41 protein-coding genes, 3 tRNA genes, 2 rRNA genes and 4 pseudogenes (1 of these 50 running past the window's edge) are annotated in these 46,639 nt (G+C 67.9%); 26 read left to right on the forward strand and 24 right to left on the reverse strand.

Going from position 1 to position 46,639, the window contains the following annotated elements:
* The 3 genes from F1643_RS17195 to F1643_RS17205 all read left to right on the forward strand — a co-directional run.
* Positions 1-658 (forward strand): 23S ribosomal RNA (locus tag F1643_RS17195) (it extends 2,105 nt beyond the left edge of the window).
* A 144-nt stretch (positions 659-802) separates the two neighbouring features.
* Positions 803-918: ribosomal RNA gene (rrf, locus tag F1643_RS17200) — 5S ribosomal RNA — on the forward strand.
* A gap of 82 nt (positions 919-1,000) precedes the next feature.
* Positions 1,001-1,077 (forward strand) — tRNA-Met (locus F1643_RS17205).
* A 185-nt stretch (positions 1,078-1,262) separates the two neighbouring features.
* Here the strand turns inward: F1643_RS17205 and F1643_RS17210 are convergent.
* The 3 genes from F1643_RS17210 to F1643_RS17220 all read right to left on the reverse strand — a co-directional run bounded on the left by F1643_RS17210 (position 1,263) and on the right by F1643_RS17220 (position 3,707).
* Entirely contained in the window at positions 1,263-2,888 is a 1,626-nt protein-coding gene (locus F1643_RS17210; RefSeq protein ID WP_194911770.1) for an IS66 family transposase, read from the reverse strand.
* A gap of 82 nt (positions 2,889-2,970) precedes the next feature.
* Complete coding sequence (gene tnpB, locus F1643_RS17215; protein ID WP_194911767.1) at positions 2,971-3,318, reverse strand: IS66 family insertion sequence element accessory protein TnpB; 348 nt, start codon at positions 3,316-3,318, stop codon at positions 2,971-2,973.
* The gene (locus tag F1643_RS17220; RefSeq protein WP_194911765.1) at positions 3,315-3,707 is read right to left on the reverse strand and encodes a transposase; all 393 of its coding nucleotides are present in this window, start codon (positions 3,705-3,707) and stop codon (positions 3,315-3,317) included. Before F1643_RS17220 ends, tnpB begins: the two co-directional genes overlap by 4 nt.
* A 96-nt stretch (positions 3,708-3,803) precedes the next feature.
* Here F1643_RS17220 and F1643_RS17225 point away from each other — a divergent pair, with 96 nt between their 5' ends.
* Positions 3,804-4,328 carry an NAD(P)/FAD-dependent oxidoreductase gene (locus tag F1643_RS17225; RefSeq protein ID WP_255542933.1) on the forward strand — a complete coding sequence of 175 codons (525 nt, stop codon included), beginning with the start codon at positions 3,804-3,806 and terminating at the stop codon, positions 4,326-4,328.
* On the opposite strand, the gene F1643_RS25035 is transcribed toward F1643_RS17225, so the two are convergent.
* Positions 4,279-4,680, reverse strand: coding sequence for a cold shock domain-containing protein (locus F1643_RS25035; protein ID WP_194914458.1), 402 nt, complete (start codon positions 4,678-4,680; stop codon positions 4,279-4,281). The genes F1643_RS17225 and F1643_RS25035 overlap by 50 nt on opposite strands.
* Before the next feature lie 173 nt (positions 4,681-4,853).
* Between F1643_RS25035 and F1643_RS17235 the strand changes: the two genes are divergently transcribed.
* The gene (locus F1643_RS17235; protein ID WP_194914459.1) at positions 4,854-5,114 is read left to right on the forward strand and encodes a helix-turn-helix domain-containing protein; all 261 of its coding nucleotides are present in this window, start codon (positions 4,854-4,856) and stop codon (positions 5,112-5,114) included.
* A gap of 205 nt (positions 5,115-5,319) precedes the next feature.
* Here F1643_RS17235 and gyrB read toward each other — a convergent pair whose 3' ends face one another.
* From gyrB to F1643_RS17260, 5 genes and pseudogenes are all read right to left on the reverse strand, one after another.
* Positions 5,320-7,809 carry a DNA topoisomerase (ATP-hydrolyzing) subunit B gene (gyrB, locus tag F1643_RS17240; RefSeq protein ID WP_194914462.1) on the reverse strand — a complete coding sequence of 830 codons (2,490 nt, stop codon included), beginning with the start codon at positions 7,807-7,809 and terminating at the stop codon, positions 5,320-5,322.
* 90 nt (positions 7,810-7,899) lie between these two features.
* Positions 7,900-9,078 carry a DNA replication/repair protein RecF gene (gene recF / locus F1643_RS17245; protein ID WP_194914499.1) on the reverse strand — a complete coding sequence of 393 codons (1,179 nt, stop codon included), beginning with the start codon at positions 9,076-9,078 and terminating at the stop codon, positions 7,900-7,902.
* A gap of 64 nt (positions 9,079-9,142) precedes the next feature.
* Positions 9,143-10,272, reverse strand: a pseudogene (gene dnaN, locus F1643_RS17250) (DNA polymerase III subunit beta).
* 345 nt (positions 10,273-10,617) lie between these two features.
* Positions 10,618-12,336 carry a hypothetical protein gene (locus F1643_RS17255; protein WP_194914464.1) on the reverse strand — a complete coding sequence of 573 codons (1,719 nt, stop codon included), beginning with the start codon at positions 12,334-12,336 and terminating at the stop codon, positions 10,618-10,620.
* A 168-nt stretch (positions 12,337-12,504) separates the two neighbouring features.
* Positions 12,505-13,380 carry an SDR family oxidoreductase gene (locus F1643_RS17260; protein WP_194914466.1) on the reverse strand — a complete coding sequence of 292 codons (876 nt, stop codon included), beginning with the start codon at positions 13,378-13,380 and terminating at the stop codon, positions 12,505-12,507.
* Positions 13,381-13,489: 109 nt separating this feature from the next.
* On the opposite strand from F1643_RS17260, the gene F1643_RS17265 reads away from it, so the two are divergent.
* On the forward strand, positions 13,490-14,314 hold the full coding sequence (locus tag F1643_RS17265) for a hypothetical protein (protein ID WP_255542935.1): 825 nt from the start codon (positions 13,490-13,492) through the stop codon (positions 14,312-14,314).
* Between the two features lie 239 nt (positions 14,315-14,553).
* On the opposite strand, the gene trxA is transcribed toward F1643_RS17265, so the two are convergent.
* The 11 genes from trxA to F1643_RS17310 form a co-directional block, all read right to left on the reverse strand.
* Entirely contained in the window at positions 14,554-14,877 is a 324-nt protein-coding gene (trxA, locus tag F1643_RS17270; RefSeq protein ID WP_194914468.1) for a thioredoxin TrxA, read from the reverse strand.
* A gap of 149 nt (positions 14,878-15,026) precedes the next feature.
* Positions 15,027-15,341: a PD-(D/E)XK nuclease family protein gene (locus F1643_RS25040; protein ID WP_370540664.1), complete on the reverse strand. Its 315-nt coding sequence runs from the start codon at positions 15,339-15,341 to the stop codon at positions 15,027-15,029.
* On the reverse strand, positions 15,266-18,502 hold the full coding sequence (gene addA / locus F1643_RS17275; RefSeq protein WP_370540665.1) for a double-strand break repair helicase AddA: 3,237 nt from the start codon (positions 18,500-18,502) through the stop codon (positions 15,266-15,268). Before addA ends, F1643_RS25040 begins: the two co-directional genes overlap by 76 nt.
* Positions 18,503-18,558: 56 nt before the next feature.
* Complete coding sequence (locus tag F1643_RS17280) at positions 18,559-19,137, reverse strand: hypothetical protein (RefSeq protein ID WP_194914470.1); 579 nt, start codon at positions 19,135-19,137, stop codon at positions 18,559-18,561.
* 43 nt (positions 19,138-19,180) lie between these two features.
* The gene (locus F1643_RS17285) at positions 19,181-19,402 is read right to left on the reverse strand and encodes a hypothetical protein (protein WP_194914471.1); all 222 of its coding nucleotides are present in this window, start codon (positions 19,400-19,402) and stop codon (positions 19,181-19,183) included.
* Positions 19,403-19,463: 61 nt separating this feature from the next.
* A complete protein-coding gene (gene addB, locus F1643_RS23650; protein ID WP_255542937.1) occupies positions 19,464-21,014 on the reverse strand; it encodes a double-strand break repair protein AddB in 1,551 nt (516 codons plus the stop codon).
* Positions 20,966-22,378, reverse strand: a complete 1,413-nt coding sequence (locus F1643_RS23655) for a hypothetical protein (protein ID WP_255542939.1) — start codon at positions 22,376-22,378, stop codon at positions 20,966-20,968. Before F1643_RS23655 ends, addB begins: the two co-directional genes overlap by 49 nt.
* A 288-nt stretch (positions 22,379-22,666) precedes the next feature.
* Complete coding sequence (locus F1643_RS17295; RefSeq protein WP_194914472.1) at positions 22,667-23,407, reverse strand: nucleotidyltransferase family protein; 741 nt, start codon at positions 23,405-23,407, stop codon at positions 22,667-22,669.
* 1 nt (position 23,408) lies between these two features.
* Positions 23,409-24,437, reverse strand: coding sequence for an aminoglycoside phosphotransferase family protein (locus tag F1643_RS17300; protein WP_194914474.1), 1,029 nt, complete (start codon positions 24,435-24,437; stop codon positions 23,409-23,411).
* Complete coding sequence (gene tsaE, locus F1643_RS17305; RefSeq protein WP_149227793.1) at positions 24,437-24,919, reverse strand: tRNA (adenosine(37)-N6)-threonylcarbamoyltransferase complex ATPase subunit type 1 TsaE; 483 nt, start codon at positions 24,917-24,919, stop codon at positions 24,437-24,439. Before tsaE ends, F1643_RS17300 begins: the two co-directional genes overlap by 1 nt.
* Positions 24,920-24,985: 66 nt before the next feature.
* A complete protein-coding gene (locus tag F1643_RS17310) occupies positions 24,986-25,414 on the reverse strand; it encodes a hypothetical protein (RefSeq protein ID WP_194914476.1) in 429 nt (142 codons plus the stop codon).
* Positions 25,415-25,741: 327 nt separating this feature from the next.
* On the opposite strand from F1643_RS17310, the gene F1643_RS17315 reads away from it, so the two are divergent.
* From F1643_RS17315 to F1643_RS17330, 5 genes and pseudogenes are all read left to right on the forward strand, one after another.
* Positions 25,742-26,779 (forward strand): NAD(P)/FAD-dependent oxidoreductase, encoded by a 1,038-nt coding sequence (locus tag F1643_RS17315; protein WP_194914478.1) that lies wholly within the window; start codon positions 25,742-25,744, stop codon positions 26,777-26,779.
* A 127-nt stretch (positions 26,780-26,906) separates the two neighbouring features.
* A complete protein-coding gene (locus F1643_RS17320; protein WP_194914479.1) occupies positions 26,907-28,400 on the forward strand; it encodes an ABC transporter substrate-binding protein in 1,494 nt (497 codons plus the stop codon).
* A gap of 90 nt (positions 28,401-28,490) precedes the next feature.
* Positions 28,491-28,595 (forward strand): annotated as a pseudogene (locus tag F1643_RS23660) (ABC transporter permease); the annotation flags it as partial.
* Between the two features lie 226 nt (positions 28,596-28,821).
* Positions 28,822-29,379 carry an ABC transporter permease gene (locus F1643_RS23665; RefSeq protein ID WP_370540667.1) on the forward strand — a complete coding sequence of 186 codons (558 nt, stop codon included), beginning with the start codon at positions 28,822-28,824 and terminating at the stop codon, positions 29,377-29,379.
* Positions 29,376-30,203 (forward strand): ABC transporter permease, encoded by an 828-nt coding sequence (locus F1643_RS17330; RefSeq protein WP_194914481.1) that lies wholly within the window; start codon positions 29,376-29,378, stop codon positions 30,201-30,203. The genes F1643_RS23665 and F1643_RS17330 overlap by 4 nt, the downstream gene beginning before the upstream one ends.
* Before the next feature lie 30 nt (positions 30,204-30,233).
* Here the strand turns inward: F1643_RS17330 and F1643_RS23670 are convergent, their stop codons facing one another.
* On the reverse strand, positions 30,234-31,001 hold the full coding sequence (locus F1643_RS23670) for a hypothetical protein (RefSeq protein WP_255542941.1): 768 nt from the start codon (positions 30,999-31,001) through the stop codon (positions 30,234-30,236).
* Between F1643_RS23670 and F1643_RS23675 the strand changes: the two genes are divergently transcribed.
* Positions 31,000-31,458 (forward strand): hypothetical protein, encoded by a 459-nt coding sequence (locus F1643_RS23675; protein ID WP_255542942.1) that lies wholly within the window; start codon positions 31,000-31,002, stop codon positions 31,456-31,458. The genes F1643_RS23670 and F1643_RS23675 overlap by 2 nt on opposite strands.
* Before the next feature lie 153 nt (positions 31,459-31,611).
* A complete protein-coding gene (locus tag F1643_RS23680) occupies positions 31,612-31,914 on the forward strand; it encodes a hypothetical protein (RefSeq protein ID WP_255542943.1) in 303 nt (100 codons plus the stop codon).
* A gap of 140 nt (positions 31,915-32,054) precedes the next feature.
* On the opposite strand, the gene gpt is transcribed toward F1643_RS23680, so the two are convergent.
* On the reverse strand, positions 32,055-32,549 hold the full coding sequence (gene gpt / locus F1643_RS17340; protein ID WP_063636029.1) for a xanthine phosphoribosyltransferase: 495 nt from the start codon (positions 32,547-32,549) through the stop codon (positions 32,055-32,057).
* Between the two features lie 230 nt (positions 32,550-32,779).
* Between gpt and F1643_RS17345 the strand changes: the two genes are divergently transcribed.
* From F1643_RS17345 to F1643_RS17385, 9 genes and pseudogenes are all read left to right on the forward strand, one after another.
* Positions 32,780-32,856, forward strand: a tRNA-Arg gene (locus tag F1643_RS17345).
* A 185-nt stretch (positions 32,857-33,041) separates the two neighbouring features.
* A tRNA-Arg gene (locus F1643_RS17350) sits at positions 33,042-33,118 on the forward strand.
* A 128-nt stretch (positions 33,119-33,246) separates the two neighbouring features.
* Entirely contained in the window at positions 33,247-34,197 is a 951-nt protein-coding gene (gene pip, locus F1643_RS17355) for a prolyl aminopeptidase (protein WP_194914483.1), read from the forward strand.
* Between the two features lie 57 nt (positions 34,198-34,254).
* A complete protein-coding gene (mutM, locus tag F1643_RS17360) occupies positions 34,255-35,097 on the forward strand; it encodes a bifunctional DNA-formamidopyrimidine glycosylase/DNA-(apurinic or apyrimidinic site) lyase (RefSeq protein WP_194914486.1) in 843 nt (280 codons plus the stop codon).
* 183 nt (positions 35,098-35,280) lie between these two features.
* Entirely contained in the window at positions 35,281-35,541 is a 261-nt protein-coding gene (locus F1643_RS23685) for a hypothetical protein (RefSeq protein ID WP_255542945.1), read from the forward strand.
* A 113-nt stretch (positions 35,542-35,654) separates the two neighbouring features.
* On the forward strand, positions 35,655-36,425 hold the full coding sequence (locus F1643_RS17370) for an enoyl-CoA hydratase (protein WP_194914488.1): 771 nt from the start codon (positions 35,655-35,657) through the stop codon (positions 36,423-36,425).
* 195 nt (positions 36,426-36,620) lie between these two features.
* A pseudogene (gene rpsT / locus F1643_RS17375) lies at positions 36,621-36,882 on the forward strand (30S ribosomal protein S20).
* A 612-nt stretch (positions 36,883-37,494) separates the two neighbouring features.
* A pseudogene (gene dnaA / locus F1643_RS17380) lies at positions 37,495-39,043 on the forward strand (chromosomal replication initiator protein DnaA).
* A 115-nt stretch (positions 39,044-39,158) separates the two neighbouring features.
* A complete protein-coding gene (locus F1643_RS17385; protein ID WP_194914489.1) occupies positions 39,159-40,055 on the forward strand; it encodes a diguanylate cyclase in 897 nt (298 codons plus the stop codon).
* A 205-nt stretch (positions 40,056-40,260) separates the two neighbouring features.
* Here F1643_RS17385 and F1643_RS17390 read toward each other — a convergent pair whose 3' ends face one another.
* On the reverse strand, positions 40,261-41,763 hold the full coding sequence (locus F1643_RS17390; RefSeq protein ID WP_194914491.1) for an ATP-binding protein: 1,503 nt from the start codon (positions 41,761-41,763) through the stop codon (positions 40,261-40,263).
* Positions 41,760-42,503 carry a response regulator gene (locus F1643_RS17395; RefSeq protein ID WP_194914493.1) on the reverse strand — a complete coding sequence of 248 codons (744 nt, stop codon included), beginning with the start codon at positions 42,501-42,503 and terminating at the stop codon, positions 41,760-41,762. The genes F1643_RS17390 and F1643_RS17395 overlap by 4 nt, the downstream gene beginning before the upstream one ends.
* 255 nt (positions 42,504-42,758) lie before the next feature.
* Here F1643_RS17395 and F1643_RS17400 point away from each other — a divergent pair, with 255 nt between their 5' ends.
* From F1643_RS17400 to F1643_RS17410, 4 genes are all read left to right on the forward strand, one after another.
* Positions 42,759-43,373, forward strand: a complete 615-nt coding sequence (locus tag F1643_RS17400) for a Spy/CpxP family protein refolding chaperone (protein ID WP_194914495.1) — start codon at positions 42,759-42,761, stop codon at positions 43,371-43,373.
* A 197-nt stretch (positions 43,374-43,570) separates the two neighbouring features.
* Positions 43,571-45,862, forward strand: coding sequence for a helicase-related protein (locus F1643_RS17405; protein ID WP_255542947.1), 2,292 nt, complete (start codon positions 43,571-43,573; stop codon positions 45,860-45,862).
* Positions 45,820-46,107, forward strand: coding sequence for a hypothetical protein (locus F1643_RS23690; protein ID WP_255542948.1), 288 nt, complete (start codon positions 45,820-45,822; stop codon positions 46,105-46,107). Before F1643_RS17405 ends, F1643_RS23690 begins: the two co-directional genes overlap by 43 nt.
* A gap of 205 nt (positions 46,108-46,312) precedes the next feature.
* A partial coding sequence (locus F1643_RS17410; RefSeq protein WP_194914497.1) for an RNA-binding S4 domain-containing protein occupies positions 46,313-46,639 on the forward strand: 327 nt, incomplete at its 3' end.

The following is a 46,639-nucleotide window of genomic DNA, read 5'->3' on the forward strand; positions in this document are numbered from 1 at the left end:
TGCATGGCGGGTAGTTTGACTGGGGCGGTCGCCTCCCAAAGTGTAACGGAGGCGCGCGATGGTGGGCTCAGAGCGGTCGGAAATCGCTCGTCGAGTGCAATGGCATAAGCCCGCCTGACTGCAAGACTGACAAGTCGAGCAGAGACGAAAGTCGGCCATAGTGATCCGGTGGCTCCACGTGGACGGGCCATCGCTCAACGGATAAAAGGTACGCCGGGGATAACAGGCTGATGACTCCCAAGAGTCCATATCGACGGAGTCGTTTGGCACCTCGATGTCGGCTCATCACATCCTGGGGCTGGAGCAGGTCCCAAGGGTTCGGCTGTTCGCCGATTAAAGTGGTACGTGAGCTGGGTTAGAACGTCGTGAGACAGTTCGGTCCCTATCTGCCGTGGGTGTCGGAGTTTTGCGAGGATCTGTCCCTAGTACGAGAGGACCGGGATGGACATACCTCTGGTGCACCGGTTGTCACGCCAGTGGCATGGCCGGGTAGCTAAGTATGGACGGGATAACCGCTGAAAGCATCTAAGCGGGAAACCCACCTCTAAACCAGAGCTCCCTTGAGAGCCGTGACAGACCATCACGTCGATAGGAGGCATGTGGACGGGCAGCAATGCCTGAAGCTAAGCCTTACTAATCGCTCGATCGGCTTGATCTCGACACCACAAACCGCGCCATGCGCAGCAGCAAGCCTGCTTGGAAAGGCCCTGCTTGACGCAACGCCGCCGGTTCGATACATCCTCAATCACTTGCACTGAACAGCGATACGCTTCGGAACAGCGTCGGTCTTGAGCCTTGGTGACCTGGTGGTCATGGCGAGGTGTCAAACACCCGATCCCATCCCGAACTCGGCCGTGAAAAGCCTCCGCGCCAATGGTACTGCGTCTTAAGACGTGGGAGAGTAGGTCGCCGCCAGGTCACTCAGACTCAAGAGACGCTCAAACCGAAGCTCAAATCGCCGGCATCGTCACGACATCCATCACCCTATATGAGAGACATCCGCGGGGTGGAGCAGCCCGGTAGCTCGTCAGGCTCATAACCTGAAGGCCGCAGGTTCAAATCCTGCCCCCGCAACCAAACCTACAAAAAAGGCCCGCCGAGCTTGCGCTCGGCGGGCTTTTTGCTGTGCACATTTTGTCCGATGGGCGCGGGGCGTGACATCCGGCCGCTCCGCTTGTCTATGAACCGAAGGGCACGCTTCGTTTGCCCGGTTCAGGACAAGGAACGCGATGCCGTCCGTAAGCATCCGCTGAGCGCCGCGGTCAGGCCGCTTTCGTCTGCTCGCGGATTGCCTTCCAGTTCCAGGGCAGCAGTTCGTGCAGGCGGGTTTGGGGGATGTCGTTGATGCGGGCCAGCACGTCGGCGAGCCACACCTGCGGGTCAACGTCGTTGAGCTTGGCCGTGGTGATCAGGCCATACATGATCGCCGCCCGCTGCCCGCCGCGATCGGAGCCGCAGAACAGCCACGCTTTCCGGCCCAAAGCGATCCCACGCAGGCCGCGTTCGGCGGCGTTGTTCGTCAGGCATAGCCTGCCGTCGCCGAGGAACCGGGTGAAGCCGTCCCATCGGGTCAACATGTAGTCCATCGCCTTGGCCACGGGGGCATGGCGGGAGAGCCGGGCGCGCTCCGTCCGCATCCAATCCTCCAGCGCGGCTACCAGAGCAACGCCGTGCTCCTGGCGGGCCGCCAGCCGCTCGGCCGCCGGCTTGCCGTTCAAGGCGCGCTCGAGATCGAAGAGGGCATCGATGCGCCTCACGGCCTCCAGCGCCAACGGCGAGATCGGCGGGGCGTCCTTGCCGCGCCTGGTGTTCGCGGCGATGTCGGCCAGCTTGAAGAAGCCGCGCCTTGCATGCGCCCAGCACAGCACGTCGCGGATCGGCCCCGGCTTGCGGTCGGGTTCGTACAGCCGATTGTAGCCGGCGAACGCATCGGCCTGCAGCCAGCCCGTGAAGCCGGACAGGTGCCGTTCGGGATGCTCGCCCTTGCGGTCGCGCGAATAGTGGAACAGCGCTGCCGGTGGGGCTTGGCCGGCGAACGGCCGGTCATCACGCACATACACCCACAGCCGCCCGGTGTCGGTCTTGCCTTTGGCCAGCACGGGCACTGGTGTATCGTCTCCATGCAGTCGCCCGGCTGCCATCACATGCGCGGCGATCAGGTCGTGCAGCGGCTTCAGCACCGCGGCGGCGGTGCCCACCTGGTCGGCCAGGGTGGACAGGCTGAGCGGCACACCCTCCCGTGCGAAGCGTTCGGCCTGCCGGTTCAGCGGCTGATGCTGGCCGAACTTCTCGAACAGCAGGGTGGCCAGCAGGTTGGGGCCGGCCCAGCCGCGTGGGGTGGCGTGGAACGGCGCCGGCGGCTGGCTGATCGTCTCGCAGGCCCGGCAGGAGAACCGCTCGCGCACCGTTTGGATCACCTTCCATTGGCGCGGGATCACCTCCAGTGTTTCGGTGATCGTCTCGCCCAGCCGGCACAGCTTGTCCGAGCCGCAGCACGGGCAACTCGCCGGGGCCGGCACAACGACGCGTTCGCGCGGCAGATGGTCGGGAAAGGGCTGGCGCGACGGCCGCTTGCGGGTGAAGGCCGCCACCGCGGTCGTTCGGGTAGCGGCCTGCTCGGCCGCCAACTCGTCCTCACTGGCCGTCGCTTCCAGCTCTTCGAGCTGGAACTCCAACTGATCCAGCAGGCGCGCCTTGCGCTCGGAGCGCGTACCGTAGAGTTCGCGCCGGAGCTTCTCGATTTCCAGCTTCAGGTTGGCGATCAGCGCCTCGGTATTCGACGCCATCGCCTTGGCCCGTGCCGCTTCCGCTTCGGCCGCGTCCGCCCGCGCCTCGGCCTGCGCCAAGGCGGCGCGCAAGCTGGCAATGTCGTCGGGCAAGGCGTCCATAGGGCCGGATTATACCCTGAAACCCGCATCGATCCTTGCTCTTCCTGCCGGATGACGGCGGGCTGATTCATTGTGCCGCAGCCTATCCGGCCGAGCGCGGCCTCCAGGTTTGCTGGGGATTGCGCCAGTCGATCGCGTCGAGCAGATACGCGAGTTGGGAAGCGGAAATGGCCACGGCTCCGTCAACCGGGCTGGGCCAGATGAAACGGCCTCGCTCAAGCCTCTTGGCGTACAGCGACATGCCAAGCCCATCGTGCCACAGGCACTTCACCATGTCGCCGCGACGCCCACGGAAGACGTATAGATCGCCGGCATGAGGGTCGCGGCCAAGCCCTTCCTGGACCTTCAGCGCCAGTGAGTTCATTCCGCAACGCATGTCGGTGACCCCGCCGGCCAGCCAGACCCGCACGCCTGACGGCACCGGGATCATGCTGACCGCCCCGACAGCGCGGCGATCACCGTTCCGACCAGAGCCGGATCGGCCGAGCCGGTGATCCGCAGGCGGGCGACCGCGAACTCAACCTCGATGATGCCGGCGGGCAGAGTGCAGGAGGCTGGGGGCGGTTCCGGCGCGTCCTCCGGCGACGGCTCATCGGTGGCGACGGTGATCGGCATGAAGGCCGGCAGCCGGGGTTGCGGACCGAAGAACTGGCGGCGCCAGCGATAGAGCAGGCTGACGTCCACGCCTTGACGTCGGGCAACCTCAGTCGCTTTGGCGCCGGGCTGGAAAGCCTCTTCGACCAGCCGCAGCTTCTCATCGTCAGTGAACTGCCGCCGTTTCTCCAGACCCGTAATCACCTCGACGCGTTGGATAGTCATAGGGACTGCCATAGGGATAGCCATAGGGACAGGCGCCATGATTCAGCTTCCCAAGGCCGTCACAAGGCGGCACTCGGCGGAGGGGTACTGCCGTCCATGCTCGATTGCCTGATCGTCGGCGGTGGTCCTGCCGGGCTGACTGCCGCCATCTACTTGGCCCGCTATCGCCGCTCGGCCCTGGTGGTGGACGAGGCGAAGAGCCGTTGCGCCTGGATTCCGACCTCCCACAACCTCGCCGGCTTCACGGGAGGCATCCGCGGCACCGATCTGCTCGCCCGCATCCGCGCCCAGGCCGAAACCCATGGCGGCCATATCGAAACCGGGTCGGTCGCCGCGCTGGAGCGGGTGGCAGGCGGCTTCCGCGCCACGCTGGGAGACGACAGGGAGGTAAACGCGGCCGCCGTTCTGCTCGCGACCGGCGTCATCGACGGCCAGCCGCGGGTAGCTCATCTTTATGAGGCGATGCAGCGCGGCCAAATCCGGGTCTGTCCGATCTGCGACGGCTACGAGGTCATCGATAAGCGGATCGCCGTCCTCGACCACGGCGCGCAGGCGGTCGGCGAAGCGAGCTTCATCCGCACTTACAGCCCGACCGTGACCCTGTTTGCAGATTCCGACTGAAAGCGGCCACGGTTTCCGACGCGAAAGCGGCCAGGGTCCCTATCTCAAGCCGATTGACAACCCGAGGCACCATTGCTTTGCCACAGCTCTGGCAGCATACCCGCCCCAGCCCCGGTTCCTTTGCAACACGTGCGACCAGTTCGACGCCAACTGCACGCGGTCCCTTGCGTGTCATCTCATGATTAAATTCGACGAAGTCTCCATTGGAAGGCAAATAGACACCGCGTATGTCCTGTACGGCGAAGTAGCGATCCACACCATCGTCACCAACGATGAACCCGTATCCTTTGTCTTGTGAAAACCATTTCACCCTGCCTTCGAGCTGGGTCGCACTCCGTTCTTGGTCGGACATGACTTACTTTCGAATTGCAGCTGATTACCTATCGCGAATGGCTTCCTGTACCTTGCTGTCGAAGGCGTTTACGCCTGGAGGCGGCAGCGACGGGAAGATGGCTGCCAAACGGAGCGAACGTCTTAAGATATATCTTATGGTGATCCGCTCGGCAACGCCGTGCATTCCTGCGGATGGACGATATCGCCACTCAGTTCAGCGCCATTCTGCGGAAATTGCGAACGGCACAGGGCCTCTCTCAGGAGGAACTCGCGTTCCGTGCAGGAATGAGCGTGCCTTATCTCAGCGACTTGGAGCGTGGCCGTTCCAGTCCGTCGCTGGCGATGGTGGTCGATCTGGCGCGCGGACTTGAAACGCATCCCTCGCTCATGCTCTCCGACTTGATCATCGACGGTGTCGGAGAGCCGCCGCGGCGCAAGCGACCCAAGGACTGACATTGGAGTCGCGCACATCCGCATGGAGGTCGTGATGACCCGCAGCACAAACAGAAAGGGCGGAGCCATCTTGGCCCCGCCCTCTTTGCTTGCTCTCAGGGTCCGGAGAGGAACCCCGCCGTCTCCCGTGAGACAACGGTTAAAAGTGTCTCAAACATAGGATCCGGTTTCTCATCTTTTGCTTAACTGACCACAGGTACGTGAATCAGACGTCCAGGTTCGACACCTTCAGTGCGTTGTCCTGGATGAACTCGCGCCGCGGTTCGACGATGTCGCCCATCAGGGTGGAGAACACCTCTTCCGCCTGATCGGCGTGGCTGACGCGGACCTGGAGCAGCGAGCGCTTGGTCGGGTCCAGCGTGGTTTCCCACAGCTGGTCCGGATTCATCTCGCCCAGACCCTTGTAGCGCTGGATGGTGACGCCGCGGCGGCCCAGTTCCATCACCGTGTCGAACAGGGCGACGGGACCGGTCAGCGCACGGGTCTCCTTCTGCTTCTCGAAGGCCTTGCCGGCGGTGCCGAACACCCGCTTCAGGTCGGTGGCCAGCCCGTCCAGGCGGCGTGCCTCGCCGCTCTTCAGCAGGTCGACGTCGAACAGATGGCGGTGGGTCACGCCGCGCCGGGCGCGGATGACAGCATAGCCGCCCTGGGGCAGGGCCTCGCCGCGCCAGCCGCCATCGGCGTCCATCCTGCTCATCCGCTCTGCCACCGCTTTGGCCGCAGCCTCGGCGGCGACCTTGTCCTCGGCAAGGTTGGCGGAGAGAGTGCCGGCGACCGCCGCCTGCTCCACCACCATGGCGTTGCCGACCTTGCGCGACAGCGTGTCGATCGCCGGGCGGGCGGTGCGCGCCTGATCGACCAGACCGGACAGCTGCTCGCCGATCAGCAGGGTGCCGTCGGACAGCTGGACCGACAGGTCGCCCAGCGCCGCTTCGACCAGATACTCTTCCAGCGCCCGGTCGTCCTTCAGGTAGCGTTCCTTGGCGTTGCCGCGCTTGATGCGGTAGAGCGGCGGCTGGGCGATGTAGAGATAGCCGCGCTCGATCAGATCGGGCATCTGCCGGAAGAAGAAGGTCAGCAGCAGGGTGCGGATGTGGCTGCCGTCCACGTCCGCGTCGGTCATGATGATGATCTTGTGGTAGCGCGTCTTGTCGGCGTTGAACTCGTCGCGGCCGATGCCGGTGCCGAGCGCGGCGATCAGCGTGCCGATCTCCGCAGACCCCAGCATCTTGTCGAAGCGGGCGCGCTCCACGTTCAGGATCTTGCCGCGCAAGGGCAGGATGGCCTGGAACTGGCGCGAGCGGCCTTGCTTGGCAGAACCGCCGGCCGAGTCGCCCTCGACGATGAACAGCTCCGACGCCGCCGGGTCGCGTTCCTGGCAGTCGGCCAGCTTGCCGGGAAGCGAGGCCATGTCGAGCGCGCCTTTGCGGCGGGTCAGCTCGCGCGCCTTGCGGGCGGCCTCGCGGGCGGCGGCGGCTTCCACCACCTTCTGGACGACGCGGCGGGCGTCGGCCGGATGTTCCTCGAAATACTGGGCCAGAGCCTCGCCCACCACCGCCTCGACGACGGGACGAACCTCGCTTGAGACCAGCTTGTCCTTGGTCTGGCTGGAGAATTTCGGATCCGGAACCTTCACCGACAGGACGCAGGTCAGGCCTTCACGGGCGTCGTCGCCCGACAGGTTGACCTTCTCCTTCTTGGCGATGCCGGACTCGGTCGCATAGTTGTTGATGGCACGGGTCAGCGCCGCGCGGAAGCCGGCGAGGTGGGTGCCGCCGTCCTTCTGCGGGATGTTGTTGGTGAAGCACAGCGTCGTCTCGTGGTAGCTGTCGTTCCACTGCAGCGCGCATTCCACCGTCACCACGCCGCCGTGCTCGGTCGGGCGCTCGTTCTTCAGCGTGATCGCCGGCTTGTGCAGCGGCGTCTTGGAGCGGTCGAGCCAGCCCACGAAGGCTTCCAGGCCGCCTTCGTAATGCAGGTCCTGCACCTTCGGCTCCACCCCGCGCGCGTCGGTCAGAACCAGACGGACGCCGGAGTTGAGGAAGGCCAACTCGCGCAGCCGGTGTTCCAGCGTGGCGTAGTCGAACTCGATGTTGGTGAAGGTTTCGGCCGAGGGCATGAAGGTGACTTCGGTGCCCGACAGCTGCTTGCCCTTCTCCGGCACCATCGGCGCCTCGCCGACGTCGGCCAGCGGCGCCTCGGCGACGCCGTGGCGGAAGCGCATGGTCCAGGTGCGGCCGCCGCGCCAGATGCGGAGATCCAGCGTTTCGGAGAGCGCGTTCACCACCGACACGCCGACGCCGTGCAGGCCGCCGGAGACCTTGTAGCTGTTCTGGTTGAACTTGCCGCCGGCATGCAGCTGGGTCATCACGACCTCGGCCGCCGAGACGCCTTCCTCCGAATGGATGTCGGTCGGGATGCCGCGGCCGTTGTCGCGCACCGTGACCGATCCGTCGGCGTTCAGCAGAACCTCGACCTTGTCGCAATAGCCGGCCAGCGCCTCGTCGATGGCGTTGTCGACCACCTCATACACCATGTGGTGCAGGCCGGACCCGTCGTCGGTGTCGCCGATGTACATGCCGGGGCGTTTGCGCACGGCATCGAGCCCGCGCAGAACGGTGATCGACTCCGCCCCGTAGTCCGCCTGCTGGGGCTCCGACTGCGGGAGGTCGTTCTTCAGTGCTTCCTGTGCCATGCGTCGACTATAACAGATTCGGTTGCGGATTCGGCGGTTTAGCGTGCGTGAACACGCCTTTTTTTTGGGTCACGGCCCGAATTTCCAGCCCTATCCGGGGCGAATGTGGGCGTCTTCGATGCGGAACCGGCGCGCATCGTCCCCAAGTGGGTCGAAAACCCCCTCGTCGGTGCCGGTCATCCAGGCCTGGGCGCCCAATGCCAGGATTTCGCCGAACAGCGCAGCGCGCCGGTCGGGGTCGAGATGGGCAGCCACTTCGTCCAGAAGAAGGATGGGGGCCGCCCCGCGTTCGGCCGCCAGCAGCCGGGCGTTGGCCAGCACGATGGCGATCAACAGGGCCTTCTGCTCGCCGGTGGAACAGAGCGCCGCTGGCATGTCCTTGGCCGCATGGCGGACGGCGAGGTCGCTCTTGTGCGGTCCCACCGTGGCACCGCCGGCATCGGCATCGGCGCGGCGGCCGGTGCGCAAGCACTCGCGCAACGCGTCCTCGGCCGCCAGCGCCGGACCTTCGTCAAGCCAGCGTTCCACCGTGCCGGCGACGGCGAGGTCGGCGCCGGGGAAGGGGCCGACCGAGCGGGCGCAGGCGGCACGCAGCCGCTGCACCACCTCGCGCCGGGCCGCGGCGACGGCAATGCCGGTGGTCGCCATCTGGTCCTCCAGCGCGCCGAGCCAGCCCTCGTCGAAGCGGCCGTCGCGCAGCAGCCGGGCGCGTTCGCGCAGCGCATGCTCGTAGCGCGACAGCCGCCCGGCGTGGGCGGGATCGAAGCCGAAGACCAGCCGGTCGAGGAAGCGGCGCCGTCCGCTCGACCCTTCGAGGAACAGGCGGTCCATCTGCGGGGTCAGCCAGACCATGGCGACATGGTCGGCCAGCGCCGTCTGGCCCTTGGCCGGGTGGCCGTCGATGCGGACCAGCCGGCGGTCGCGGTCGGAAGTTCTATTGCCGTCATGCGGCTCGCGGCCGGTGCCGATCTCCACCGGGCCCATCGGGGTGTCGAGCATCGCCGCCACGGCCCAGCCGGCGCCGGGGGGCGAACCCAGCCGTTCCACCTCGGCCAGCCGGGCGCCGCGGATGCCGCGGCCGGGGGCGAGGAAGCTGACGGCCTCCAGAAGATTGGTCTTGCCGGCCCCGTTCGGGCCGATCAGGGCGACGGGCCGGCGGTCGGGCTCCAGGCGTGCCGACTCATAGCCACGGAAACGCGTCAGCGTCATCCGCCGCACGGCCAGGGCCGGCGTCAGGGGGGCGGCGGGCACCGGGGTGCCGCCGTTCATCGAAACTGCCGTGTGCTGCAACTGGTCCGTTCCGCCTGGGGCGGGGAGGATCCCCGCTGCCCCATCACACCCGCATCGGCATCAGGACGTAGAGCGCGGTGGAGTCGGCGACGTCGCGGATGATGGTCGGCGACGCGGCGTCGGCCAGCGTGAACTGGGCGCCCTCGCCCTCGATCTGCTGCGTGATGTCCAGCAGATAGCGAGAGTTGAAGCCGATTTCCAGCGGGGACTCGGCGTAATTGACCTCCAGCTCCTCGGTGGCGCTGCCGGATTCCGGGCTGGTGGCGGACAGGGTGAGCGCGCCGCGGACCAGCGACAGCTTCACCGCCCGGCTCTTTTCGGTGGAGATGGTGGCGACGCGGTCGACGGCGGCGGCGAACAGCTTGGCGTCCACCTCCATCACCTTGTCGTTGCCGACCGGGATCACCCGCTCATAGTCGGGGAAGGTGCCGTCGATCAGCTTGGAGGTGACGACGACGCTGTCGAAGCCGAAGCGGATCTTGTTGTCGGACATCGACAGCTCGATGCGGTCGGCGGCCTCGTCCACCAGCTTGCGGATCTCGGTGACGGTCTTGCGCGGGATGATGACGCCGGGGATGCCCTCGGCACCGTCCGGCAGCGGCATCTCGACCCGCGCCAGCCGGTGGCCGTCGGTGGCGACGGCGCGCAGCACCGGCGTCTCCAGGCTGCCCATCTTGCTCTTGGCAGCGTGCAGGTAGATGCCGTTCAGGTAATAGCGCGTCTCCTCGGTGGAGATCGCGAAGCGGGTGCGGTCGATCAGCCGCGCAGATCGGCGGCGGCGACCGAGAAATTGTGCTTCAGCTCGCCGCTGGACAGCTGCGGGAAATCCTCCACCGGCAGGCAGGACAGCTTGAACTGCGACCGGCCGGACCGCAGCGTCAGGATCGTGCCGTCGCCGCCGATGTCCAACTCCACCTGGCTGCCGTCGGGCAGCTTGCGGACGATGTCGAACAGGGTGTGGGCGGGGGCGGTGGTGCCGCCGGGACGCCCGACCGTCGCCGGGACCGTCTCGACGATCTCCAAATCCATGTCGGTGGCGGCCAGCGACAGTTCGCCGTCGCCCGCGCGCAGCAGGACATTGGAGAGGATCGGAATGGTGTTCCGCCGCTCGACCACACTCTGCACGTGACCCAGGGAACGGAGAAGGGCGGCGCGTTCGATGGTGATGTTCATGCTGGCGTCGTCTCGGCCGGAGGGAGAACTTTTTGCGGACCCACCGGGGTTGCGGGCCGTTGTCCGGCCGTCCCGCCCCGAGCGGGCGCGCATCATACCACATCGACGGGTGCGTCGAACCAAATTGTTGCGGTTAAGGCCTTCGGCCGAGGGGGGAGTTCTCGCTCGATGCCCCCCCCAACCTTCCCCCGCTGGGCGGGGGAGGGGGCAAGTGCTTGTGCGGGAGAGCAGCGGCAGTCCCTCCCCCGCCCAGCTCTCGCACAAAGCCATGCTTTGTGCTGACGCGGCAGGCGGACCGTAGGTCCGCTGAGAGCGGGGGAGGATAGGTGGGGGGCTAGCTTTCCCTCAAAGCGACCCACCCCGCCGCCTCCCCTCATGCAGCCGCAGAATGTCGACGAAATCCGCGCTCTGCCAATTCCTCGACCGGCTCAGCTCGTTGCGCACGCTGCCGACGAAGGCGTCGATCACCGCCCATTCGTCGTCGGCGATCTCGCCCCCCGCCTCCAGGTAGCTGTGTACCACCCGGTGCAGGCCCTGACTGACCGGGCTGATCCAGCCGTCCACCGTCTCGCCCATCGCCGCCATCAGCCGGCGTATGCGCAGCATGTGGGCCATGCGGTGGGCCGGCTTCTCATGCGGTTCGGCCTTCATGGCCTGGAGGAAGGCGAGGCGCCCGGTCTCCACCGCATAGAGGCGCAGCGACTTCAGCTCCGGGTTGGCATAGCCGGCATTGCCGAGAGTGCGGCCCCAGCGCCACACCAGTTCCAGCAGCCAGACGATGTCCTCTTGGTCGGGTACCGGGGCGTGGCGGGCGGTCATCGCCGCCTGCAGCCGGGCGGCCAGCGCCGGCATCACAGTGCCGGTCAGGTCGCGGCTGACCGCGGCCAGCTCCGCCCGCAGCGCCGGACCGGTGGAGCGGCTGGCGAGGAAGCCGGTGCCGGACAGCGCAGTCAACGCGCGGTCGAACCGCTCCACCGCCTCGCCCAGCAGGGTGCGGGTCGGGGCGGGAGCCGAGAGGACTCCGCCGTCCTGGATTTCCATGTCGCCCAGCATGCCGTCCACCACTTCGCGGATGGTGGTGCAGGCGGCCTGGAAATGGCAGAGCAGGGCGCGCAGCAGCGGGTGCGACTCGCGCACTGCCGGGCCGCCATGCTCGCGCACATGGCGCAGGAACACGTCATAGCGGCGCTTGACGTTCAGCCCGTAGAGCGGGGCGAACCAGGCCAGCACCTGCGACTGGTCGCGGAAGGGCAGGCCGAGATCGCGCACCCGGCGGACGAAGCCGACCATCAGCGCCGACTGGCAATCCACCTCGGCCGACCGCGGGTCGCCGGCGCCCTGCATTTCCTCGATGTCGCGGCGCATCCGCTCGGTCAGCGGCACCAGAACCTCGTTGTGCTCCAGCAGGGCGCGGACGAAGCCCAGCAGGTCGCCGTCGATCGGCGCCTTGCGGCCGAGATACTGGGTGCGCAGCCCGGCGTCGTGCAGAGCCTCGTCGTTCGCCATCGCCAGGAAGCGGTCGGTCAGCTTGCGGTCGCCGGCCATGGCGTAGAGGAAGTCGAGCGCCTCCTTCCGCATCAGTTCGCGCATCACCATCGCGTCGGGGCTGGCCAGCACGGCGTCCAGCATCGACTCGCGCGCCATGGCGTCCAGCCGGCTCTGCACCTCCGCCGCGAGGCCGGGAAAGGCGTAGCGGGCCAGCGCCGCCCAGATGCCGCCCATGTCGACCCGCTGGATCAGCGCCGGCACCGACTCCGGCGAGCGGTACAGGATGGGATCGTCGACCAGGAAGGGTTCGAACAGGCTGGTGAACAGGCGGCGCGCCTTCATCGGTCGCAGGCGGTTGAAATGCTCGACCAGCGCGTCGCGCAGATGCCGCGCCCGTTCGCCGTTCGGGCTGGGCGCCCCCTCCACCGCGTCGAGCACGGAGCGGATGGCGTGCATCGGGATGCGGGAGACGACCTCGTCCATCTGGCGGCGGAAGGCGCTGGAGTCCATGCCGTCCGCGCCCGCCGCGGGGGTGGCGGAGGGGAGGGAGGTCGTGACCGTCGGCGTGCTGTTCATGCGCCCAACACCTCGCGGGATAGTCGTCGCCCGGACGCTTATGATCCCGCGAGATTATTAAATAAGTTTTGCCTTTTCCATGTGTGTCTTTGGCTAAATCTTATGATTACCAGTATATGTCAATCATTTGCTTTGTAACCTTAGCTTTACCTCTTCCCGGATTTCCGGTCACAGCCCGGTCGCCAACTGCGCCTCCAGCCCGGCACGATAGTCGGGGTAGGCCAGTGTGACGCCGAGCTGGCGCTTGATGCGGTCGTTCTTCACCCGGCGGCAATCGGCGTAGAAGCTGGCGGCCATCGGCGACATCTCCGCCTGATCGAAGGGGATCAGCGGCGGCGGCTCCACCCCCAGCAGGCGGCAGGCATACTCCACCACCTCGTGCGAGGGGCTCGGCAGGTCGTCGGCCACATTGTAGACGGCGCCCAGCGTCGGCCGCGCCATCGACGCGCGCAGCGTCGTGGCGATGTCGTCGACATGGATGCGGCAGAACACCTGACCCGGCTTGTCGACCCGCCGGGCGGTGCCGTCGCGCACGGAATCGATGGCGCTGCGGCCGGGACCGTAGATGCCCGCCAGCCGGAACAGATGCATCGGCACGCCGTACTGGCGGTACAGGTTCAGCCAGCCGCGTTCCGCCTCCACCCGCCGCTTCTGGCGCTCGCCCGTCGGCTTCAGCCATGCCGCCTCGCTCACCCACTCGCCGCCGGTGTCGCCGTAGACGCCGGTGGTGGACAGGTAGCCGCCCCAGTCCAGCGTGCGCAGGTCGGCCAGATCGCGGGCATGCTGGTCCAGCACCGGGTCGCCCTTGGCATCCGGCGGGATGCTGACCAGCAGATGTGTGGTGCCGGCCAGCGCCGCCTTGGCATCGGCCAGCGGCCGGCCGCGGTCGAACAGGAAGGCCTCGATCCCCTGGGCCTCCAGCTCCGCCTTCTTCTCCTCGCTGCGACAGGTGGCGGCGATGCGCCATCCGTCGGCGCGCAGCGCGTCGGCGAAGACGCGGGCGCTGTAGCCGGGGCCGAAGACGAACAGGCGGGGATCGGTCATTGCGGGCGGTTCCGGTTGGGGCAGGGGAATCCGTAACGCCGGGGCGTGGCTTGTGGGCTCGGCTTGCGGGCTTGCGCCCTGCTCGGCGATGGCGGAGTGTAAAGGCACCATGACCCGACGCAATCCTTACCTTTCCGGCGCGCTGGCCCTCGGGCTGTTCGCAGCCCTGCCGGCGGCGCATGCCGCATCCGGCTCCTCGTCCGCCCTGGACCGCAACCGCGAGCTTCAGGCCTGCTCCGCCAAGGCGGAGGCGAATCCCGACGGCGCCAAGGCCGACGCCAAACGCTGGCGGGAGCAGGGCGGCGGCGACCACGCCAAGCTCTGCGAGGCGCTGGCACTGTTCCATGCCGGCGACTTCAAGGCGGCCGGCACCCAGATGGAGGCGCTGGTGCCGACGCTGGGGAAGGATGATCCCAAGGCCGCCGCCTCGCTGCTCGGCCGGGCCGGCTGGGCGTGGCTGCGTGCCGGCGACCAGGGCCGGGCGGAGCGGCTCTACAGCAAGGCACTCGACAAGATGCCGGGCGACACCGACCTGTTGATCGACCGCGCCTTCGCCCGTGCCGAGGGCGAACGCTTCTGGGACGCCATCGTTGACCTGGACGCGGCTCTGTCCCGCGACCCGCGGCGGGCCGACGCCTATCTCTATCGCGCCGCCGCCCACAAGGCGCTGTCCAACTACCGGCAGGCGCTGTCCGACATCGACCATGCGCTGGAGCTGAAGCCCGGTGACCCGGAGGCGATCCTGCTGCGCGGCAACGTCAAGGCGCTGGGCGGCAACCTGCCCGCCGCGCGCGACGACTGGTCGCTGACCCGCCGCGTCGCTCCCGACAGCGAATGGGGCCGCGCCGCCGCCGACAACCTCGCCCGCACCGCCGAGTTGGCGGGGGCTGCGGGTAAGGAGAAGGCGAAGGAGCCGCCGAAGAAGGCGCAGTGAGGGGAGGTGTCGGCTGACGATGCCCCCTCCCTAACCCTCCCCCGCTGGGCGGGGGAGGGGGCATGCGCTTGTTCGGGAGAGTGCTTGTCCGACAGAGCAGCGGCAGTCCCTCCCCCGCCCGGCGGGGGAGGTTAGGTGGGGGTCTAACTTCACCCGAAGCCATCCACGCCCCCAACGAAAAAGCCCCGCCGCGGCAACCGCGGGCGGGGCTTTTCCTTATCTGAACGGACCCGAACGGATTACAGCGCCGAGTCGACCCACTGGAACAGCGCACCCTTGGGCAGGGCGCCGATCTTGGTGGCGGCGACGCTGCCGTCCTTGAACAGCATCAGCGTCGGGATGCCGCGCACGCCGTACTTGCCCGGGGTGCCCGGGTTCTCGTCGATGTTCAGCTTGGCGACGGTGACCTTGCCTTCATACTCGCGGGCCAGCTCGTCGAGCGCCGGGGCGATCATCTTGCAGGGGCCGCACCATTCCGCCCAGAAATCGACCAGGACCGGGCCGGTGGCCTTCAGGACGTCCTGCTCGAAGCTGTCGTCGGTAACCTTGATGGTGGTGCTCATGTGACCTCTAGCCTGGATTCGGAAGCGCCGCGGACCGGTTGTGGAAGGCCGGCGGCCATCGCCCCGTCAGTGGAATTGAGCAAAATGTAGGGCGGAGGCGCCCGGCCGGTCAAGTCACCCCATCTTTCGGGGGAGCGGCCGGCCACCTCTCACCCCGCCCGCGGGGCCAGACCCGCCGCTGCTGTGTCCAGCACCGAGGGGGGCAGTTCCATGGTGTAGGGGCCGTCGGTCCACAGCAGCACGCAACGCACCCGCCGTCCCGGATAGACCGCCCGCAACGCCTCGCGGTAGGCGGCCATCTGCCTACGGTAAACCATTGGCACGTCTTCCAGATCCCGCGGCGGCGGCCGGTTGGTCTTGTAGTCGACGATCCACACCGTATCCCCGGTCAGCGCCAGCCGGTCGATGCGGCCGGCCAGCGCCCGGCTGCCGTCGCCCAGCGCCACCACGCCGACCAGCGGCACCTCCGCCGCGAGCCGGGGCCGAACAGATGCGCGAACTCCGCATGGCTCAGCACCGCCAGCGTCTCGCGCGCGATGGCGTCCTGCTGGTCCGGCGTCAGCTTGTGCGCCGGCCGGGCGAGGAAGCGGCGGCAGGCGGCCTCGCGTGCCTCCTCGGCCAGATTGGGCAGCGTCTGCAGCAGCCGGTGCACCAGCAGGCCGCGGCGGAAGCGCTGGCCGTCATCGTTGCCGAGCGGGGAGCGCACCGCCGGTTCCTCGCCATCCGGCCGCGACGGGGTTAGCGGGCGCGACGGCTCCGGCTCGCCCGGGGCCGGCTCGGCGATCCAGGGCGGCGGCGGCTCGGCGGACGCACTCTCTTCCGTTTCGACATGGCGCGGCACCACTGCGGTCTGGGCGCCGACCAGCCGCCAGCCCTCGCCGGCCCAGCCGTCGGGGCACAGGCCGGTGAAGTCGAAGTCATGCGGCACGCCGTTCTCGCGCATCGCCTCTTCCACCAGCCGGTACCAGCAATCGTCGGACGGCTCGCGCTTGCCCTGGTGGCCGCAGATGTACAGGCGGTCCTCCGCCCGCGTCAGCGCGACATACAGCAGCCGGCGATATTCCTGGTCGCGCCGCCGGTTGGCCCGAGCCCGCGCCTCGGCGCACAGCGCGTCCTCCTGGGACCGCCGGGCGGCGAAGAGCGGCACCGGGCAGTCCTCGTCCGGCCACAGGATCGGCGGGCTCTGCGTCGGGCTGCCCAGCGTGTCGGGCAGGAAGACGATCGGCGCCTGCAACCCCTTGGAGCCGTGGACCGTCATGATCCGCACGGTGCCGCCGCCCTGTTCCAGCTCGCGCTTGATCTCCGCATCGCTGGCCGCCAGCCAGGCGAGGAAATTCTGCAGCGACGGCGGTTCGGTCTTCTCGAAAGCCAGACAGACGGCCAGGAATTCCTCCAGCGGGTCCTGGGCGTCGGGGCCGAGCCGCTTCAGGATCGCGCGCCGCCCCGACCGTGCGTCGGCCGGGCAGGGCCGGTTCAGCAGCCCGGCGAACAGCTCGTAAGGCGCGGAAAAGTCGGTGCGCGCCAGCAGGTCGCCCAGATAGCGCCGGGCCGGGCGGAACTCCGGCTCCGTCTCCGCCAGCGCCACCAGGGAGCGCCACAGCGTGCCGCGCCGGCCATGGGCGACGCGGAACAGCGCCTCCTCGGTCAGCCCGATCAGCGGGCCTTTCAGCACGGTGGCGAGGGTCAGATCGTCGTCGGGCAGCAGCAGGAAGTCGGACAGCGCCACCAGATCCATGACGGCGAGCTGCTCGGTCAGCACCATGCGGTCGACGCCGGCCACCGGCACGCCGCGGTCCTTCAGCGCGCGGACCAGTTCGGTGACGAAGGCGGTGCGGCGGCGGACCAGCACCATCACGTCGCCGGGCTGCACCGGACGGCCCTTGGCCTCCAGCCTCTCGCCACTGTCGATCCAGCGATGCACCGTCGCTGCGATGACCGAGGCGAGGCGGGCCGATGGCGAGTCGGCGGACTCGCGCGCCACCGGCGGCGCCCAGGCCGGCGTCTCGACGGCTTCGGCCGGCTTTACCGGCGGCCACAGCTCGACCAGCCCGGCCTGCCCGCGGCGGAAGGCGCGGTGGCGGATGGTCGGGCTGGCGTCGGACGCGACACCGTCCCGGGCTCGGTCGATGGCGAAGACGGCGTCCACCGTCTCCAGCACCGCCGATGTCGAGCGGAAGGAGATGTCGAGGTCCACCCCGGCCCACAGCCGTTCGGCCGACTCCGCCTTGTCCTGGAAATGGCGGCGCATGCGGGCGAATTCGGCGGGATCGGCACGCTGGAAGCTGAAGATCGACTGCTTCTCGTCGCCCACCGCGAAGACGGTGCGAATCTTGCCGTCAGGGGCCGCAGCCTCCAGCTCTGCGAAGAACTCGCCGGCCAGCGAGGCGACGATGGCCCACTGGTCGGGGTTGGTGTCCTGCGCCTCGTCGATCAGGATATGGTCCAGGCCGCCGTCCAGCTTGTACAGCACCCAGGGCACACGCGGCGCCTTGTCCTCGTCGCCGCTTAGCAGCCGGTTGGCCGCCAGGATCAGGTCGTCGTAATCCAGCAGCGCGCGCGCCGCCTTGCGCTCGCGGTAGGCCTCCAGCATCGCCTGTGCCAGTGTCAGCAGGGCGGTGGTCGATGCGGCCACACCGGCGGCCTTCACCCGCTCCGATATCTCCACCAGCCGCTCCGCCTCCTTCTGCAGGGACAGCAGAGCCTGCGGGTAGGCGGTGGCCGGCTTCTTGGTGATCAGCGTCTTGCGCGGGCTGCCCTCCGCGGTCAGGAACAGCCGCTTGTAGGCCTCGAAAGCGCGGACCCGGCGGTCGGCGGCGTCCAGCCAATGCTGGATTGCGATGCCGCGCTCCTGGTCGCCGACGCTGCCGCCCGACAAGGCTTGGCAGGCCTCGCGCAGGGCCGGCGGGTCGCACTGGTGGTCGTGGCAGGCGTGGGTCAGGATCGATTCCTCGGTCACGCCCGGCGGCACCCCCAGCCGGTCGTGGATGGCGTCGATCAGCCCGTCCAGGCCTTTGAACTTCTTGAACAGCTTCTCCACCTGCCCACGCTGGCTGGCCAGCTCCGCCAGCAGGTCCGCGAAGTCCTCGGCGTTCAGGTCGCCGGTCAGCCAGCCCATGGCGCGGCCGAGCGGGCTGTCCGGCTCGGTCCGTCCGGCATGCAGCACGGCATCGCGCGCCTCGGTCAGCAGCCCGTCGGCGGTGCGGTCGTCCATCACGTCGAAATGCGGCGCGAGTTCCGCCTCCAGCGGGAAGCGGCGCAGCAGCGACTGGCAGAATGCGTGGATGGTCTGGATCTTCATGCCGCCGGGACAGTCCACCACCTGGGCGAACAGGCGCCGGGCATTCAGCCGCGCTTCCATCGACGGCCGCTCGCCGCAGAGGTCGGCCAGCCGGTCCTCCAGCGCCTCGTCGGGCAGGGTGGCCCACAGGCCGAGCGTCCGGTTGATGCGGATCGCCATCTCCGCCGCGGCGGCCTTGGTGAAGGTCAGGCACAGGATGCGCGCCGGCGGCGTGCCGGACAGCATCAGCCGCAGCACCCGGTCGGTCAGCACCTTGGTCTTGCCCGACCCGGCCGAGGCGCCGACCCACACCGACGCGGTCGGATCGGACGCCCGCCGCTGCGCCACGTTGGGATCGAGCGGCAGGAAGGAAGAATTCAGAGCGGTATTTCCAACGCTACTTATCATAACTTATCATAGTGTGTTGGAAGATCCTCGCTGTATGCCTTTTGTAGCATCCTGAGCATCAATATAATCCATTCCAAGCTCGGTTTCCTATCAGCATAATGATAGAAGCAATACAGAAGATCTCTTTCTTCCATTGCTTCTATTTTTTCTACATTTAACTGTAAGATTGTAGCCACAACTTGATAAGAAAAATACGGAACCAATAGCTTTGCATAAGCAGACTCCTGAAGTTCAGGTTCCATTCGGAAAAGGGTTATTGGATCCAGATCAAGCAATACTGTTGTCATGATCGCGGCTATTTTCGAAAAATTTATTAGATGATCTTCGGAAAAGTTATTTTCATCCCTAAATTTTTCTACTCGGCTAAAGTATTCACAGACAATATGATCTATGAACTGACTATTTGAGTTAAAGGAAATAGAATTTTCCAATCCGTGTTTTCTGAAAATGACTCGAGAAAATATCCTTGCTGTACTCTCTCCAACTTTAACCAAAAAGTTCTTCCTTTGAAGAAACTTTCTATCAAATAATGGCCTATTAAGGTTAAAACCATCTTCAATTTCGCGGAAAGACATATAGCTACCCTGTAATTAATAGGTGATTTACTTTGAGTTTGCCTTATTTCTTGCTTATGGAATCAATGAAATTTCCTAGGCGGCGTTCAAAGATTTTCTCAGTTCTTTCCAGATACCGGAGAGCTTTATCCTCATCAAAGGGGGGGCTGTTGTTTTCTATCTTCCAGCCGCCCAAGGTGTTTGCACTCGGTATTGGTGCTTTCTCCGCGCCCTTTTCCTGTTCGAGTTCAAAAATGTCAAACAACTTGTGCTTTAAGGACTCCATCGCCATACATCCATATAAAAAGTCATTGATGCAGAATAACCTATTAGCATAAAAGTGACGGTTAATCCACGGCCTCCCCGCCACCAGACGACCATTCCTGGACTCGGGCCAAATGAGCGTAGTCTGTATACCGCGGCGCCATCGCCGGGCGCGGGCGGGAACGGTAGGGGGTGTTCGGGTCGTCGAACCGCGCGATCAGCGCCTCCAGCCCGGCCCGTGCCAACTCGCCCAATGCCGCCGGATCGCCCTTCACCGGCTTTTCCTCGCCGGCCGGGTCGCCGCCGGACAGGCGCCAGAAGGTCAGTTCGGCCACGTCGCCCTTATCCACCCCGCTGAAGCCGCCGGCCGCGGCAATGGCGGCCTCCAGCGGCAGCTGCGGGGCGAAGCCAAGCTCGATCTCGCGCGTGCTCGGCGGGGTGCCGGTCTTGTAATCGATCACCACCAACCCGTCGGGACCACGGTCGATGCGGTCGGCCTTGGCGGTCAGGGTGAAGGGGCCGCCGGGGCCGGAGAGCTCCAGCCGGCCCGGCACCTCGGTCGCCAGCGGGCGGATGCGGGGGCGGCGGTCGCGCTCCAGATCGACGAACCAGCCGGCCACCCGCTCGAAACGCGGCCACCAGAAGGCCCAGACGTCGGGGTGGCTGCGCAGCAGCGGTCCGAACCGGTCCCGCCCGAGCGCGATCAGCCGGTCGAGCGCGTCATGCGGCAGCGGGCCGGGATGCTCGCGCACGAAGGCGTCGAGCGTATCGTGGATGATCTGGCCGCGGTCCGACGCGCCGGGATCGGCGGCGATGGGGTCGAGCGCCCGCAGCCGCAGGGCGTGGCGGGCATAGATGGCGTAGGGGTCGCGCATCCAGGTCTCCACCTCGGTCACCGACAGCTTGCGCGGCCGGGCGGTCAGCGGCGGGCGCGGTTCGGGCGCCGCCACCGGCTGCACCCGGTCGGGCTCGTCCAGCCCGCGCGCCCAGCCGAGCCAGCAGGCCCCGCGCTCCTCGATCACGCCGTCCAGATCCAGCGCCTTCAGCACGGTTTCCAGCCGCAGCAGCCAGCGCGACGGCACGGTCGGCGTTCCCTCCACCCTTGCCGCGCGGGTCAGCACCACCTCCGGCGCGCCGCAGGCGTGGGCGAAGTCGTGGGCCGACATGCCGACCAGCCGTTCCGGGCTGGGCAGGCCGAAATCGCGCCGCATCGGCCGCGACATCCAGGGATCGGCGGAGGCGGCCGGCGGCCATGTCCCCTCGTTCAGCCCGCCCAGGATGGTCAGGTCGGGATGCTGGAGACGCGCCTCCATCGGACCCAGAATAGACAGCCGCGGGTGCAGGCCATAGCGGGGGCGCACCGCCCGCGCGCTCATTAGCGCGTCGAGCAGCGCCGGGTAATCCTTGGCCGGGATCGCCGGGAAGCCCTCCGCCGCGTCGAGCAGATCGTGCACGAAGCGTGCGGCCTCCTCGCCGTCGTCCTGGCGCCACAGCCGCTCCGCACCGGTCAGCGCGTCGTCGGCGGCCAGCGATTCGCAGAAGGCGACATGGGCGCGGACGAGGTCGGCCAGCGGCGTCTCGGTGGTCAGCGCCTCCAGGAAGGGGCGGCGCGCTGGCCGATGTCGACCAGCCATGTGCGCAGGAACTCCTGCTGCTCCTCATGGTCGAAGCGGTCGGCCTGTTCCAGCGCCGCCAGCACGCCGTCGAACCCCTCGGCCGGGCGGGGGCCGCGCAGCACCACACGCTCCAGCGCGCGGGCGGCGGCGCGAAAATCCGCCGAGTCGCGGCCGCCGGCCGCCATCGGGTGCTTGGCCAGTGCCAATAGGGCCAGCGGATGGACGCGGCTGGCCACCAGCTCCGCCGTCAGGCGCAGATAGGTGCCGACCGCGGTGTGGGCGAGCGGCTGGCCGCCCGAGTCGTTCACCAGGATGCCCCAGCGTGCCAGCGCCATGGCGACCCGGCGCCCAAGGTTGCGGTCGGGGGTGACCAACGCCGCCCTCTTGCTCGGAGTCTCCAGCGCATGGCGCATCAGCAGCGCGATGACCTGCGCCTCTTCCTCCGATGTGGCGGCGTCGATGCGGGTCAACCCGTCCAGCGCGGAGGCATCCACGCCCGACAACTCGCGCCAGCCTTCGGTGGTCGCCGCCGGTCGCATCGCCTCGGCGATCAGCCGGGCGCGGGCGCCGCGCGGCTCGGTCGCGTCGGTCCAGGGCTGCACCTCGGCCCGTTCGACGCCCAGCAGATGGATCAGTTGTGACAGGCCGTGCTGCGGGTGGGACTCATCGCCGGCGATGGCGTCCCAGATGGTGTCGTCGGCGCCGGTGTCGAGGCCGGGCAGCACCACCGCCCCCTGCGGAAGCCGGGCGATGACCGCCAGCAGTTCCGTCGTCGCGGCGATGGAGCCGGTGGAGCCGGCGGCGATCACCATGCCCGGCGGCGGCGCGGCCTGCCAGAGTGCTGCCTGCGTCTCCAGTGCCAGATTGCGGCGCTTGGCCGGGTCGGCTTCTCCGGTCGACTCGAGGATGGCGGGCCACACCTCGGTGATGATGCGCAGGAATTTGAGCGTGACCTGCCAGTGCTCGGCATAATCCTCCGGCACCAGCGACTCCAGCTTTTCGAAGCCGGCGCGCTCGGTCCACACCGCGTCGATCAGCCGTCCCAGATCGGCACCCAGCCGCACCGCCTGCGCCGTCGTCGCCGACAGCCCCTCCGCCCCCAGGATCAGCCGCGCCAGCGTCATCTGCCGGTTCAGCGGCGAGATCGCTTCCGGCAGGTCGAGCGGGACGTCGGGCAACTCCTCCTCAGTCAGGCTGAGGTCGCCGGCGTCGAGTTCGCCCAGCGGCGCCATCCGTGGCAGCAGCGTCGGCAGCCCGCCGGAGCGGCGCAGGAAGGCCGCCTGCAGCGCCCGGCAGGCGCGCCGAGTCGGCAGCAACACCGTGACCCCGGCCAGCGCCATCGGATCGCCGCCGACCCGCTCCATGATCCCCGCCGCCAGCATGTCGACGAAGGGCGCACCGCGGGGATGCTGTAGACTTTGGGGTGGGTCATCGGCATGCGATCAGTTCCAATGAGCGAGCCGCTTGCCCCCACCCCAACCCTCCCCCGCTCTCAGCGGACCTATGGTCCGCCTGCCGCGTCAGCACAAAGCGAAGCTTTGTGCGAGAGCTGGGCGGGGGAGGGGGCAGGTGCTTGTTTGGGAGGGCGGCGGCAGTCTCCTCCCCCGTCCAGCGGGGGAGGATTAAGGTGGGGGCAAAACTCCCCATCGATAGTACCTTAATCCACGCCCTCAATGCGCCACCGCCCGCACGCCGCCGATGGCCAGCAGGTCCTCGGCTTCCTTCAGCCCGGCGGGCGTGCCGATGTGGAACCACAGCCCGTCATGGGCAAGGCCGAACAGCCGCCCAGCCTCCTGCGCGCGGTCCCAGATCAGGTTGGTGGAAAAGGCGCCGTCCGGCGTGTCCGCCGCGAACAGCTCCGGCTTCACGATCTGCACCCCGGCATAGACGAAGGGCGCCAGTTCGCGCTCGGCCCGGCGGGTCAGGCGGCCCAGCGGGTCCATGTGATAGTCGCCCAAGCCTTCAAAGCCGACCGACTTGGTCGTCGCCATCAGCAGCAGCAGCGCATCCATCTCCGCCGGGTTCCAATGGGATGCCAGGCGGCGCAAAGCCGGCACCGGGCCGTCCAGCCAGAAGATGTCGGCATTCACCGTATAGACCGGCGCCGTGCCCAGATGGGGCAGCGCCTTCTTCACCCCGCCGCCGGTCTCCAGCAGTGTATCCTCCGGCGACAGGGTGATGGCCGGAGCCGCCCGGTCCTTCAAATGCTCCCCGATCATCGTGCCCAGATAGTGGCTGTTGACCACTGCCCGGCCGACGCCGGCGGCGGCCAGCCGGTCGAGCGCATGGTCCAGCATCGGCTTGCCGAGCACCGGGATCAGGGGCTTTGGCATGTGGTTGGTCAGCGGGCGCATCCGCAGGCCCTGGCCGGCGGCCAGCACCATAGCGGTGTCGGGAATGGTCACGGTCATCTCAGATCGTCTCCGGAACGACGAAGGCGGCGCGAGCCTCGGGCTGCAGATGGCGGTCGAACCAGGCGGCGACCGGCCCAAGCTCCGGCTTCGCCAGCTGAGTCTCCAGCAGGCGCCAGACCCGCGGCAGATGGACAAGGTAGGACCGCCGCCCCTGGCTCAGCGCCAGACGGACGAAGATGGCGACGATCCGCGTGTGGCGTGCCGCCCCCAGAACCGCCATGGCGCGACGGAAGGCGGCGGCATCGGTGTCGGGGAACGCGGCGAGGTAGCGCACGACCATCGCCTCGGCCAGATCGGGCGCCACGTCGCGCCGCGCATCCTCCAGCAGCGAGACGAGGTCGTAGGCCCGCGGCCCCCAGCCCGCGCTCTGGAAATCGATCAGACCGGCAGCATTCACTCCCGGCCGCGGCAACCGCATCAGGTTGTCGACATGGTAGTCGCGCAGCAGAAGCGACGGCGCACCGGCGCAGACCGGCTCCAGCACCGTCCGCCAAGCCGTATCGAAGTCGGAACGATCCTGTGTGCTCAAGGAGCGCCCCAGTACCACCGGCACATAGGCGTCGATGAACAGCCGGGTCTGCGTGATGAACAGCGCCGGATCGTAGACGGGCAGGGCGAGGCGCTCCGCCGCCCCCTCCGGCCAGTCGCGATGGAGGACGATCAGCGCGTCGGTCGCCAACTCGTAGAGATGCTGTGGATCGGCACCGTCGGCCAGCAGGCGGGAGAATGTTTCGCTTCCGAAATCATCCTGTATCGCTAATCCTCGTTCCACATCCGATGCGATCACGGCGGGAACCGACAGCCCGATGGCCGTCAGTTCGGCGCCGATGGCGATGAAGGGGGCGAGGTCGTCGGCCGGGGTGGGCGTGTCCACCAGGATCAGGGTTTCGCCATCGGCCTTGCGAAGGCGTTCGTAGCGGCGGGCGGAGGCATCGCCGGCCAGCGGTTCGCGCACGGCATCGGACAGGCCGTTGGCGGCCAGGAAGGCGGCGATCTCCGCTTCCCGCGCAGAAGAGACAGCAGCCATCACAGCGTCCAGTCGGCGGCGGCCACCCGCGCCGCCAGCGCGCCATGGCCGGTCAGAGTGGCGCGGCGGGCGTCGGGGCCGTCATGTTCCATCGTCACCTCGACCCGGTCGGGCGGCAGCAGCGGGCCCAGCCGGTCCGGCCACTCCACCAGCGCCACGGCTTCCGCCCGCGCATCGTCCCAGCCCAGTTCATACACCTCGTCCGGTCCCGACAAACGGTAGAGGTCGAAATGCCAGACCGGGCCGATGGCGGTGTCGTAGGTCTGCACCAGCGTGAAGGTGGGGGACGGCACCTCGGCGTCCTCATGGGTGACGCTGCGGATCAGTGCCCGCGACAGCGCCGACTTGCCGGCGCCGAGATCGCCGCGCAGCGCCACGAGGTCGCCCGGCCGCAGGAGGACGCCCAGCCGGCGGCCCAGCGCCGCGGTGGCGGCCTCGTCCGGCAGCGGTACGGCGAGGGTGTAGGGGGAGATGTCCGACATGGCGCGGATACTGTGCGAAGCCGCCGCCCCCCGCAAGCCGTAAAGATGGGTGGGGCAGCGGCAGGCTTACCGGCCGACCCGCCGCTTCGGCGACAGCCGGTCTCCCGCTCCCGCTCCGGCTCCCTCCGCCGCACCGGCCACCACCAGCCGCGGCGCCTTGTTGAAGTTCATGGTGATCATCAGCGTCAGCGCGCCGTTGATCAGGTGGAGCATCTTGTCGGACGCCACCGGCAGGGGGATGCGCCGGCCCATGCAATAGCCGACCAGCGCCGCCGTCACTTCGGTATCGGCCAGCACCAGCTCGGTCACCGCGCCGTCATCGTCTGTGATGGACAGTCGGGTTTCGATGCCCTCCTGCTCCGGCCCCTCGTTGCGGTGGTAGACGATCCTGGACACGGTGCCGACCGGCAACGGATCCTTCACCCGGCGCCGGCGGTCGAGCACGGCCCGCACAACCTCCTGGTCGGTGAAGACCAGACAGCGAAGTTCCTTCATTCCGGGCCTCCACCCGACTGGCATCCGGACCGGCCTCCGGGCTGCCCAGCCCGGCCATCCGCCTTACGCTCCTACTGTCCGCCTTGCACTCCCCGGTGCGCAATCGACAAATTTAAGCGAATTTATGCGAAATTGTGAAACCCGTGCCGCCGCATCGGCCCGACATCCGGCCCCATGCGCGACACAGCACCGCTTTCCCCTTGCTGGGGGTTGACCCGGCCGGGAAATGCGGACAATGGAAGGGCCATTCGCGCACCTTCATCCTTCACCCGGCATCCTTCACCCGGCATCCTCCACCCGGCACCCCGTTCCAAGGAATTGGCTTTCATGTCGCAGACCGCATCCAGTCACGACGTCCTCACCACCGATGTCGTCATCGTCGGCGCCGGCCCCGTCGGCCTGTTCGCCGTGTTCGAATGCGGCATGCTGAAGATGCGCTGCCATGTGGTGGACGCGCTGGACATGGTCGGCGGCCAGTGCACGGCGCTCTACCCGGAAAAGCCGATCTACGACATCCCCGCCCACCCCTCCATCGAGGCGGCCGACCTGATCGACCGGCTGGCGGAACAGGCCGCTCCCTTCGCGCCCACCTATCACTTGGGCCAGCAGGTGGAAAAGCTGACCCGCCAGGACAGCGGGCGTTGGCTGGTGGAGACCAGCATCGGCACGAAGATCGACACCCAGGCGGTGATCATCGCCGCCGGCAGCGGTGCCTTCGGCCCCAACCGCCCGCCGCTCGACGGGCTGGAGGCCTATGAGGGCAAGTCGGTCTTCTACATGGTTCGCCGCCGCCAGGACTTCGCCGGCAAGAAGGTGGTGATCGCCGGCGGCGGCGACAGCGCCGTCGACTGGGCCATCTCTCTGGCGGACATCGCCGAGCGCGTCTATGTCGTCCACCGTCGGCCGAAGTTCCGCGCCGCGCCGGAAAGCGTCGCCCGCATGGAGGCGCTGGTGCGCGAGGGACGGATCGAGATGGTGGTGCCCTACCAGCTCTCCGGCCTGGAAGGCGAGAACGGTCAGCTGACCGCCGTGCGCGTCGCCACGCTGGACGGCGAGGAAAAGGCGCTGCCGGCCGATGCGATGCTCGCCTTCTTCGGCCTGTCGATGAATCTCGGCCCCATCGCCGACTGGGGCCTGGACCTGGAGCGCAGCCACATCGCGGTTGCCCAGCCCGGTTGCGCCACCAATGTGCCGGGCGTCTTCGCCATCGGCGACATCGCCACATATCCGGGCAAGCTGAAGCTGATCCTCTGCGGCTTCGCCGAGGCGGCCCAGGCCGCCCATTCCATCCGCCCGCTGGTCTACCCGGGCGAGGCGCTGCATTTTGAATATTCCACGTCCAAGGGCGTGCCCGGCGCGGCCTGATCCTAAGGCGCCCCATCCGCGGGCCTAACGGAAAGCGGGTGGGCCTCCGCTTGCGCTCTCCCGCGCCGCACCGCATCATCGCGGCAACGAAAACGTCGGCAGCGACGAGACGGGGGAGTTTGCCATCATGTCGACCGCCAAGCAGCGCTTTACCCTGGCCGCCATCGCCGGACTGGCGCTGGCCGCCGCGTCCCAAGCGGCCCTGGCCCAGCCGCGCACCGACCTCGTCGTCGGCATGGCGCTGGAGCCGCCGCACCTCGATCCGACCGCCGGGGCGGCGGGCGCCATCAAGGAAGTCACCTACGCCAACCTGTTCGAACCGTTGCTGCGCGTCGATGGCGAGGGCAAGCTGGTTCCCGGCCTGGCGGAGCGCTGGACCGTCTCGGAAGACGGGCTGACCTACCGCTTCGCTCTGCGCCCGAATGCCAAGTTCCACGACGGCACCGCCGCCGATTCCGCCGACGTGAAGTTCACCCTGGACCGTGCCCGCGCCGGGGACTCGGTGAACGCGCAGAAGTCCTATTTCGCCCCGATCGCCCAGGTGGAGACGCCGGACCCGCAGACGGTGGTCGTCACCCTGTCGCGCCCCGACGGCCTGTTCCTGTTCCACATGGCGAGCGGAGACGCCGCCATCGTCGCCCCGGAATCGGCGCCGACCAACAAGCAGAAGCCCGTCGGCACCGGCCCCTTCAAGTTCGACCGCTGGGTCGCCGGCGACCGCGTCGTGCTGGTCCGCAACCCCGACTATGACGGGGTGAAGCCCAAGCTCGACCGCGTGACCTTCCGCTTCGTCAGCGACCCCGCTGCCCAGGTGGCGGCGCTGAAGGCCGGCGACATCGACGCCTTCACCCTGTTCAGCACCTACGAGGCGCTGCCGGAGTTCCGCAACGACCCGAAATTCACGGTGACGGTCGGCTCGACGGAGGGCGAGACGGTCCTGTCCACCAACAACGCGCGCAAGCCCTTCGACGATGTCCGCGTCCGCCGCGCCATGGCCCATGCCATCGACCGCAAGACGCTGATCGAAGGCGTGCTGTACGGCAACGGCGCCGCGATCGGCAGCCATTTCCCGCCGCACCGCGAGGGCTATGTCGACCTGACCGGCATGTATCCCTACGACCCGGCCAAGGCTAAGGCGCTGCTGGCCGAGGCCGGCTACCCGAACGGCTTCGACACCACCCTGCGCCTGCCGCCGCCGCCCTATACACGCCGCGGCGGCGAGCTGGTCGCCGCCATGCTGGCCGAGGTCGGCATCCGCGCGAAGATCGAGCCGGTGGAATGGGCGGCCTGGCTGGAAAAGACGTTCAAGGGCAAGGATTACGACCTGACCATGATCGCCCATACCGAGCCGCTGGACATCGACATCTACGCCCGGCCCGACTACTACTTCAACTACAAGAGCGAGCGCTTCAACGCCCTGAACGAGGAGCTGAACCGCAGCCAGGATCCGGCCAAGCGCAACGCGCTCTACGGCGAGCAGCAGAAGATTCTGGCGGAGGATGCGGTCAACGGCTTCCTCTTCATGCTGCCGTCGGTGACGGTGCAGAAGGCCGGCCTGACCGGCATGTGGGTCAACCGCCCGGTCCAGGCCAACGACGTCACCAACGCCGCCTGGAAATAGCGTCGAGCAAGTAAGGATAGCCCCCGCGTGCTCGCTTTCCTGCTGCGACGGCTGGTCAGCCTGATCGTCACCGTCTGGCTGGCCACCATCGTGGTCTTCACCGTGCTGCAGCTGGTTCCCGGCGACCCGGCGCTGTTGATGCTGGGCGTCAATGCCCAGCCCGACACGCTGGCGGCGTTGCGCAGCCAGATGGGTCTCGACCGGCCGATCCTTACCCGCTACCTCGACTGGGCCGCCGGGCTGGCGCGCGGCGATCTCGGCGTCAGCCTGACCTATGCCCGCCCGGTGGCGGAGCTGGTGGCGGAACGGCTGACGGTGACCCTGCCGCTGGCCCTATTGTCACTGGCGATCAGCACGGTGCTGGCCCTGCCGCTCGGCCTCTATGCCGCGGCGCGGCGGGGCAGGGGCGGGGACTGGGGCGGTGCTGGGCTTCGCTCAACTGGGCGTGTCGATGCCCAGCTTCTGGATTGCCATCCTGCTGATCCTGCTGTTCTCGCTGACCCTGCACTGGTTCCCGGCCGGCGGATTTCCGGGGTGGGGCGGCGGCATCGGTCCGGCGCTGCATGCGCTGGTGCTGCCGGCCTTGGCGCTGGCGGTGCCGGAGGCTGCGATCCTCGCCCGCGTCACCCGCACCGCCGTGCTCGACACGCTGGGCGAGGACCATGTCCGCACCGCCCGCGCCAAGGGGGTGGGCCGCACCGCCGTCCTGCTGCGCCATGCCCTGCCCAACGCGCTGATTCCGGTGGCGACGGTGCTGGGGCTGCAGATTTCATTCCTCTTGGCCGGCGCGGTGGTGGTGGAGAATGTCTTCACCCTGCCGGGGCTGGGCCGGCTGCTCTATCAGGCCATCGGCCAGCGCGACCTGATCGTCGTGCAGGGCGTGGTCGTGCTGCTGGCGCTGTTCGTGGTGGTGGTGAGCGCGCTCGTCGACATCGCCTGTGCGCTGGCCGACCCGCGGCCGAAAGGGGTGTCGTCGTGAGGCGGCAGCTTCCCCTCTCCCTCCATCTCGGCGCCGTCCTGACCCTGCTGCTTGTCGCCATGGCGCTGCTGTCTCTGCTGTGGACGCCCTACCCGGCGGAGCAGGTGCGCGTGATCGCCCGGCTGAAGCCGCCGAGCGCTGCCCATTGGCTGGGCACCGACCATTTCGGGCGCGACGTGCTGTCGATGATCATGGTCGGCGCCCGCAACTCGCTGGCGGTGGGGGCGGCGGCGGTCGGGCTGGGGCTGCTGGGCGGGGTGCCGCTCGGGTTGCTGGCCGCCGGGTTGGGGCGCTGGGGGGACGAGGTGGTGGCGCGGCTGGGCGATCTGGTCTTCGCCTTTCCCGCCGTACTGACGGCGATCCTGCTGACGGCGGCACTGGGCGCCGGAGCCATCAACGTCGTGGTGGCGCTGGCCCTGTTCAACGCCGCGGTGCTGGCCCGCGTCACCCGCGGCGCGGCGCTGGCGGTGTGGCCGCGGCCCTTCGTGGGTGCGGCGCTGGCGCTGGGGCGGGGACCGCTGTCGGTGACGCTGGTGCATGTGCTGCCCAACATCGCCGGGATCATCGTGGTCCAGGCCACGGTCCTGTTTGCCGTCGCCATCGTCAACGAGGCGGCGCTGAGCTATCTCGGTCTCGGCATCCAGCCGCCCAGCCCCAGCTGGGGCAAGATGCTGGGCGACGCCCAGACCTACCTGTTCACCGCGCCATTGCAGGCGGTGTTTCCCGGTGTCGCCATTGCGCTCTGCGTGATGGGGTTGACGATGCTGGGGGATGGCCTGCGCGACTGGCTCGACCCGCGGCATCGGTCGTCGGGGGTGATGTGAGGGGGTAACGCCGCAAGGAGCGGCAACATCTCACCCCACCGGCCGCGTCCGTTCCGACAGCTCGATCAGGTCCATCAGCTCGTTGCTTTTCCAATAGCGCGACTTGCCCACCTCGGTGCGCGCCGTGGCGACGAGGTCGTCGATGATCGCCTGCTCTTCCGCGCCCAACTCCCCGCCGCGTTCCAGCCGGTGCGACAGCAGGCGGGTCATGTTGTGGCTGAATGTGGGGATCCAGGCGCTGACGCGCTGGCCGAACACGCCGGCGATGGCGTTGATCCGCAGGAGATGCTCCATCCGTTCGTCGAGCGGGTCGGCATCCTCGAACTTCATCGCCTTCTCGACGTTGGCGCGCAGCTCCTCCAGCAGGTTTTCGCGCCATTTCACCAGATCGTAGGTCTCGAACCCGAAGTCGCGCGACATCGCCTGCCAGCGCCACAGCAGCCGGGCGAGCCACACCACGTCGCCATGGTCGATGACCGGCTGGCGCCGGGCGGCGGCGGCCTGGGCGGAGCGTTCCATCGCCACCGCGGCCACCCGCGCTCCGATGATCTTGGCCGCCTGGGTCCAGGCATTGCGGAAAGCCGGCTCGCTGCGCCGATCCTCCATCAGCCCGGCGGAAATGGCGGCGTGGACCAGCTGGTCCAGACGCTGCACCAGTGCCTCCAGCCGCGCCTTCTCCTTGGCGCTGGGCCGGATGGCGGAGCCGGGAACCCGGTCGTTCAGCTTGAGGATGACGGTCAGCGCCGCGGTCAGCGCGCGGGTGACGCCGACGAAATGGCCGGTCAGCGCCGCGGTCATGGCGTCGCCGCGGGCCGGGATCGACGCCGCTCTGCCGGATGTAGAGCGCCGCGACCGGATAATTGCGCTTCACCGTCAGGACCGACAGCGGCAGCAGGTTCGCCGGATCGTCGCCGCAACGGTCGCGCAGCTGCTCCGTCGCGTCCTGCAGCAGGTCGGCCAACCGGTTCGCCTCCGCCTCGCTGCCGCAGGAGGCCGGAAACTCCTCCAGCCGCTCGGCGACAGGCTTCACCGGTCCTTCGGCATTGGCCAGAACCAGATGCATCAGCCGCAGCGTGCCGATGTCGATGGCCGGCGTCTTTTCCAGGAATCCCGACATCAGGCGGGTGCGGCGCGGCCGGTTGCGCGACAGTCCGGCCAGCAATTCGTCCGTTGCCTTCTTGTTCGCCAGCACGGCGTCCAGATGCTTCACCGCGGCGACGCGCATCCGCTCCTTCATCACCATGGCGACGGGTGAGCGCAGGATGCGGTCGATCACGTCGCCGCGCGCCATCTCGTCCAGCGTCTCCTGCGCCTCCACCGCCAACAGCGGGAAGGCGTCGCGGCTCAGCGCCTCCCACAGGGCACCGACATCGACCCGCTGCAGCATGCCGGGGATGGACAGACCGGCGTGGTACAGCACGTCGTCGTCGATCAGGAAGGCTTCGAACAGGTTGGTGAACAGGCGCCGGGCGCGGTTGGTGCGCTGGCGGTTCAGATATTCGATGACATATTGGCGGACGAGCTGGACCCGGTCGGTCGGCTCGCTGTCCATGCCCTCGATCTCGCTCAGCAGGCTGTAGACGAGGCTTGCCGGCAGCCGTGCCACCAGCGCGTCGATCTTCTGCCGCAGCTCTTCCTGGTGCAGTTCATCCGGGCGTATATCGCCGGTCGAGTCGTCGGTCATGCGCGGGCCGCCACGCGATGTTGGTAAGGCGCTGGCGGGCGCAGACGCTCCGCCGCGCGTCATTTAGGACGCAAACGGTAAATTTTATGTAATGAGCGCGGAACGCGTGGACCGGCGCACCGGCATGGCCCCCGCATGCCGCGGGGAACCGTGCCGGTGGCTGGCCGTCAGCTGTTGCGCAGCTTGGCGATCGGCTGCGAGAACTGCAGCTCGATGTCCCAGGGGAAGTGGATCCAGGTGTCCTGGCTGACTTCGGTGATGAAGGTGTCGACCAGCGGCCGGCCGGCCGGCTTGGCGTAGACGGTGGCGAAATGCGCCTTCGGCAGCATCTTGCGCACGACTTCCGCCGTCTTGCCGGTGTCGACCAGGTCGTCGATGATCAGCCAGCCCTCGCCGTCGCCGGCATTGGCGCCCTCGACACCCTTCAGCACCGTCGCGTTGCGCTGCTGCTGGTGGTCGTAGCTGGAGACGCAGACGGTGTCGATCATGCGGATCTCGAGCTCGCGCGCGATGATCGCCGCAGGAACCATGCCGCCGCGCGTGATCGCGATGATGCCCTTCCACGGGCCACGGTCGATCAGGCGCCAGGCCAGCGCCTTGGCGTTGCGGTGGAGCTCTTCCCAGGACACCGGGAAATGCTTGTTGAAGGGGGCTTCGGCCACGGTACTGACTCTCCAAAAACAGCAAGGGGACTGTATAACCCAGCCGCCGTCGCCCGGCAATCGGGGGTGATTCGTACGCACTGGACCGACCGTCGCAGGGGCGTCGCAGGGGCGTTGGAAGGCGGGCGAAAATTCGTGAAAAAAGCGCTTGCGGGGCATGGGGTGTTTGAGTATGTTGCGCGCCTCGACGCCGACGCCTGCCGCCGACGCCGGGACAGACGGTGGACAAGGCGCCCGTAGCTCAGCTGGATAGAGCATCAGACTACGAATCTGAGGGTCAGGAGTTCGAATCTCTTCGGGCGCGCCATCCTTTCCGTTCGACAAGACAGGCCACCTCCGCGGTGGCCTTTGTCGTCTGGAACGCCGTCATAATCCGCAAGAAAGCTTCGCGTTTTTCGTCGTGAAAAGCTCTTGCCTTCGATGACGGATTTGAGTAGGTTGCGCGCCTCGACGCCGGGGGACACTTCGACGGCGAGACGTTTGGTGGATAAGGCGCCCGTAGCTCAGCTGGATAGAGCATCAGACTACGAATCTGAGGGTCAGGAGTTCGAATCTCTTCGGGCGCGCCATCCTCCATAAAATGATCGACACGCAAGGCCGCCTCCGGGCGGCCTTTGTCGTTTCACGACTTCGTCGCTCTGGCGCGAGCCCCGGTGGCTCCTCTACACTTGTGGCCCGCACCACTGGATGCATGGCCATGCCCCGCAGCGACTTCTATCCGCCCATCGACCCGTTCCAGACCGGCACGCTCGCCGTCGACGGGATCCATACGGTCTATTGGGAGCAGGCGGGCAACCCGCGCGGCGTGCCGGTGATGTTCCTGCATGGCGGGCCGGGGGCCGGGGCCTCGCCCACCCACCGCCGCTTCTTCGACCCCGCCCATTACCGCATCGTCGTGATGGACCAGCGCGGGGCCGGCCGCTCCACGCCGCTCGGCGAAACGCGGGAGAACACCACCGAACGGCTGGTCGAGGACATCGAGACGCTGCGCCGGCATCTGGGGATCGAGCGTTGGCACCTGTTCGGCGGCTCCTGGGGCTCGACGCTGGCGCTGGCCTATGCCGAAACCCATCCGGAGCGCTGCCTGGGCCTGATCCTGCGCGGCATCTTCCTGATGCGGAAGAGCGAGATCGACTGGTTCCTCTATTCCATGCGCGTCCTGTTCCCGGAAGCCTGGGCCGCCTTCGCCGGCCACATCCCGGAGGACGAGCGCGGCGACCTGCTGGAGGCCTATTGGAAGCGGCTCGACTCGGCCGATCCGATGGTGCGCATGGCCGCGGCGCGGGTGTGGAGCATCTATGAGGGCAGCTGCTCGTCCCTGCTGCCGTCGCCCGACCTGATCGCGGCCAGCGGCGAGGATCGCCACGCCCTGGGGCTGGCGCGGATCGAGGCGCATTACTTCCGCTCCAACCGCTTCACGCCGGAAGACAAGCTGCTGCGCGACGTGTCCCGCATCCGCCATCTGCCGGGGGTGATCGTCCAGGGCCGCTACGACATCGTCTGTCCGGTGATCTCCGCCGACGCGCTGCACCGCGCCTGGCCCGAAGCCGACTACCGCATCGTCCCCGACGCCGGCCACTCCGCCATGGAACCCGGCATCCGCGCCGCGCTGATCCAGGCGACGGAGCGGTTCAAGGAATATCGGTGACGCTCTCCTTGCCTCCTTGGGCTTTAACTTCCGTCCCACCCACCCCACACTCTGCCGATGCCTGAACTTCCCGAAGTCGAGACGGTGTGCCGGGGCCTCGCCCCGCATCTCGAAGGCCGGCGGCTGGTCCGTGTGGAGCAGCGGCGGCCGAACCTGCGCACCCCCTTTCCGCCGCGCTTCTGCGAGCGGCTGACCGGCCGGCGCGTCGAGTCGGTGCGGCGGCGGGCCAAATACATCCTGATGCATCTGGATGACGGCGGCGTGCTGATCGCCCATCTCGGCATGTCCGGCCGCATGATCATCGCGCCGGAACGCCCCGATTCCTTCGACAAGCACGACCATGTGGTGTTCGAGACCGACGCCGGCACCGTTGTCACCTTCAACGACGCCCGCCGCTTCGGCCTGATGGATCTGACGGTGGCGGACGCGCTGGGCGACCATCCGATGCTGCGCAACCTGGGACCGGAGCCGCTGGGCAACGAATTCTCCGGCCCCGAGCTCGCCCGCCGTCTGGCCGGCAAGATGACGCCGGTCAAGGCCGCGCTGCTGGACCAGAGCGTCGTCGCCGGTCTCGGCAACATCTATGTGTCGGAGGCGCTGTACCAGTCCGGCATCCTGCCCACGCGCAGCGCTGCCAGCCTGATGCCCGAGGAGGTCGACCGCCTCGCCCTTGCGGTGCGCGAGGTGCTGGAGCGAGCCATCGCCGCCGGCGGCTCCTCCTTGCGCGACTACCGGCAGGCCTCGGGGGAGCTGGGCTATTTCCAGCACCAGTTCGCCGTCTACGACCGGGAGGGGGAGGGCTGCCCCGATTGCGACTGCGACCGCTCCCGGACGGGGGGCGTTCAGCGGATTGTACAGTCAGGCCGCTCGACTTTCTTTTGTGCGGCGCGCCAACGGTGATATAGCTGGGGCATGACGGCTCTACCGGCCATGCTCCGGGCGGCGTCCGCCGCTTTCCTCCTTGCCGGCCCCGCGGTCGCGGGCCTGGGGAGCTTCCTTATTCCCATTCCTCCGGCATTCGCCGCCCAACTGGTCGCTGCCGACTCCGGGCCGTTCGTCCCTGGCTTCACCGACGTTCCGGTGATGCCCGGGCTGGCGACCGCCGAATCGGAGCCGCTGGTCTTCGACAAGCCGGGCGGGCGGATCGTCCAGGCCGTGCTGGCGGGGGAGGTGCCGCGCCAGGCGGTGCTGGCCTTCTACGACCAGACCCTGCCGCAACTGGGCTGGCGCCGGGCATCCGACCGGGTCTTCGTCCGCGAGGGCGAGGAACTGCGGCTGGAATTCCCTCAGCAGGCCAAACCCCGGGGCGCGACCGCCGTCCGCTTCACTTTGACGCCGCGCTGAAGGCGGGAACACCCGCCATACTCGCGCGAATTCTCGTTCGACACCCCTACACAACCACGAGTCCCGGAAGCAACCGGGCTCGCCCCATCGGGAGAGTGCTGCAGCCATGTCGTATGAAAACCATCCTCGTCGAGACCCGCGGCCCGGTCGGCCTGATCACGCTCAACCGTCCGAAGGCGCTGAACGCGCTGTGCGACCAGCTGGTGACCGAGCTGGGCCAGGCGCTCGACGATTTCGAAGCCGATGGCGCCATCGGCGCCATCGTCGTCACCGGGTCGGAGCGCGCCTTCGCCGCCGGCGCCGACATCAAGGAGATGGCCGGCTTCTCATATATGGATGTCTACAATTCCAACTTCATCACCGCGAAGTGGGAGCGGCTGGCCAAGTGCCGCAAGCCGACCATCGCCGCGGTGGCCGGCTTCGCTCTCGGCGGCGGCTGCGAACTGGCGATGATGGCCGACTTCATCCTGGCGGCCGACACCGCCAAGTTCGGCCAGCCGGAGGTCACCATCGGCACCATTCCCGGCGCCGGCGGCACCCAGCGCCTGACCCGCTTCGTCGGCAAGTCCAAGGCGATGGAGATGGTCCTGACCGGCCGCATGATCGATGCCGCCGAGGCCGAGCGCTGCGGCCTCGTCTCCCGCATCGTCCCGGCCGCCGAGCTGGTGGAGGAGGCGGTGAAGGTCGCCACCAAGATCGCCTCGCTGTCGCAGCCGGTCATCGCCATGGCCAAGGAGGCTGTCAACGTCGCCTATGAGTCGACCCTGGCCGAGGGCATCCGTTTCGAGCGCCGCCTGTTCCATTCGACCTTCGCCACCGAAGACCAGAAGGAAGGCATGGCCGCCTTCGCCGAGAAGCGCCAGGCCGGTTGGAAGAACCGCTGAGTCGCTGCACCTGCGTTGACTCTGCCGTCCGGGCCATCCCCTGCATATTGCGGGGGATGGACCAGATCCCATCAAGATGTCGTCCGCGTACGATTAGTCAAAATCATCGGGCGTCCACGCCTTGACTCGAGGTGCGCTGCCGCGTATAAGGCGCGCTCGCATCACGACAGCCGTGTCGTTCGGAGTAGGGTTTCCATGGCCAATCATAAGTCCGCTGAAAAGCGCATTCGTCAGACCGAGCGTCGCACGGAAGTCAACCGTGCCCGCATCAGCCGCATCCGTTCCTTCGTGAAGAAGGTCGAGGGCGCGATCCAGAGCGGCGACAAGTCCGCTGCCGCCGAGGCGTTCAAGTCCGCTCAGCCGGAGATGATGCGCGGCGTGTCCAAGGGCGTGCTGCACAAGAAACACCGTGTCGCGCAAGCTGTCGCGTCTGTCGGCTGCGATCAAGGCTCTCTGATAGAGCTTTCATCCGCTGGTTTCAAAAAGCCGCGCCCGTGACTCGGGGCGCGGCTTTTTGCGTTTAAAGTAAATGTATGGGTACTCGACAATCGTCTTAGATTGTTGTTAGGCGCGCTTATGAGATTCGAGATCGGCCTTGTGGTCGGAGCGATGGGTTTTATCTTTTTAGGCCGTTCGCCATCTGTCCCATTGCCAGATTTTGTTGGTATGGTTAGACTTTTGCTCCAATTCGGCGGGGCGAAATAGGGTGATGCAACACTCTGTGTCCTGCCGAACACAGAAGTGAAATACTGAAGGTCTTACGCCGGATCAGGGCTTGTTGAGTCCCGGTCGATCGCACGATCTTCTTTTACTTACAAGCTGTCGCGCTTGGGGCGGGATTTACAATCCCGTCGACTCATGCGTGTGCGTTTTGGGTATAATGTTCCGTTCGGGGTCAACCCTGCCTGTACACATACGGGCGGGACCAGGCGGGCGGCCGGGGCACCAGTCGGCGGGCACACCATCGGTGTGTTCGGCACCGGTGAACGGCGGTTCCGGCCGCGGGGTCGATCCCGCGCCGCCTCGGCGGTGGGGGCTGGCCGGGGGGAAGGAGCGGGAGTAAGGGAGCATGTCGGTCGGCGTGTCGTTGGATCAGCAGTGGGCGCGCATTCGCGGACGCCTGAAGGAAGAGGTGGGCGAGATCGCCTACCGGAGCTGGCTTCAGCCGCTGTCCGTCGCCAGCCTTGTCGGCGGCGAGGTGTGCATCGTCGTGCCCACGCGCTTCATGCGCGACTGGGTGCTGACCCACTATGCCGACCGCATCCGCGCCCTCTGGTCCGGCGAGAATCCGGAAGTGCAGTCGATCGACGTCATCGTCGCGTCCACCAACCCGCCTGCGGCGCTGGTCGCCGACAACGACGACATCGGCGACGACCGCCCCGCTCCGGCACCCCGTACCCAGGACTCCCGTACCCAGGACTCCCGTTTCGCCGAGTCGCGCCCGGCGCCCCGTCCGGCACCGCCCCCGCGTCCGGCCGATGGCGGCTTCTCCGCGGATTCGGCACCGTCGACCGTCTACACCTCGGCTTCCTATGGCGGGGCGTCGGACGAGTCGCCGAACGCCGTCCCGGCGATTCTGGAGGATCGGTCCGACCTGTCCGCCGCCCTGGACCCGCGCTTCACCTTCGAGAATTTCGTCGTCGGCAAGCCGAACGAGCTGGCCCATGCCGCCGCCCGGCGCGTTGCCGACGCCACCACCGTGACCTTCAACCCGCTGTTCCTCTATGGCGGGGTGGGCTTGGGCAAGACCCACCTGATGCACGCGCTGGCCTGGCAGATCCGCAAGAACGACCCGAACCGCAAGGTGCTGTACCTGTCGGCCGAGAAGTTCATGTACCAGTTCATCCGGGCGTTGCGCTTCAAGGACACGATGGCCTTCAAGCAGCAGTTCCGCTCGGTCGACGTGCTGATGATCGACGACGTTCAGTTCATCAGCGGCAAGGACAGCACGCAGGAGGAGTTCTTCCACACCTTCAACGCGCTGGTCGACCAGAACCGGCAGGTCATCATCTCCGCCGACAAGAGCCCGTCCGACCTGGAAGGCATGGAGGAGCGGCTGCGCTCCCGCCTCGGCTGGGGGCTGGTCGCCGACATCCACCCGACCACCTACGAATTGCGGCTGGGCATTCTCCAGGCCAAGGCCGATGCGCTCCAGGCCTCCATCCCGCTGAAGGTGCTGGAATTCCTGGCCCACAAGATCACGTCCAACGTCCCGCGAGCTGGAAGGGGCGCTGAACCGCATCGTCGCCCATGCCGATCTGGTCGGCCGCTCCATCTCGCTGGAGACGACGCAGGAGGTGCTGCACGACCTGCTGCGCGCCAACGACCGCCGCGTCACCATCGACGAGATCCAGAAGCGGGTGGCGGAGCATTACAACATCCGCGTCGCCGACATGCATTCCGCCCGCCGCGCCCGCGCGGTGGCCCGCCCGCGCCAGATCGCCATGTATCTGGCCAAGCAGCTGACCGCCCGCTCCTTGCCGGAGATCGGCCGCAAGTTCGGCGGCCGCGACCACACCACGGTCATGCACGCGGTCAAGAAGGTGGACGAGCTGCGCGCCACCGACCCGTCCTTCGCCGAGGATGTGGAGCTGCTGCGCCGGATGCTCGAAAGCTGAAGATCGTTCGGTCTGCCAAGCAACCGCGACGTGTCGCCACGCTGCTATCCCATCGCCACGCGAAGTTTGCTAAGGTCCGCCTGCACGGAATCTTTGCGGACGGCGTGGTGTTGCGGTGGAAACAAATATTCTTGTCGCCGATGATTCCGAATACTTCCGCGAACTGATTCGTGCGGATCTGGAAGGCAACGGCTACCGGGTGCTGCTTGCCGAGGATGGGGCGCAGGCGCTGTCGGTCTACCGCAGCCACGACATCCACATCCTGATCACCGATCTGGAAATGCCGGTGATGACCGGGCTGGAGCTGTGCTGGCACGTCCGGGCGGAGGACGACCAGCACCGCACCTTCACCATCCTGATGACCGGCGACACCGAAACCGCCCGATGGATCGAAGCCTTCGATTCCGGCGCCGACGAATTCCTGGCCAAGCCCATCGACCTGTCGATGCTGCGCGCCCGCGTGCGGGCCGGCGAGCGCATCACCCGCATGCACCGGGTGATGGTGGAGATGCTGCACACGGATTACCTGACCGGCGTCCTGAACCGCCGCTACTTCATGGAGCGGCTGGAGCAGTCCTATCGCGCCGCGAAGGAGGACGGGACCGCGCTGGCGGTCGCCATGTTCGACATCGACCATTTCAAGACGATCAACGATACCCACGGCCACACCAACGGCGACCTCGCGCTGAAGCGCTTCGCCGACCATTGCGCTGCCCAGGTGCCGGACGGCGGCTTCCTCGGCCGGCTGGGCGGGGAGGAGTTCTGCCTGTGCCTGCCCGCCGGCGACCTGGAGACGGCGCTTGCGCGGGTCGAGGCGATCCGCCGCTCCACCGCCGACCTCATGGTGGAAACCGGGACCGGGGCCAGCTTCGCCTTCACCGTCAGCATCGGCATGTGCCTGGTTCAGGACACCGACTCGGTCAACGACCTGATGACCCAGGCCGACGAGGCGCTCTACTTCGCCAAGCGCAGCGGCCGCAACCGCACCGTCCTGCGCGGGGCGGAAGGGTGACGGTCAAGGCACGCTTCTATGTGATGTGAGTCCCTTGCCCGCCTTGGGGTGGGGGCTCGGATCTCAACGCGCAGAACACGTGCTGCACTCCGCTCGGCCGTCATTCCCGCGAAGGCGGGAATCCATCCGTTTCAGCCGCTTGATTGCGGAGTCTCCTGGATCCCCGCCTTCGCGGGGATGACGTGTAAAAGCAACGCCCGAAAATTTACAGCGGCAGGGTCACCGTCGCGCGCAAACCGCCCCCGCTCCCACCGCCGCCTTTGCGGTTGGACAGGGTCACGTCGCCGCCATGGCCGCGGATGATGCTGCGGGCGGTGGACAGGCCCAGCCCGACGCCGCCGGTATCGCGCGAGCGCGAGCGTTCCAGCCGGTAGAAGGGGGCGAAGACCTTCTCGAACTCCGCCTCAGGGATGCCGGGACCGTCATCGTCGATGTGGATGCGCGCCTGCCCGCCGGAAGCCTGCCCGTCGATGCCCGGCCCGTCCTCCAATCGCACGGCGAAACCGCCGCCATACTTGATCGCGTTGTCCATCAGGTTGGCGAAGGCCCGGCGCAGCGCCACCGGCCGGCCTTCCGCCACCACATGGGCGGGGCCGTCATAGACGGCGCGGTGGCCGGCATCGACGCGGTCGTCGCACAGGCTCTGCAGCAGGTCGGCAAGGTCGAAGCGGACGCGCGGCTCGCGCTGGGCATCGTCGCGGGCGAAGGCCAGCGTGGCGGAGATCATCGCCTCCATCTCGTCCAGGTCGGCCAGCATCCGCCGCTGCATTTCCGGGTCGTCGACCAGCTCGGCGCGCAGGCGCAGGCGGGTGATCGGCGTGCGCAGGTCGTGGCTGATCGCCGCCAGCATCTGGGTGCGGTCGGCGACGAAGCGGGCGAGCCGAGCCTGCATCCGGTTGAAGGCGCGGGTGGCGGCGCGCAGCTCGCGCGGGCCTTCCTCGGGCAGGGGCTGGGCCTCGCCGTCGACACTGAGCCGTTCGGCGGCGGCGGCGAATCCGGCGAGCGGTGCCGTCACCCGGCGGGCGGCCAGCAGCGAGACCAGCAGGATGACCGCCACCACCGCTCCCATCCAGAACAGGAAGCGGACGATGCCGAAGGGGCCGGCCAGCGGATCGCCGCCGGTGAAGCTCAGCCAGGACCCGTCGCCGAGCCGCACAGACAGCCGGACATGCGGTCCCCAGCGCCGGTTGTCGTCGCCTCCCATGAAGGGCGGGTGATGGTGGTCGTCGTCACGGCCCCCGTCACGAGGCGGGCGCTGGACCTCGACCAGGATGTTGCGGTCGGGCGTGTCCAGCGACTCGCGCAGCCGGCGCTTCAGCCCGTCGAACCGGCCGCTGGAATAGCTCTCCGCCGGCAGCGGGGGCGGGCGGTCGGCGCGCCATTCCACACGCAGGACCGGATCGTCGATGGCGCGCACCACCCTCTCGCGGCCCGGCGGCGGAGTGCTTTCCACCAGCTGGACGATGGCGGTGATGCGCTGGACCAGCACGTTCGGCCCATGGATCGGCGGTCCTTCGCTGCGGTCGGTCAGATAGACCAGCGCGCTGATCGCCTGGGTCAGCAGCAGCGCCAGCACCACCGTCAGCGCGATGCGCGCGGCGAGGCTGTCGGGAAAGCGGAGGCCCAGGCGGCGGAAGGCGCGGCGGCGGACCGATGGGCGATGCGGCGCCTCCGGCTTTCCGGCGATGTCGTCCTGCCGGGCCGTCATGACGCCGCGCTGCCGCTGGTCACCGATGGGGTGAAGAGATAGCCGCCGCCGCGCACCGTCTTGATCAGGGTCGGTTCTGCCGGGTCGGGTTCGATCTTGCGGCGCAGCCGGCTGACCTGCACGTCGACGGAGCGGTCGAAGGGCACAGCCGAGCGGCCGCGCGCCAGATCCAGAAGCTGGTCGCGGGTCAACACCCGCTGCGGATGCTCCACGAAGGCGACCAGCAGGTCGTATTCGCCGGCCGACAGCTGGACCAGCACGCCGTCGGGCGACCGCAGCTCCCGCTTGGTGAGGTCGAGCGACCAGCCTTCGAAGCGCAGCACCGTGCCGGCCGCCGCCGGGGCGCCTGCCACCGGCGGGGCGGAGACGCGGCGCAGCACCGCCTTGATGCGGGCCAGCAGCTCGCGCGGGCTGAACGGCTTCGCCAGATAATCGTCGGCGCCCATCTCCAGCCCGACGATGCGGTCGGTCTCCTCCCCCATGGCGGTCAGCATGATGACGGGGGTCTGCGCCGTCTGCGGCGTCGCGCGCAGGCGGCGGCAGAGCGACAGCCCGTCCTCCCCCGGCAGCATCAGGTCCAGCACGATCAGGTCGACGCGGGCGCCGTCGAGCGTGCGCATCATCTCCGCCCCGTCCCGCACCCCGGTGACCCGGAAGCCGTGCTTGGTCAGGAACTGGGCGACGAGAGAGCGGATTTCGCGGTCGTCGTCGACGACGAGGAGGTGGGGCGTGCGGTCCATGGCACTCATGATCGGGCGAGGCGCGGCGGGCGTGAAGGGGAAATGTGTAACGCCGGGTTACGGGACGGCCGGCGGTTACACTCTGTTACCAAATGGCGGGTTTGCGGACATTCGACCGCAACGTTCGGCGCCCATTGTCTGGTCATCGGGACAGCGGCGGCGATGCAGCCGGCAAGGTCCCAACGGAATAAGCCCCCTCCATCCGGGTTTAGTCAGCACCGTGATCCACGGTCCAAACACTGAGGAGTCGTCACCATGAAACGCGCCCTTCTGACGTCCGCCCTGCTGGTCGCCGGTCTCGGCGTGGCCGTTCCGGTCTTTGCCCAGGGTGGCCCGCAGCCGGGTGGTCCCGGCCCCGGCATGGGTCCCGGCGCCGGTGGACCCGACCGCCACTTCGCCCGCATGTGCGAGGACCAGGAGGCCCGTCTGGCCGGCAAGCTGGCCTATGCGGAGAAGAAGCTGAACATCACCGAGCAGCAGCGCGCCGCCTGGACCAAGTTCGCCGACGCCGCCCGCTCCAGCCTGAAGCCGACGCAGGACCTGTGCGTGAAGTTCAAGGATGCTCCGCGTCCGGCGGCCCTGCCGCAGCGCCTGGAACGTGCCGAGCAGATGATGCAGGCCCACCTGCAGCAGGTCCAGACCGTCCGCCCGGCCCTGGCCGACCTCTATGCCCAGCTGACGCCCGACCAGCAGAAGCAGGCCGACCGCATGCTGAACCGGGGTCCGGGTGGCATGGGTGGTCACATGGGTAAGCATATGGGCGGCCATCATGGCATGGGGCCCGGTGGTATGGGTCCGGGCGGCATGGGTCCGGGAAATGGCCCGGGCAACGGTCCGGGAAAAGCTCCGCAGGAGCAGCCCAAGAACTGACGTAACAGGATAACGACAAGCTCCCGGCGGCGATCCCAAGCCCCCCAACGCAGCCGCCGTGAGACTAAGGGCCGCCGAACCCCCATTCGGCGGCCCTTGTCGTTTGGGGAAGAAGGGATTCCTTGCGGCATAGCGGATGGCGATAAAGACAAGCCGCCGCTTGCATTGCGGGCTTCCGCACCCCAAAGCTTAACACCATGACGTCCTCTCACGCTTCGGCGGGCGGCGGTCTCGGGCGGGGGGGCCGTGTGGTCGCCGTGCTGGGGCCGACCAACACCGGCAAGACCTATCTGGCGATCGAGCGCATGCTCGGTCACCGGTCCGGAATGATCGGCTTTCCCCTGCGCTTGCTGGCGCGGGAGAATTACGACCGCATCGTCTCGATCAAGGGAAAGAACGCCGTCGCGCTGGTGACGGGGGAGGAGAAGATCCTGCCCCCCAACCCGTCCTATTGGGTCTGCACCGTCGAATCGATGCCGCTGGACCGCGCGGTCGATTTCCTGGCGGTGGACGAAATCCAGCTCTGCGCCGATCCCGAGCGCGGCCACATCTTCACCGACCGGCTGCTGAACGCCCGCGGCATGGTCGAGACGATGGTGCTGGGCTCCGATTCGATGCAGCCGATGATCCGCCGGCTGGTGCCGAAGGCGGAGTTCATCAGCCGGCCGCGCTTCTCCCAGTTGACCTATGCCGGCTACAAGAAGCTGACGCGCCTGCCGCCGCGCTCGGCCGTCGTCGCCTTTTCCGCCACCGACGTCTATGCCATCGCCGAGATGATCCGGCGCCAGCGCGGCGGCACCGCCGTGGTGCTGGGCGCGCTCAGCCCGCGCACCCGCAACGCGCAGGTGGGACTCTATCAGGCGGGCGAGGTCGATTATCTGGTGGCGACCGACGCCATCGGCATGGGGCTGAACATGGACGTCGACCATGTCGCCTTCGCCCGCATCGTCAAGTTCGACGGCTTCGCCCCGCGTCGGCTCAGGCCTGCCGAGGTGGCGCAGATCGCCGGCCGCGCCGGCCGCCACATGCGCGACGGCACCTTCGGCACCACCGACGAGGTGGGGGAACTGGACGCCGATCTGGTCACCCGCGTCGAGAACCATGAGTTCGAGACGGTCAAGACGCTGTCCTGGCGCAACAGCGAGCTGCGTTTCGACACGCCGGGCTTCCTGCTGAAATCGCTGGAGGAACGGGCGCCGATCCCGGAATTGAGCCGCGTGCGCGAGGCCGACGACCATCTGGCCCTGCAGGCGCTGGTGCGCGATCCCGACATCATGGACCTTGCGCGCGGCCGCGATGCGGTCAAGCTGCTGTGGGAGGTCTGTCAGGTCCCCGACTTCCGCAAGGTGCTGTCGGATGCCCACACCAAGCTGCTGGCCCAGGTCTTCCGCAGCCTGCGAGGGGCCATGCGCCGGCTGGACGACGATTGGGTGGCGAAGCAGATCGCCCGGCTCGACCGGACCGAGGGCGATATCGACGCGCTGGTCGCCCGCATCGCCCATATCCGCACCTGGACCTACATCTCCAACCGGCCGACATGGCTGAAGGACCCGCTGTACTGGCAGGAACGCACCCGCGCCATCGAGGACCGGCTTTCCGACGCCCTGCATGAACGGCTGACCCAGCGCTTCATCGACCGCCGCTCCGCCACGCTGGCCCGCACGCTGAAGGACGGCCGCTCGCTGCTGGGCGGCGTGCGGGCCGACGGCGAGGTGGTGGTGGAAGGGCATGTGGTGGGTCGGCTGGAGGGCTTCCGCTTCGTGCCCGACGCGCCCGACCGCTCCGACGAGGCGAAGTCGCTGCTGACCGCAGCGCGCCGGGCACTGCGCGACGAATTGGCCAAGCGACTGCGTGCCTTCGAGGCCGAGCCCGACGACGTCTTCACCCTTGGGCCGGACGGGGTGCTGAGCGCCGACGATCTGCCGGTGGCGCGGCTGGCCGCCGGGCCGTCGGTGTTGGCGCCGCTGGTGGTGCCGTTCGACGAGGGCATGCTGGACCAGGCCCAGCGCGAGCGGGTGCGGGCGCGGCTGGACCGTTGGCTGAAGGATCACATCGCCGCCCGGCTGAAACCGCTGTTCGGCCTGTCCGTCGCGGAGGGTTTGTCAGGCCCCGGCCGCGGGGTGGCTTTCCAACTGGTGGAAGGGCTGGGCGTGCTGCCGCGCGCGCCCGTCGCTGACATGGTCGAGCGGCTGGAGCGCGAGGACCGCAAGGCGCTGTCCAAACTGGGCGTCCGGCTGGGCGTGTCGCACCTCTATCTGACGGCGCTCGCCAAGCCGGCGGCGGTGAGCCTGCGCGGGCTGCTGTGGGCGGTGTCGAAGGGCCATCCCTTGCCGGTGCCGATCCCGCCGCCCGGCCGCGTGTCGGTGGAGGCCCCGCCGGTGAAGGACGGCGGCGCGCCGCCCGCCTTCTGGGAAGCCATCGGCTACCGCTGGCCGGCGGCCGGGCGTTGCGCGTCGACATGCTCGACCGGCTGGAGACGGAACTGCTGACGGCGTCCAAGGCGAACGCGCCGATCCGCGAAGTGGCGCTCGGCCAGCGCGTCGGGCTCTCGGCGGAGGAGTTGGGCGCGGTGCTGACCGGGCTCGGCTATGTGCGCGTGGAAGGCGAGGACGGAGCGGTGACCTGGAAGCGGAAGCGGCCCTCCCGCCAGCAGCAGACCAACAGGCAGCGGCGCGAGAAGCCGACGAACGAGGACCACCCGTTCGCCAAGCTGCGACAGCTGTCGGGGATGTGAATAAGTGTGGGGAGTGGAATGAACGCACAGCCGATCAGCGACTTTTCCCCCTCTCCCCCCCGGGGAGAGGGTCGGGGTGAGGGGGATGCATTGCGTGGATTCGGTAAGGGAGCGGAGCCCGCGCGATTGGTGAAAATCCTCGCCGCGCGTCCCCTCACCCTAACCCTCTCCCCGGGGGGGAGAGGGGATCTTTGGGGGGCGCTCAATGACCGACACCGACGACTCCACCCCCGGCCGGCTGCGGATCGACAAGTGGCTTTGGTATGCGCGCTTCTTCAAGACGCGCAGCCTTGCCGCCAAGCTGTGCAACGACGGGGGCGTGCGGCTGTCGGGGGCGGTGGTGACCAAGGCGCATGCGTCGGTGAAGCCGGGCGACGTGCTGACCTTCGCCCAGGGGCGGCACATCCGCGTCATCAAGGTGGTGGCGCTGGGCGCCGCCGCGGCCGGCGCCGGAGGCTCAGCGCTGTACGAGGACCTCGCCCCGGTTCGGAGGAGCGGCTGCAGGATCTCCTTACGCGCGCCGGTCAGCAGC

The sequence above is a fragment of the Azospirillum sp. INR13 genome, assembly GCF_015390205.1.
Taxonomy (GTDB): domain Bacteria; phylum Pseudomonadota; class Alphaproteobacteria; order Azospirillales; family Azospirillaceae; genus Azospirillum.

Bases quoted from the DNA above. Each gene is read 5' to 3' on its own strand.
- F1643_RS17220 (WP_194911765.1), bottom strand. From the start codon at position 3,707: ATGACTATCCAACGCGTCGAGGTGATTACGGGTCTGGAGAAACGGCGG.
- gyrB (WP_194914462.1), bottom strand. From the start codon at position 7,809: ATGGCACAGGAAGCACTGAAGAACGACCTCCCGCAGTCGGAGCCCCAG.
- F1643_RS17395 (WP_194914493.1), bottom strand. From the start codon at position 42,503: ATGGACCGCACGCCCCACCTCCTCGTCGTCGACGACGACCGCGAAATC.
- F1643_RS17260 (WP_194914466.1), bottom strand. From the start codon at position 13,380: ATGACCGATCCCCGCCTGTTCGTCTTCGGCCCCGGCTACAGCGCCCGC.
- F1643_RS17300 (WP_194914474.1), bottom strand. From the start codon at position 24,437: ATGGCTGCTGTCTCTTCTGCGCGGGAAGCGGAGATCGCCGCCTTCCTG.
- F1643_RS23685 (WP_255542945.1), top strand. From the start codon at position 35,281: ATGCCCGGGCTGGCGACCGCCGAATCGGAGCCGCTGGTCTTCGACAAG.
- tsaE (WP_149227793.1), bottom strand. From the start codon at position 24,919: ATGTCGGACATCTCCCCCTACACCCTCGCCGTACCGCTGCCGGACGAG.
- F1643_RS17265 (WP_255542935.1), top strand. From the start codon at position 13,490: ATGACCCGACGCAATCCTTACCTTTCCGGCGCGCTGGCCCTCGGGCTG.
- F1643_RS23675 (WP_255542942.1), top strand. From the start codon at position 31,000: ATGGCGTCGCCGCGGGCCGGGATCGACGCCGCTCTGCCGGATGTAGAG.
- F1643_RS17310 (WP_194914476.1), bottom strand. From the start codon at position 25,414: ATGAAGGAACTTCGCTGTCTGGTCTTCACCGACCAGGAGGTTGTGCGG.
- F1643_RS17285 (WP_194914471.1), bottom strand. From the start codon at position 19,402: ATGGAGTCCTTAAAGCACAAGTTGTTTGACATTTTTGAACTCGAACAG.
- F1643_RS17400 (WP_194914495.1), top strand. From the start codon at position 42,759: ATGAAACGCGCCCTTCTGACGTCCGCCCTGCTGGTCGCCGGTCTCGGC.
- F1643_RS17235 (WP_194914459.1), top strand. From the start codon at position 4,854: ATGGACGATATCGCCACTCAGTTCAGCGCCATTCTGCGGAAATTGCGA.
- pip (WP_194914483.1), top strand. From the start codon at position 33,247: ATGCCCCGCAGCGACTTCTATCCGCCCATCGACCCGTTCCAGACCGGC.
- F1643_RS17255 (WP_194914464.1), bottom strand. From the start codon at position 12,336: ATGAACAGCACGCCGACGGTCACGACCTCCCTCCCCTCCGCCACCCCC.
- F1643_RS23655 (WP_255542939.1), bottom strand. From the start codon at position 22,378: ATGCTGGCGGCGGGGATCATGGAGCGGGTCGGCGGCGATCCGATGGCG.
- F1643_RS17295 (WP_194914472.1), bottom strand. From the start codon at position 23,407: ATGACCGTGACCATTCCCGACACCGCTATGGTGCTGGCCGCCGGCCAG.
- trxA (WP_194914468.1), bottom strand. From the start codon at position 14,877: ATGAGCACCACCATCAAGGTTACCGACGACAGCTTCGAGCAGGACGTC.
- F1643_RS17280 (WP_194914470.1), bottom strand. From the start codon at position 19,137: ATGTCTTTCCGCGAAATTGAAGATGGTTTTAACCTTAATAGGCCATTA.
- tnpB (WP_194911767.1), bottom strand. From the start codon at position 3,318: ATGATCCCGGTGCCGTCAGGCGTGCGGGTCTGGCTGGCCGGCGGGGTC.
- recF (WP_194914499.1), bottom strand. From the start codon at position 9,078: ATGAACGGCGGCACCCCGGTGCCCGCCGCCCCCCTGACGCCGGCCCTG.
- mutM (WP_194914486.1), top strand. From the start codon at position 34,255: ATGCCTGAACTTCCCGAAGTCGAGACGGTGTGCCGGGGCCTCGCCCCG.
- addB (WP_255542937.1), bottom strand. From the start codon at position 21,014: ATGGCTGGTCGACATCGGCCAGCGCGCCGCCCCTTCCTGGAGGCGCTG.
- F1643_RS17210 (WP_194911770.1), bottom strand. From the start codon at position 2,888: ATGGACGCCTTGCCCGACGACATTGCCAGCTTGCGCGCCGCCTTGGCG.
- F1643_RS17370 (WP_194914488.1), top strand. From the start codon at position 35,655: ATGAAAACCATCCTCGTCGAGACCCGCGGCCCGGTCGGCCTGATCACG.
- F1643_RS23670 (WP_255542941.1), bottom strand. From the start codon at position 31,001: ATGACCGCGGCGCTGACCGGCCATTTCGTCGGCGTCACCCGCGCGCTG.
- F1643_RS17390 (WP_194914491.1), bottom strand. From the start codon at position 41,763: ATGACGGCCCGGCAGGACGACATCGCCGGAAAGCCGGAGGCGCCGCAT.
- F1643_RS17320 (WP_194914479.1), top strand. From the start codon at position 26,907: ATGTCGACCGCCAAGCAGCGCTTTACCCTGGCCGCCATCGCCGGACTG.
- F1643_RS17315 (WP_194914478.1), top strand. From the start codon at position 25,742: ATGTCGCAGACCGCATCCAGTCACGACGTCCTCACCACCGATGTCGTC.
- F1643_RS25035 (WP_194914458.1), bottom strand. From the start codon at position 4,680: ATGTCCGACCAAGAACGGAGTGCGACCCAGCTCGAAGGCAGGGTGAAA.
- F1643_RS17225 (WP_255542933.1), top strand. From the start codon at position 3,804: ATGCTCGATTGCCTGATCGTCGGCGGTGGTCCTGCCGGGCTGACTGCC.
- F1643_RS17405 (WP_255542947.1), top strand. From the start codon at position 43,571: ATGACGTCCTCTCACGCTTCGGCGGGCGGCGGTCTCGGGCGGGGGGGC.